The sequence below is a fragment of the Sphingomonas montana genome, from assembly GCF_001956315.1.
GTDB lineage: Bacteria > Pseudomonadota > Alphaproteobacteria > Sphingomonadales > Sphingomonadaceae > Sphingomonas_R > Sphingomonas_R montana.
The window spans coordinates 1-56,991 of record NZ_MOLY01000033.1 but is presented as its reverse complement, the minus strand read 5'-3'; the positions used below and the strand labels follow the sequence as shown (position 1 = coordinate 56,991).

Here is a 56,991-nt window from a genome sequence, read left to right as displayed (position 1 = left end):
CGGCGATCTGGCTGCTCAGCGTGCTGGCCGTGGGGCTGGTCGCGCAGGTCATCCGGTTCTGGATCCACCCCTGATCGCGGGCGGCCCCAGGATCGCTTATCCATGATCCGGGTTCGAGCGGGAAGACGCGTTGCCCTCCGCCGGTCGATCCCATAGCGTTCGGTATGACGATCGAGATACGGCCACTGGCCGACACCGACATCGCGGCGGCGCTGGTGATCCAGACGGCGAGCTACCCCTCGTTCCTGATCGAGGACGATGCGGCGTTCGCCAGTCGCATCGCATTCTCACCCAACCATTCGCTCGCCGCCGTGCAGTCCGGGCGGCTGGCCGGCTATGTCCTGGCGCATTCCTGGGTCACCCGGTCGCCGCCCGCGATCGGCACGACACTGGACCCGAACGTCGCGACGGACGGAACGCTCTTCATCCATGACCTGGCCGTCGCCGGGTTCGCGCGGGGCACGGGTCTGGCCCGTCGGCTCGTCGACCATGTCATGGCGCTGGCGTCCCGGCACGGCATGACGTCCGCCGAACTGATCGCGGTCGAGGGCGCCGCGCGTTTCTGGCACGGGATGGGTTTCGCCGAGGACGATCAGCCGGACCTGGCGGGCAAGGTCGCCGCCTACGGCGACGCCGCGCGCTACATGGTCCGGCCGATACCGCCCGGCTCCGCGGACTGACGCGGGGGGCGGCCGCTGGGCGCGTGCGCTTCCGCCCCGCCGAACGATCACTGCCCCAGTCTGAAGTCCGCGATGCTCTTCTGCGTCAGCGACAGGGCCTCGAATTTCGTAGTCGTGCCCTTCCCCAGCGGCGACTGCGTGCTGATGCCCAGCCAGATCTTGTCGGGATAGCCGTTCTTGAACAACCGGACGAGTTGCCAGCTCCGGCCATCGATCGAGTAATAGAGCCCGACCGTCTTGGTATCCGACGAGATCTTCATCATGACCGATTTCGCCGTCACGACGTCATGGTTGTTGTCGTCCGACGTGCCATCGGTCCGGACGGAGACGATCCGGGTCTTGCCCCGCTCGTCCCGTTCCATCGCCAGCTTCAACCAGAGATCGTCGCGGACCCAGACATACAGCGTTCCCGCATCATAGGTAGCGTTGAACTGCGGCGTCAGCCGGGCGGTCAGCGTGAACGGCCGGCGGTTGTCGACTCCGGCCAGCAGGACGGGTGCCGTATTGTTCGACAGCTTGCCGTCCGGATCGCGGAAATTGTCGCGCTTGGCGTCGCTCCGCAGGGTCAGCGCCCCGCCAGACGAAACGGCGTTGTCCGCGGCACCGTTCAGCGACCGCGTGAAACCGATGCCGGGAAGGGTGATGCGGACCGGCCTGTCGCCCAGTTCCTGCGCCTGTGCCGGACTGGCGACGGCGAACGCGGCAAACGCAGCCACCGGCAACAACATCCTCATGATCCGAACTTTCCTCTTCCAGAATGGGGTCGTGCCGTCCGGCGCGACCCCGCCCCACGATCCGGCCACAGGACCGGGCCGGCGTCAACGCGCGCGTGCATAGACCCGTTTGGCAAAGGCGGCGATCGCCTCGGCCATTTCGCGGGGTTTCTCCGGCGCCATGGCATGGCCGCTGCCGGCGATCACCCGCGTCTCGACGCGGTCGGGGATCAGTGCCTGGAGGACGTTCTTGACGACCACCGCGTCATGTTCACCCTGCAGGTCGAGGATCGGCACCGTCTTTCCACCGGAATAATAGCTGTCGATCGGCGTGATGATGCGGGCGTGCGCCTGTGCATCGTGCGTCGCATGATACCAGCCGGTCAGCCATGGTCGCGGATCGTTGCCCGGTGCGAAGAACGCCTGCCGCAGATAGGTCAGCCGCTGTTCGCGCGGCAGCGCCATATTGCCCGAACCGTCGATGGCTTCGCGAAGCCGGCCATAGGGTTTCTCGGTCGATCCGGGCGGAACCTTGCCGACCGATGCCGCCGCCATCACGATGCCGCGCACCAGATCGGGCCGGTCGACGGCCAGCATGCGCGCCGGCTGGCTGCCCCAGGCATGCCCCACGATGATCGCGGGGCCGGTCTTCCGATCGTCCATGACCATCGCGACGTCCGCCGCGAAGTCATGCAGCGTCAGGCCCGTCATCGGCCCCTTGCTGGCCTTGATACCGCGCGGTTCGGGCCGGATGACCCGGTAGCCGTCCGCCGCGAGATAGCGGGCGACGCTGTCATAATCCTCCGCCGACCGCCCCAGCGAGGGCAGGATGACGATCGCGCGTCCGGCACCCTGCTCCAGAACCTCGATCTGGACCGCGCCCTTGCGAACGATCGTCCGCGCCACGTCGGCCGCCCCGGCCGCCCCGGCCGCCCCGGCCGCCGCCGATGGCTGGGCGGACATGATCGCGACCATGCACGTCGCGATGATGGGCATGATTTTCATGGCAATACTCTCCTGTCGTTCTGACAAAACTCGAACGGTTTTGTTCGCCGTTTCCCCGCATTCCGCCGGTTTCGCGGCGGACGAGACGTCACACGCGCTCCAGCAGCAGCGCGATGCCCTGCCCGACGCCGATGCACATGAAGGCGAGCGCATATCGCCCCTGCGTCCGTTGCAGTTCCTCGACCGCGGACATCGTGATCCGCGCACCCGACATGCCGAGCGGATGGCCCAGCGCGATCCCGCCGCCGTTGCGGTTGACGCGCGGGTCCGCCGGATCGACGCCAAGGTCGCGCAACGTGGCGATCGCCTGGCTCGCAAACGCCTCGTTCAGCTCGATCACGTCGATCGCGTCCATGCCGATCCCGGTGCGCGCGATCAGGCGGCGCGCCGCATCGATCGGCCCCACCCCCATGACCCGCGGCGCGACCCCGGCCGCCGCCATGCCGACGATCCGCGCGCGCGGCGTCAGGCCATGTTCGACCGCCGCCGCCTCGGACGCCACCAGCATGGCGGCGGCACCGTCGTTCAGACCCGATGCGTTGCCGGCGGTGACCGTGCCGTCGGGCCGGACGACGGGGCGCAGCTTGGCCAGCGCCTCCAGGCTCGTCTCGCGCGGATGCTCGTCGCGGTCGAACAGTACGGGGTCGCCCTTGCGCTGCGGAACGCTGACCGGGACGATCTCGGCCGCGAACCGGCCGTTCGCCTGCGCCGCGGCGGCCTTCTGCTGGCTCGCGAGGGCGAACGCATCCTGATCCTCGCGGCTCACACGCCATTTGTCGGCGACGTTCTCCGCGGTCTGCGGCATCGAATCGACGCCATAGGCCGCCTGCATCGCCGGGTTGACGAACCGCCAGCCCAGCGTCGTGTCCTCCAGCGTCTGCGCCCGGCCGAACGCGCTGACGGACTTGCCCATCACATATGGCGCGCGAGTCATGCTCTCGACGCCGCCGGCGATCATCAGATCGGCATCGCCGGATCGGATGGCGCGCGCCGCCGATCCGACCGCATCGAGGCCCGATCCGCACAGCCGGTTGACCGTCGTGCCGGGAACATCCTCGGGCAGGCCGGCCAGCAGCACCGCCATGCGGGCGACGTTGCGGTTGTCCTCGCCCGCCTGGTTGGCGCAGCCCAGGATCGCGTCGTCGACCGCCTGCCAGTCGACATGCGCGTTGCGCGTCATCAGCGCGCGGATCGGAATGGCGGCAAGGTCGTCGGCACGGATGCTGGACAGGGCGCCGTTCAGGCGGCCGATCGGGGTGCGAATGGCATCGCAGATAAAGGCGTCGCTCATGCGGCTGGCTCCTGTGTCACGGTGAAGGGGGCTCCGGTCTTCGCGCGTATCTCGTCGATGGTGACGCCCGGCGCGCATTCGATCAGCCGCAGGCCCGGCTTCTCGCAGGCCATCACGCAAAGGTCGGTCACGACCAGGTCGACGCAGGCCTTTCCGGTCAGCGGCAGGCTGCATTCGGGCAGGATCTTGGGCGCGCCGGACTTGCTGACATGGTCCATCACGACGACCACGCGCTTGACGCCGGCCACCAGGTCCATGGCACCGCCCATGCCCTTCACCATCTTGCCCGGGATCGTCCAGTTGGCGATGTCGCCGGCGGCCGACACTTCCATCGCGCCCAGCACGGTGAGGTCGATATGCCCGCCCCGGATCATGGCGAAGCTGTCGGCGGACGAAAAGAAGCTCGACGTCGGCAGCGCGGTGATCGTCTGCTTTCCGGCGTTGATCAGGTCGGGATCCGCCTCGCCCTCGAACGGAAAGGGCCCCATGCCGAGCATCCCGTTTTCGGACTGCAGCGTGACGTCGATGCCCGCCGGAATATGATTGGCGACCAGCGTCGGGATGCCGATCCCCAGATTGACGTAGTAGCCATCCTGCAGTTCGGCGGCCGCACGCGCGGCCATCTGTTCACGCGTCCAGGCCATCAGACGGTCTCCCTCTGGCGGATCGTCAATTTCTCGATCCGCTTCTCGTTGACGGTGCTCAGCACGATCCGATCGACATAGATGCCCGGCGTGTGGATGCAGTCGGGGTCGAACGTGCCCGCGGGCACGATCTCCTCCACTTCGACGACCGTCACCTTGCCGGCGGTCGCCATGTTGGGATTGAAGTTGCGCGCGGTCTTGCGGAACATCAGGTTGCCCGCCGGGTCCGCCCGCCATGCCTTCACGATCGACAGGTCGGCGCGCAGCCACGTCTCGCGCACATAGTCCTCGCCGTCGAACGTCTCGACGGGCTTGCCCTCAGCCACGACGGTGCCGACGCCGGTCTTGGTGAAGAACGCCGGAATGCCGGCCCCGCCCGCGCGGATCCGCTCGGCCAGCGTCCCCTGCGGCGTCAGTTCCAGCGCCAGTTCACCGCTCAGATATTGCTGTTCGAACAGCTTGTTCTCCCCGACATAGCTGGAGATCATCTTGGTGACCTGCCGGCTTTCCAGCAGCATCCACAGGCCGAACCCGTCCGCCCCGGCATTGTTGGATACCACCGTCAATCCGGTCACCCCGCTCGCGCGGATCTCCGGGATCAGACTTTCCGGGTTGCCCGACAGGCCGAACCCGCCCGACATGATCGTCATGCCGTCGAACAGCAGCCCGTCCAGGGCGGCGGCAGGCGTTTCGAAAATCTTGCGGCTCATGGCCTCTCCAATGCTCGGTCGATAGAAGGTCCGGATGTGCCTCGGCACCCGGCGCGACGGCGGGTCAGAACTGCAACTGGAAACGGGCGTTGACCGTCTGCCCGTCGTCCTTGCCGGGGTTGGTGCCGGCGCGGTTGTCCAGTTCCCACTGGGTCAGGTCCAGCATGATGCGGGTGATGCCGTTCAGATACCAGTTCGTGCCGAGCGTAAGGGACCGGCCCTGACCGCCGAGCGGCAGGTCGCTATAGTCGACATTCTCGTAGCGCGCCTGGATCGACAGCACGCCCGGCCCGCCCTCGGTCACCGGCCGGTCGACGATCGTGCGGCCCCACACGCCGCGCCGGGCGTCGTAGGGCGGCCTGCCGCCGAACAGGAACAGCCCCGCATCGATGCTGTAGGCGGAGTGGTGCAGATTGCCGGCGTCGCGGTACAGGACGCGGCGGCCCCATTCGTTCTGCGTCCAGAAGCGGCCGGATACGAAGGCGAGTTCCACGCCGTAGCCGACGTCGCTGCGGACCGATCCGGGCGTTCCGGGCAACAGCCGGACGAGCGTGTTGAAATCGCCGGCCAGCGCCGTATTGCGCACCACGCCGGTCGCGCCCGCGGGCAGCCCCTCGCGAAAGCCCCAGGCGCCCAGATGGAGCGTCGCCGTCTTCGACTTCACCGGGTTCCAGTGCACCCGGCTCAGCACCGTGAAGCCGTCATTGTTGTCGCCGATATTGTTCGGATCCTCGCCGGTCGCCTGCAACGAGGCATGCCAGTTCGATCCGAAGACGCGTTCCTGCACGCCGACGCCCCAATAACCGCGCTGCGGCAGGATCGCGCCGGCCACCACGTTGAAATTGCGGAACTGCGCCGCCCCGACCCCCGCCGATCCGTCCATCGTACGGTCGTTGAACCGGTTGCCCAGGCTCGTTTCGGCGTCGAGGCCGAACAGCGGATGGCGGAAGGTCACGAACGCCGATTTCCAGACGACGCGGTTCCGCGCGAAATCGCCTTCCAGCGCCCAGGACATGTCGCCCACCGCACCCTCGAACCCCAGGCGGGCCGAACTGAGGCTGGTGCCGCTGACGTTGCGCCCCTGGTCGGACCCGCCGGTTGCCGACGCGTCGAAGAACAGCCGGCCGCGCGGGCGGAACCAGCTGCGTCCGTCCGCCGACGCGAGACGTGGCAGGCCGTTCACGAATTTCACTCCCGTCTTGCTCGGGTCCGCCGCCGGTGGCGCGGCCTCGGCGTTTGCGAAACGCAGGATACGCCCGGTCGCCGGGGGCTTGCCCGCGGCGGTGTCCGTCGTCGCCGCGGGCGCCGTCTTCGCGACGCCGGTCGCCGGTGCCGCAGACGCGACGGCCTGCGCCGGATCGGCCCGACCCGCCACCTCCAGCAGGCGCAGGCGTTCCTCCAGCCCCTCGATCCGCGCGGCCTGCGCCCGGACGAGCGTTTCGAGGTCCATCTGCGCGGCGGGCCGGGCCGCCGTGGCGTCGGCCGCCTGCCCCCACGCGACGGACGGCAGGAGGACGAGCGGCAGCGCGATCGCCGCCCGCCTGAGGGTGCGATAGTCGGTCATGACCGATACCTTCAAATGACCGGCCGCCCCCTGTCGTCAGGGGGCGGCGGGAAGGATCCTACTTGGCGTAGACCTTGCGGGCGAACGCGGCGATCGCGTCGGCCATCGCGACCGGCTGCTCCGGTGCCATCGCATGGCCGGCGTTGGGAATGACCTGTACGGTCACGCGGTCGCCCAGCATGCTCTTCAGCACGCCCGAGAAGCGCCGCGGCGCGACAGTGTCCTTCTCCGCCTGCAGGTCGAGGATCGGCGCGGTGCCGGCCGCGAAATAGTCGTCCACCGGCGTGTTGTTGCGGGCATAGCCTTGCGCGTCATGCGTCTCCTTGTGCCAGCCGCCGAGCCACACGCGCGGGTCGTTGCCGGGGGCGAAGAACGCCTTGCGCAGATATTCCAGCCGCTTGGCCTCGGGCAATTCGGTGTGGCTCGGACCGTCGATTGCCTCGCGCATTTCCGCATTGATCGGCTTCTCGCCCGACCCCGGCGGCACCTTGCCAGCCGACGCGGCGACGAGCACGACGCCGCGGACCAGATCCGGGCGGTCGGTCGCAAGCTGGCGGGCCGGGAAATTGCCCCAGGCATGACCGACGACGACGACCGGCCCGGCCTTCTCGTGATCGACCACCGCTGCGACGTCGCGCGCGAAATCATGGATCGACAGCTTTTCCATCGGTCCCTTGCTGCGGCCGATGCCGCGCGGTTCGGGCCGCAACACGCGGAAACCGGACTTCTGGAGCCGTGCTGCGACCTTGTCGTAATCCCGGCCGGAACGGCCGAGCGAAGGCAGCATCACGATCACCGGTCCCTTGCCCTGCGTCGTGACGTCGATCTGGACATTGTCGTAGCGCACCAGTTCGTGACCGAGCGGCTGCGCATATGCCGGCGCTGCGACGGCCATCGTGGCGATGGCGATGGGCGCGATGAGGTGACGGGTCATGCTGTTCATGGTTTCTCTCCTGTGTTTTTCGTTATTTGCGGGCGAAGGCGACGGGTTCGAGCCCGCTCGCCGTCAACAGTGGCCGGGCCTCCGCGCTGGCGAGGTAGGCCAGGAACGATCGCGCGGCCGCGCCGTGGATCGGCTTCGCGGCCAGAACCGCGGTGAACCGGCTGACCTTCTGGATCTCGTCCGGCAGCGGTCCGACATAGTCGACCCCGGGCGTCACCCGGAGCTCGCTGACCTGCTGCATGCCGATATCGGCCTCGCCCCGCGCCAGCAGGGTGCCGACCAGCTCCTTGCCCTCGGCAATGACCGTCTTGCCCTTCACGGCCTCGGCGATCCCGAGCCTGGGCAGCAGCGTTCCGCCGATGAAGACACCGCTGGCACCCTGCGAATAGGCGATCCGGCCGGCCTTCAGCAGTGCCTGCCGGACGGCGGCGACCGTCCGGATATCCGGCTTCGGCTTGCCCGCCGGCACGCCGACGCCGATCCGCGATTCCGCGACCGGGCGGCGGGACGGCAGATCGAAAAAGCCGTTCGCCGACAGGGTCTCGACCGTTTCCTCGGTGCCGATGGTAATGTCCATCGGTTCGCGGGCCTTCAGCCGGCTCGGGATCGATTCCGGCGAAGGACCGAAGGACGGCCCCCAGGCGATGCGCAGGACATTGCCGGTCTTCTTCTCATAGGCGGGCTTGATCGTCCGCATCGCGCCCTGCAGCGCACCGGTGGCGACCACGTCGATCACCTCCGCCGATGCGGCGGCCGGGCTGCCCAGCGCGGCAGCCGCCGCCGCCAGGCAGGCGAGTTTCGTCATTGCTTCCATCATTCCTCTCCTCGAAGCTCTGCGGCTCCGCTTGTGTTGACGTAGAGTGCGTAGAGTGACCCGGTCGCCGCCATGAACAGCCGGTTGCCGCACGCCCCGCCGAAGCAGAGGTTGGCGCAGCGTTCGGGCAGGTGGATGTGGCCGATCGCGGTACCGTCCGGATGGAACACGCGGACGCCGTCCAGCTCGGGCGTGCCGGACCCCCAGCCGCACCACAGATTGCCGTCGGCATCGATCCGCAGTCCGTCGGGCGTGCCCTCCCCCGCATCGATCACGACGCGGCGGTCGGACAGTGTCGCATCCGCACCGACCGCATAGGCGACGATCCGGCGCGGTCGCGCGCGCGATTCCACGACGTAGAGCGTGCGTTCGTCGGGCGAGAAGGCCAGACCGTTCGGCCCCTCCAGATCCTCCGCGACGCACAGCAGCGCGCCGGTCGCGGGATCGATCCGGTAGAGATTGGCGGGGAGGACCGCCGCGCCGCGCCGTCCCATATAGTCGCTCGCCAGCCCGAAGGGCGGGTCGGTGAACCAGACCGCGCCGTCGCGCGTCACGACCACGTCGTTGGGCGAGTTGAGTCTCCGTTCCCCGAACCGTTCAGCCAGCACCGTGATGCTGCCGTCATATTCGGTGCGCGTCACCCGGCGGCCGGCATGTTCGCACGCGATCAGCCGCCCCTGCCGATCCCGCGTCAGGCCGTTCGCCTGGCCTGCGGGATAGCGGAAGACGGACAGCGCCTCCGTCGTCTCGTCCCAGCGCAGGATGCGGTCCTCGGGCAGGTCGGTCAGCAGCAGGTAGCGACCGTCGCCGATCCAGATCGGCCCCTCCGCCCAGCGCATCCCGCCGGCAAGCCGCTCGACGCGGGCGTGGGGCAGGCGGTAATGCTCGAACCGCGGGTCGAGCACACGGACCGCGGGGTCCGGCACCCGGACGACGGGCGAACCCACCGGGTCGAATGCGACGTGCCTCATGCGTAGAGCCTCGCCGGATTGTCGACCAGGACCTGCCGGACGCTGTCGTCCGTGCCGCAGACGTCGAAGATGAAGCCGAGCAGTGCGGCTTCGTCCGGAACCGGGCCGGTGATGTTGGGATGCGGCCAGTCGGTGCCCCAGATCGCGCGGTCCGGTGCCGCCGCCAGCAGCATGCGGGTATGCGCCACCGCCTGCGGCCAGGGTGCCGGCGCACCATGCATGGCGCGATCGACGCCCGACAGCTTGATCCAGCGGCCGGGATGACGAAGCTGCCGCACCAGTGCGGCAAGCTGTGCCTGATCGACCGCTTTGGTCAGGTCCGGCCGCGCCATGTGGTCGATGACCAGCGGCGTCGCCAGTGTGGACCACTGTTCCAGTACCGGCACCAGCACCGACATCTCGCCGTGGACCAGCACGTGCCACCCCAGGCCATGCACGCGCTCCGCCATCCGGCGCAGCATCGCCGGATCGCGGCTGCCCGGCAGATGGCTCATCAGGTTGAAGCGGATGCCGCGCAGGCCGCCGTCGTGCAGCGCCTGCAGCTGTGCGTCGGTGGTCGCCGCGTCGATCAGGCCGATCCCGCGATACCGTCCGCCGCTGGCGGCGATCGCCTCGATGATCGCGGCATGGTTGGTCCCGTAAGGTGCCGCCTGCACGAGCACGCCGTGTTCGATACCCAACGCCGCGTGCGCGGCCTGGAGGGCGACGAAGGGTGCCGCATCGGGCGTATAGGCTGCGTCGCTGGGCAGCGGGAAGCGGTCGAACGGCCCATAGATGTGCGTGTGGCAATCCCACGCCCCGGTCGGCATCTTGATCGGCGTCATCGATAGTCCTCGCTGGGTCGTCGCATCGGTGCAGGCCGCCAGCAGCCCGCCGGCCGCGGCGAGCGCGGTGCCACGCATCGCGGCACGGCGGGTGATGCGTGGTGGCGTCATCGGATCAGTCGCACCGGGCGGTCATGCCGCCATCGACGACGATCTCGGTGCCGGTGACGAAGCGGGCTTCTTCGCTCGCCAGGAACAGCGCGGCGTAGGCCGTGTCGCGGCCGTCGCCCATGAAGCCGAGCGGGATGCGCTTCAGCCGGCTGTCGAGCAGCGCGTCGACATTGCCGCCGCTGCGCTGGCCGGCCAGCCGCGCCTCGACCATCGGGGTATGGAGCTGGCCGGGCACGACCGTGTTCACGCGGATGCCCTTGGGCGCATATTCGACCGCGGTGACGCGACCGAACTGGATCACGCCGGCCTTGCTGGCCGCATAGCCGACCTGCGCCGAACCCGTGAAGCGAATGCCGGACGTCGACGCCGTGTTGACGATCGCACCGCCGCCCGCCTTCTCCATTTCGGGAATGGCGTGCTTGCAGGTCAGGAACACGCTCTTCAGGTTCAGGTCGAGCTGCGCGTCCCAGCGATCCTCGGCCAGCGCCACGGCACCGCCCGCGGCCGATCCACCGACATTGTTCACCAGCACGTCGACGCGGCCATAGGCTTCGACGCACGCCGCCACCATCGCGGCGACGGCCGCGCTGTCGGTCACGTCGCAGGCAAAGGGCGTCACCTCGCCGCCCGCATCGCGGATCCGGCGCAGCGTCTCGTCCATCGCGTCCAGGTCGCGATCGACGGCGAACACGCGGGCGCCCGCCAGGGCGAACAGCACGGCGACGGCACGGCCATTGCCCCAGCCGGGTCCGACGCAACCGGCACCGGTGACGATGGCGACCTTGTCCTTCAGGCGGTCGTTGGGAACGAGCGTATCGGTCATGCGGGGATCCTCAATCGAGCGACGTCGGCAGTTCGGGCGCGATACCGGCGGGCGGCGGCACGTCGAACACCTTGATGGTCATGGAAATCAGCGTGTAATATCCGGCGATACCGACCAGATCGACGATGGCCGGCTCGCCGATCGTGCGCTTCAGATCGTCGTAGAGCGGTTGATCGACCTGTCGGGCATCGTGCAGCTGCCGAACGAACCGGTAGACCAGACGCTCGTCCTCGCGGTCGAAGGTGGGTTCGCGTCCGTCGCGGATCGCATCGATCACTTCGATCGACAGTCCGGCCTCGATCGCGAACGGCTTGTGCGCCGCCCACTCATATTCGGCCAGCCAGTGCCGGCCCATCAGCAGGATGGTCAGCTCGGACAGCCGCGGCGGCACGCTGCTGTCGTAGCGGCAGTACCGGCCGAGCGCCTGTGCGGCCTGCGCCAGTTCGGGACGGTGCAGCCAGATGGCGAGCGGACCGCGGACGCCCTTGCGGGGGCCGGTGGCGATCGCGTCGTAGATCGGGCGTTGCGCGTCGGTCAGCTGCGCGGGATCGATGGGCGGAAGACGTGTCATGCGTGACCCTTCGCTTCGAGTGGTATGACGGGGACCGGCACGTCCTCGATCGGCCTGGCCGGCCCGCGGACCAGGCTGCGCCCGGGCATGTGGCCGGTCTCGCGGGCGAAGGCCTCGGGATCGAAGCCGTTCTCCCAGCGGGCGATGAAGAACACGGCCAGCGTGTTGCCGACGATGTTGGTGAGCGCCGTGGCGGTCGCCATGATCCGGTCGATGCCGAACAACAGCCCCAGACCACCCAGCGGCAGCGTCCGGACGGACTGGAGCGTCGCGGCCAGCTTGATGAAGGCGCCGCCGGCGACCGTCGTGCCGCCCTTCGACGTCAGCGCCAGGATCGCGAGCAGGCCGATCTGCTGCCACAGGCTGAACGGCGTGTCCGTCGCCTGGGCGATGAAACCGATCGCAACCGCCATGTAGATCGACGTGCCGTCCAGGTTGAAACTGTAGCCGGCCGGAAGCACGAACCCGACGACGACGTCGTCGCACCCGCTCTTCTTGAGCTTCTCCAGCAGTCGCGGGAAGGCCACCTCGCCCGATGCCGTGCCGAACACGAGCAGGATCTCCTCGCGGATCAGGTTGAGCATGGCGATGAACGGCAGCCCGATCGTCCAGGCGATGAACCAGAGGAAGCCGAAGACGAACGCGGCGGAGGCGAAGTAATAGACGCCGATGAGCTTGAGCAGGTAGAACAGCGTCTCGCCGCCGTTGCTGCCGACTGCGGCCGCCATCGCGCCGAACGCGCCGAGCGGTGCCAGCTTCATCAGGAAGCCGAGCATCTTGAACAGGATCTTCTGCGCTTCGTCGATGCCCCGCACCGTCAGCGAGTCCGGACCGCACACCCGGTTGATCGCGATACCCGCCAGCAGCGAGATCAGCAGGACCTGCAGGATGTCCCCCTTCGCGAACGCATCGACCAGCGTATGCGGGATGATGTTCAGGAAGAAGTCGATCGGCGCGATCTTGCCCGCGCTGACCGCGGCGGCAGGCTCCACCAGATCGGTGGCGTGCAAGCCGACGCCGGGTTGGAACAGATTGACCGCGACCAGCCCGAAAACCATGGCGATCGTGCTGACGACCTCGAAATAGACGAGCGACTTGATGCCCATCCGGCCCAGCGCGCGCATATCGGAGACGTGCGTGAGCCCGTGGACCAGGGTCAGGAAGATGATGGGCGCCAGCATCATCTTGAGCAGCGCGATGAACGCCTGGCCGATCGGCTTCATCGCCGTGCCCCATTCGGGGGCGGCAAGGCCCAGCGCCACGGCCAGAACAAGTGCTATGAGCACCTGTATATGCAGCTTCTTAAGATGCTTCACGATGCGCCTCTCCATCCGGTCGGTCACGCGTTCGCCTGTCGATGCCGCGCGTTGCGGCCGAAGGGTTGACCTTGATCGCATGAAGTCTTCCGCCTCACTGCGCTGGAAGCAGGCTTAAACCCGGTCGACACCTAGATCAAAAACCGTTTTTCTATGGACCGCCATGCCGAACGGGCATAACTCGGTGTCCATGGACCTCCGAGAATTGCGTTCCTTCGTGACGATCGTCCACGCCGGCAGCTTCAGCCGGGCCGCCGAAGAACTGCATATCGCGCAGCCGGCGCTCAGTCGGCAGATCGCCAAGCTCGAGGCCGAACTCGGGGTTGCGCTACTCGTCCGGCACGGTCGCGGCGCCGCGTTGACGAAGGCCGGCGCACGCTTGCTGGACCGTGCCGAACTGATGCTCCAGAACGCCGCCGAGACGATCGACCATGTCCGCGACGAAAACAGCGCCGAGCGCGGCTACCTCGCGATCGGTCTTACCCCCGCGATCGGGCAGATGATCGGTCCGCAGTTGATCGCCCGGTTCCGCGCGCTGTGGCCGAACGCCCTCCTGCATGTCCGCGAAGGACTCAGCACGTCGCTCCAGGCATGGTTGCTGGACGGAAGCGTGCAGGTCGCGATCGCCTACAACCAGCCGCTGCTGGAAGCCTTCGAAGTGCAGCCGCTGTTCACCGAGCCGATGATGCTCGTGGGTCCGCCGGACGAACAGCGTGAAACCGTTCGCCTGCGCGATCTCGAACATCTGCCGTTGATTCTGCCGGCGCTGCCGCACAGCAATCGTCGGCTCATCCAGCAGGCCGCGCTACAGAACGGCGTGCGGCTCGACGTGGTTCTCGAAGCGGACAGCGTCATGCTGACCAAGGAACTGGTCCGCCGCGGCGACGGCTACTCGATCATCGCGCATGCCGCGGTATGGCGGGATGTCGAGAGCGGCCGTCTGAGCGGCTGGCCGATCGAGCGGCCGGCGCTACGGTCGTCGGTTTCGATCGCGCGATTGCACGACCAGCGCGAAACACCCCTGATGCGCAGCTGGATCGAACTGCAGACCGACGAACTGCGCAAGCTCGTGAAAGAGGGCGAATGGCGTTCCATGGCCACCTGGATCGATCACGGCAGCGTAAAGGACTGAATGCGTCCGCCTTGCCGAGCGCCGGCCGGGAAACATGTTCTGATCATCGTCCCGTTCCGCAACCTTTGGTCCTTCGGCGTCGATCAGATATCCAGCGCGAGATAGGCCGTCAGCCGCCGCTTGTTCGACAGGGCGTAGCTGTCACTCCCCACGATGTTCCAGACATAGGTATCGCCGACATTCGTCACCTGAAGGCGGAACATGGCGGGCGCCTGCTTCATCCGGAAGCGGTAGCGGGCACCGATGTCCATCAGCGTATAGGCAGGCACGGATACGATATTGTCCCGGGACGCGGCGCGTGCGCTGATGTTCGCGACGGCGAAGTCCACCGAGAAACCGGGAAGAAAGCGCGGACGATACTCGGCGTTCGCGCGCAGCGTTCGTGCCGGTTGATTGAGCGGGCGCTTGCCCACCCGGCCGAGATCCACGGCGGTGCCCGTCACCCGCGGCTGCATCAGCACGGCACCGCCGACCAGGCTGACCGCATCGATCGGGTTTCCGGCGATGCTCGCCTCCATTCCGCGATGCCTGACGTCGCCGAGGACCACGTAGCGATTGGCTTCGTCCGTATTGAAATAGGGTTTCCGCACGTCAAAGACGCCGATCACGAGCTTCATGCGCGCATTGAGCGCCCACCGAACGCCGGCGTCGGCCTGGCGCGTGCGGATCGCCGGCAGCGCCTGGTTCCGATTGGCCGCGTTGGTCGGCGCCAGACCGCTCTCTTCCAGCCCGCGCGTATAGCTTGCATAGACGGCCAGCCGTTCGCTGACATGGCCGGCCACCGCCGCGTTGAAGAGAATGGGACGATCGCGGGCGGTCGCCGAAGGTTCGGTGCCCGGCAGATCGGTGACCTTGCTGTAGTTGGTCTGCTGTACCCCCAGACTGAGTTCGCCGACCCGTTGCCACTTGCCTTGATAGGCGAGGCCGAACGTCGTCTGACGAACCCGGTCGCGCGTCCGCGCGTCGAATGCGAATGCCGCAGGCTGCGCCACCGGAACGGCGAAGCCGAGCCGCCGCGGTCCCAGGTCGAGCGTGGGTGCGTCGCCCCCATAGAGGCTGTCCACCTGTCGCGCCCGCACCGTCGCGTGCACCGTATGAAGCCGGGGGCCATCGACGAAGCTGCGGCTGACACGCATCTCCCCGCTGGTGGAGGCGTAACGCTGGCCGGGATCCGCAATCACCAGTTCGCGTGTGCTGCCGTCCTGGCTGGTATCGACGAACAGCTCGGCGAAATTGCGGTTGGTCGCGGACACCGACCGGAAGATCCCGCCGGCCAACGACCAGGCCGATCCGATCCGCGCCTTGCTGATCAGGCCGGCGTTGGTATCGCTGCTGTCGCGCGACGCCCATTTCTGCCCGAAATAGTGCCGCCGTCTCACCTGTGGCGGAAGGAAGGCACCCGCCGAAACGATCGTGGGCGCCACCTCCTCGTCGCGGCCATAGGTCGCCGACCAGAATGGAACGATCTCGATCCGGTCGGTCGGCCGCCAGCGCGGGATTACGGCCAACCGCGTATAATGCGCGTCCGAACCGTCATAATATTCCTCATGCGCGTGCGATCCGCCGAACGCGACACCGAGCCTGGAACCCAGGAGCGGCAGTTGCGCATCCACTTCGATGGACGGCCCGCCATAGTCGAAACTGCCGGCCACCACGCTGAGAAGGCCGCGGTCGCCGACCCCGCGCAGGCGATAATCAACGATCCCGGTCGGCGCGGGAAGCAGATAGCCCTGCGCCGTCAGGCCAACCCTTATGGTCGAACTGTCCACCAGTCGATTGTTCAGGCTGGCCTGACGATCGAAGTACATGTCCCCGACGCGCACATTGCCTGCGGTCACCGGCGAAAAGCCCCGCACGCTGCCGCTGCTGTACAGCCCGATCGTCTCGTTGCCGATGGAACTTCCGAAGGCGTCTTCGGCCGCGGTCACCGCATTGTCGTTCGCCCGCTGTGCCCGGGCCGGCGACGAAGCCAGTGCCAGGGCCGCAACGCCGATCGTCGCGGCGCTCCAATGCCCGATGGCCGATCGCGAGGATCGCAGGGAATGCGTCATATCCGGAACGACACGCGCACATAGCCGAACTGGCCGGGCAGATCATAGGTCGTCGGATCGAACGAATTCAGCGTGCAGCTGAAGCAGGCCGGCGGGTCCTGGTCGAACAGGTTGTTGACGCCGACCGTCAGGACGGGCCGCCGATCGAGAAACGGCAGCGCATAGGAAAGCTGCACGTCGCCGTAGAACCGCGCGGCCAGCCGGTTGTCGTTGGCGGTTTCGGTTACGCCCGAAATGTACCGCCCCGTGACGGAGGCTCCGACGGCGCCCAGTCGCCAGTCCAGCGTTCCGTTGACCTTGCGCCGCGGATAGGCCTGATCGGGCGAACCACGTTCCGTACCCACCCGATCGACGCTGGCCAGCCCGCCGGAGATCGGCAACTGCTCCGCATATTCGAACAGGAAGGTGGATTGTACGCCCAGACCGAAGCTGCCGATGCCGGTCTGCGGTGACCGGTAGGCGAGATTGACGTCCAGGCCGCGGGTGCGGATCCCGCCGATGTTCACCAGTCGCGCGTTAATCTGGGTGATGCGGCCGCTCGGGATGCGCGTCGTCGCACCGCAGGACTGCACATCGCCGGTCTCGGCACAGCGTCCGAGCAGGAAGTCGGCGCCCACGGAGGCGATCGCGTTATCGAGCTTGATATCGTAATAGTTGGCTTCAAGCGTCAGTGCGCTGGCCCACCCCCCACGGCGGGCCCAGTCCGGACTGTACGCACCGCCGAACAGCAATGTCCGCGACTGTTCGGGTTGCAGGTCCATATTGCCACCGGTGACGACCGGAATGGCGGTAGCGGTTTCGATATAGCTGCCGTTCGCGGGGACGCCATTGGCGACGCAGTTGCGGCGCACCGTCTCCGATGCCGCCGGCCGGCCTGCCCTGCCGTTCAGGTCGCTGCACGGATCGCTGAAGATCGCGGCGAACACCGATGCCGATCCGTTCAGTTCGCCGATGCTCGGCGCCCGCAGGCTTTCGGCGTAGGAGCCGCGCAGCAACAGGTCGGGGATCGGTTTCCAGATCGCGCCGCCGCTGAAACTCGTGTTGGATCCAAAGGTCGAATAGGAGGAATGGCGGACCGCGCCGTTCACTTCCAGCGAGTGGATCGCCGGCACGTCGCGGAACAGCGGGACGCGAACCTCGCCGTAAACCTCGTCCACGTCGAACCGGCCGGCATAGGATTTGGCGGGGATGTCCGCGGCATAGCCCGCCGCGACGATCGGATCCGAGTTGAACGATCCGCGCTGAAGCCGGTGCTCGTAGCCGACGGCGATACCGACGGCACCGGCCGGAAGATCGAACAGCTCGCCGGACAGGTTGGTGGTATAGTCGTACAATTCCTGACTGCTGCTGTCGCGCTGCGTGAAGGTCACATAGTCCAGCATGGCCGGCGTGATCGAACCCGGACCACCGAACAGGTTCAGCGGCACGCACGCGCCGGTGCACCCCGCCGCCGGCCCAAGCGCCTGCTGGGCCCGCAGACCGTTGACGTTGCCGGCCAGTTCGTGATCGGCATCGTTCAGCCCGATCGAGGCGTTCGCATCCCAGTAGAATCGACGGCTTCCAAGGTTGAAGCTGCCGTTCAGCGTCGCGGCGAGCGACATCGTGTCCACCGTCTGGCTGTGGCGCCGCCCGTTCGTTTCCACCAGTCGACGCGCGACATACTGGTAGTTCGACGGACGACCATCGGCGCCCGCGTCCAGCGTGACGCCGAACGGGTTGAAGGCGTTGGTCGCATCGACGTTGATCGTATCGAGCAGGTTGCCGTTGCGCGCACCCGGCCCCACGCCCAGCGTGATCGGCCCCGCCTGATTGACCGAGCTTCGGTGCGTATAGGCGGCGCGCGCACGCAACGTCGTACCGGAACCGATCTCCTGCCGCACGCTCAGCCAGCCGCTGTACCGCTCGGACGGGGTCAGCACATAGTTGTACGGCTTGATGTTCAGATGGTCGGCCGGTGTCTGCGTCTTGAAATCGCTGTTCGGGCCGGTGGGATTTGCGGGATCGAACCGGGTCCTGCCCGTCAGCACGGGTTGCTTGAGCGTCAGGTCCAATCCGGCCGCGTTGGCGGGATTGCCGAAATCGTTGACGACGAAGTGGCCGAGGCCGGAGTCCGGGTCGCAGCCACCCGCGGCACAGCTCGTTCCATAGGGCACGGCGAAGCGCGAAATGGCCCGGTCCGACGCGCGAACGGAATCCTGCTTCACATAGCTGCCGCCGAAAACGACGTCGGTGGTCGAACCACCCGTACCATAGCTGAATTCATAGTCCTGCGTGACGCCGTCGCCCTGGCGAAAGCTGCCGACCTGCGCCGACGCCTGGAGGCCGCGCTGCTTCGCCTTGGTGATGATGTTGACCACGCCCGCAATCGCGTCCGACCCATATTGCGGCGTCGCGGCGGATTGCAGCATCTCGACACGGTCGATCATGCCGATCGGGATCGTGTTGAGATCCACCGAGGCAGGGATGCCGTAGCCGGCCGTCCCGTTCACGTAACGGATGCCATCCACCAGCACGAGCGTGCGCTTCGCACTCAGATAACGCAGGTCGATCTCGGCCGACCCGGCGCTGATGCCACCACCGTCCGGCGGATTGCCCGAATTGCTGCTCAGGTTGAACTTGGTGTTTATCCCGCCTGCCGAACTGGACAGCCGCTGCAACACATCGGCAATAGAAGTAAGGCCGGACCGGTCGATCGCCGTCTGATTTACGGTCGTGACCGGTGTTGGCTCGTCCAGAACATTGCGCCTGATGCGCGAACCGGTGACCAGGATTTCGCCTTCCGCCTGTTCTTGCGGCGCGATGGCCGAGGGCGGTGTCGACTGTCCCCACGCCGGCAAGGACACACATAACGGGGCGAGACTCGCCCCGATCAACAACGACTTCATCTGATGCCCCCCGCGTCGTGGCGCTCTCCCGCCACACGTCCGCCCTCTAAACCCCAGACAAGAAACACGGTCAAGGTTTATGATATCACATATCATTGACTCCCCGTCGAAGATCCGCGAGCAGGGCGCCATGAAAAGCGCATCCGTCCCCATCGACCAGGCAACGCCAGCCGTTCACCTGCGCGACGTCCGTGTCCGCCGCGGCGAACGCATTATCCTCGACTCCCTGACATTCTCGGTCGGGCGGGGCGAGATCTACGCCCTGCTCGGCGGCAACGGCGCCGGCAAGTCCACGGCGATCGCGACGATCCTCGGCTTCCTGCCCTACGCCGGCGGCGCCGTCCGGGTGTGCGGCGACGATCCTGCGCGGGACGGTTATCGCGTGCGCGGCCACATCGCCTATCTGCCTGAAAACGTGGCGTTGTACGAACATCTGACGGCCGTCGAGAACATCGCCTATTTTCTCGCCGTCGCCGGGCAGCGCCGGTCGCCTGATGCCGTCATGGCTGCGCTGAACTCCAGCGGCCTTCAGGCAGAGGCGCATGAGCGCCGCCTCGTCGGATTTTCCAAAGGGATGCGGCAGAAGGTTGCCATCGCGCTGGCCATCCTGCGCGAAGTGCCGGTGTTCCTGCTCGACGAGCCGACCTCCGGCCTGGACCCCAGTGCCAGTTCGGATTTCAATGCACTGCTCCTCCGGTTGCGAAACGCGGGTGCGGCGATCGTGATGGTCACGCACGACCTGCTTGGCGTGGTGGACTGCGCCGACCGCATCGGCTTTCTCGAAAGCGGTCGGATCGCGGACGAGGCCGTCGCCAGTGGACCGGACCGCTTCGATCTGCGCGAACTGCACGCCCGTTACGGCAAGCGGGTCCTGGCCGCATGACGCCGCTCATTCTGATCGCGCGGGAGAAATGGCGGCTCATGCGCCGCAATCGGGTGGCCGTGATCGCGTTGGCGCTGGTCCTCCTCCTGTCGACGATCGCCGCCGTCACCTCGGTCGCCCAACAGGCGGAGACTGCCGCGCTGCGGGCGCACTTCCAGCAGGAAGCAGATGCGGCTTTCGCAGCGCAGCCCAGCCGGCATCCGCACCGCATGGTGCATTTCGGCCAGTTCGCGTTCAAGCCCGTCGAACCGCTGGCCGCGTTCGATCCCGGCGTCGATCCCTTCACCGGCACCGCGATCTTTCTCGAAGGTCATCGGCAGAACAGCGCGAACTTCGGGGATGTCCGGCAATCGTCGCTGCTCGTCCGGTTCGGACAGCTGACCCCGGCCTTCGTTCTCCAGATCCTCGCGCCGCTGATCCTCATTTTCCTCGGCTTCGGCGCAGTGGCGCGGGAGCGTGATGGCGGAACCTTGGTGCAGCTGCGCGCCCACGGCATGACCATCGCGGCGTTGCTGACCGGCAAGGCGATCGCGCTTGGTGCGATCGGAGGCCTGATCCTCGTGCCGGCGGGGGCGGCATTGGCCTGGATGGTCGTCGTCCACGGTGCATCCCTCCCCGCGGCCACGCTCCTCCTTGCCAGTTATACGCTGTATCTGGCGATCTGGGTCGGCGGCGTCATCCTGGCGTCTGCCATCATGCGACAGGCCCGGTCGGCGCTCATCCTGCTGGTGGGGGCATGGCTCACCACCGCGATCCTCGTCCCCCGCATGGCACCGGACATCGCCGGCGCGGTGCAAAGTCTGCCCACCCGGCTGGAGAGCGAAGTCGCCGTAACCCGGGACTATCGCGCGATCGGCGACAGCCACGATCCGAACGACCCGCACTTCGCCGCCTTCAGAACCGCCGTGCTGAAGAAATACAACGTGGCCCGCGTCGAAGACCTGCCCGTCAACTACGCCGGACTGTTGGCGGTGGAGGGCGAGCGTCTCAGCGCCGAACTCTTCGCCCGCTATGCCGATCAGCTTTTCGCGCAGGAGGCACGGCAAAGCGACATCATGAACCGCTTCGCGCTGGTCAGCCCGACGGCGGCGATCCGTCAGGCGTCGATGGCGCTCGCCGATACCGACCGCGCGGCCCACCGACGCTTCCTGGGTCAGGCGGAAGCGTTTCGCTACGACCTCGTCCAGCGGCTCAACATGCTGGAGGCGACGGACGTCACGGCGGAGAATGATGCGAAAGGCGACGATCCGGCAACCGAGACGCTCAGCCGCGTATCGCAGGATCACTGGCGATCGATGCCGACCTTCCATCCGCGCCCCTCGGGGATCGAGACGAGGGCGAAGGGCGCCGGCCCGGCCCTCGGCTATCTGGTTGGCTGGCTGCTGGCGATCGGCGCATGCCTCCTGTTCGCCGGGCGTCGCATGGGGAACGGCCGATGATCTGGAAACATGAACTGCGCCTTTTCCTGCGGGAACGGGCTGCCATCCCGGCGCTGCTCCTGCTGCTTGCGCTCGCCACGGCAAGCGTCGTCGCAGGGCTGGCCGAGACCGCACGGCAACGCGCCGTCATCGCGCGCATACAACCGGTGCAGGCGGCCGATGTCGCGGCGCTTGCCGACGGCGACAATCCGGGCGACGCGCCGTACAGCACATATCACGCAACCTGGAACGCGCCCAACCCACTCGCCTTCGCCGCATTGGGCCAGCGCGATATCGCCCCGTACATCCTGCGCGTCCGCGCCTTGGGCCTCGAAGCGCAGCTTTACGACGGCGAGACATTCAATCCGGAACTTGCGCTACCCGGGCGGTTCGATTTCGCGTTCGTCCTGACCTACCTCCTGCCCATGTTCGTCATCGTGCTGCTCCACGACCTGCGCGCGCGCGAGGACGAGGCGGGACGAAGCGCGGCACTCCAGGCGATGTCGCGCAACGCGGGGCTGCTCTGGTTTCGTCGTCGCGCCGTTCGGGGCCTCCTCCTGTACGCCATGATCTTGCCGCCCTTCCTCGTCGGGGCGCTGGTGTCGCGCGTGCCGCCCGGGCAGATCGTCGCCGTTTCGCTGCTGGCATTGCTGTACCTGATGTTCTGGCTGGCTCTGGCCACGCTGGTCGAACGGCTCGGGTGGAAGTCGGCGGCGAATGCCGGCGCGCTCGTCGCAGGCTGGCTGATCCTGACGCTCATCCTCCCGACGCTGGCCAATCTCGCGATCAACAGCGCGGTGCCGGTCCGGCAGGGCCTCGAACTGGCCCTCGCGCATCGGCAGAAGGTGCATGCCGCATGGGAGATCCCGCGCGCGGAAACGCTGAACGCCTTCTATCGCACGAACCCGCGGTGGTCGGGTGCATCGCCGCCCAAGGGGTTCGACGACAAATGGTATTTCGCTTTCCATGAGGTCGCGGACGAAAGCGTCGCGCCCGCGGCGCGTGCCTATCAACAGGGCCTGCTCGACCGGGATCGTCTCACCCAGCGGCTGGGTTGGTTCATCCCCGCCATCGGTCTTCAAGCCCGGCTACACAGGATGGCGGAAACCGATCTTTCGGCCCAGCTCGCCTATCAGGACAGGATCCGCGAATTCCATTCCCGACTACGCCAGTTCTACTACGGATATCTGTTCAGCGATCGTCCCTTTACCAGAACCGACTACCCCAAGGCGCCGAAGTGGGGCGACGGCATGGGAGGCTTGCCTCCCTCTCGATAGGCAGGATCTCGGATCCTTCTCTACCTTCCAGAAAACCTGCCTTCAAAGCAGGCGCAAGACAGTGCGACCTCGGCTCCGGCAGCACCGCGGCGACGTCGTGGCGATCCGGCCTGGATTTCGGGGCCGGCAGCGTGCCCGAACTGCACACGCCCTGTCCGCCTACGCTCACCCTCCACGTGACGGCGTTCTCGAAGCGAGACCCGTTGGGCCACGATTCCGTTCGACGCCGACGACGCGGCCGGACCGCCATGGACCAGGGGGCCCGGGCTAGGCGCGTCATATCGTGCCTGTCGCAGCCTCCGGTGCTGCGTCCGGTACATGAACGCGCGTTTTCGCCACGACATACCGACGCCCGGCTGGGCTCAGGGTTTGACCCGCGACAGCAGCAGGATCGCGCCGTCGTACCAGTTGATCCGCAGCCGGTCGCCATTCTGCACCAGGCGCATGTCGGGCGGGCCGAACTGCCCCTCCCCGCATCCGACGCTCGCGTCCGGTCCGATCTGCGGATCCGGGCATGTGTCGCTGAAGAATCCGCCCTTGTGCGGTTCCCATGCCAGCCGGTCCGGCGTGACGGACAACACGGCCCCCATCAGCGTCGGGTCGTTGGCGTCCACCGCCGAAACCGGGCCGTCGGCCACCTCCACACCGGTCACACGCCACCGACCGGCCAGTTCCTCGACCGCGGTCGGGGCGTCTGCCGTGTCCGCCTCGGCTGTTCCGATCGCCGCGGCCGGCGCAGCGGGCGCAGCGGGCGCGCCGGGTGCATCCACGGCCGGCGCGACGGGCACGGCCGCCGGCGCCGTATCGGCGGCCGGTGCCGCATCGACGACCGGATCGGTCGGCCCGCATGCGGCAAGCCACAGAAGCAGGACCAGGGGCATGGTGCGCATCAAAATCCGATCTCGATCTGGCTGATGACCGCCCCGGGACGGTAGCGGTGGGTCTCGAAAGTTCCGGCCGGGTACAGGCCGATCCGGCGGCCGGGCCCCATGCGCGGATTGACCACGCAGCCCTTGCCTTCCCAGTTGGCCAGCGTCGGCAGCAGCCCGGGCGCGTCGATCGCTTCGACCCCGATCTCGGGATTGTAGCTCAGCGTTACCTGCCCCAGCGACCGCGCCGCGACGGACAACGGCACGCCCGGCCGCACGCCGGGCATCAGTTCGAACCGTGGCGACAGCAATTCGATCGACGCCACCGCACGGGCCGGGTTCCGCGCATGATAGTTCACGATCATCAACGGTGCGCCCCCCTCGGTTACGCGCAACCGCCGATAGTCGGGGTCCGAACCCGCCATGTCCGCGAACGTGGCGCGCGGGAACGCCCCCGCAACCGCCCGCCGCACGGTCGCCAGCGGCGTCAGCGCGGTCAGCCGTTGCTGTCCGATCCTGCACGGTGCCAGCGGAACCGGCGTGGGCGTGACCGCGGGCGCGCCGCCCGCCCATGCCCCCGCCGCCGCCGCCGCCGCCGCCGCACAGGCGAACAGGACGGACAATGCGGCTCGCAACCGTCGCACCGGTCGCTCAGGCCGCACCATCGACCAGGACATAGTAGAAGCTCCGTTGCTGCGGCGCCCATCTGCGGAGCGTCGCGAAGAACCGCGCATGTTCGGTCGGCGGCAATGTCTGGCATCCCATCGACCAGGTGTTGGTTGCCCCGCCGATGTGGATGTGCATGCCGCCCGCCGCCGGCACCATCGACACCGGATCGTTGCCGCCATGCCGGTTGTCATGGTTGGTGTCGCGCCCGACCCGGTAGCTGCGGCTCTGGTCGATCTTCAGTGCCGCCGCCTTCAGGAACGTCCCCATCACATAATGGATCGTCTGCCCGGTCATCAGCACGCCCAGATCGCCGACCCCGTCCCGGTTCGCGTCGGGTGGGCGCTTCGATCGATCGGCATGGTTCACATATTGCGCACTGGGTTCGGTGTTGCAGCGGAATGTGGCGGAATCGATCGAACCCGCCACCTGGTGAACGATCACCATCGCATCGTCATACGTCCCGCGACCGCGGTTGGAGTCATAGGCGGTGGGCGTCCGCAGGCCGACGATGACCAGCTCGCCCGCGGCCAGCGCGGCCTGCGCCGACGCATCGCCGCGCGTCCGGACGATATCGGCGAAGCGGTTGCCGCCCGATGCGCCACCGGCCGGCGCGTTCATGTGCCGCAACGGCACCCCACCGCGCGCCGGGGCGGTGGGCAGCGTGGCGGGCGGACCGGGGGTCGCGGCACGATTGAACAGCGCGACTTCCAGCCTGCGGCGTTCGACCAGGACCTTCGACACCGACCCGCCCGACTTGCGCCACATGTGGAACGCCTCGGCCGCGCCGGAATAATCCTGCTGGTTGATCCGGCGGCGGACCTCGCTGTTCCGGAACCGGGGTTCACCGATATTATACACCAGCGATGTCAGTGCATCGCGCTGGTTCTGGGTCAGCGGCACGGTCACTTCGCGCCGCACCGTCTCCACCACGGGGCGCAGCGACCGGACGAGCAGCGCCTTCTCCTGCCGGTCCGTCAGGTGGACCGCATCGCGGTTCTCGGCGACGAAGGTGCGTGCTTCCTCGCCGGACAGGCCGGCGGCGCGCGATGCCACCTGCGCCTGCGCGGTCGATAGCCCGACCTCGGTCAGCTCGCGGACGATCTGGTCCGGCTTGCGGTACCGCATGTCGTATCCGGAACCCAGCGTGACGCCACTGGCCCCCTTTGGCCAATGGAACCGCTCGCTGATCCCGTCGACATGTTCGCCGTGGTAGATAAAGTCGAAACCCGCCGCCGAAACGCCGGGCGCGGGGCTCGGGCCGTTCGCGGGGGCCGCGGCGCGCGGTTTGGGGGACGGGGCGGCGTGGTGGGGTGCCGGACGGCCGCCATGGGTGGCCCCCGGTGCGCCCGCCGGCCTGTGCGCCCCGCTGGCACGGCCATGGGCATGCGCGCCGGCCGGCAGGTGCACGGTCTGTCCCGGCCGGATCAGGTTCGGCTGCGTGATCTGCCGGTTCGCGTTCAGCACCGCGGGCAACGTCACGCCATGATCCTGCGCGATGGATGCCAGCGACTCGCCCGGCCGCACGATATGCAGCGTCACGGCCCTGGGTTTTGCCGGATCGATATCCGCCATACTGTAAACCTTTCCGATCCCGGCGCGACCGGCAGCAACCTTCTGCCGCCGGACATGCGTCGAACCATGACTAGATCGCAACTGTGACAATATTCATGCGGTCACCGGTGAAGTCAAAGCCCATCTGTCCGGGCGGGGCATTGCATGCGCATGGCATTGCGCAAGCAGGCCTGATTTGCGATGGCCGGCGTGCTGTGGTGCGAGGGGATGGGATTCGACATGCGTTTGGGCTTGATACCGACGACTGCTGGCAAGTCCGTCCGCGGCGGGCCGATTGCGATCGCGACGCTTCTCGCGCTGCTGTCCGCCTGTTCGCACAAGGACGCGGTGGAACTCGCGCCGCTGCCCGAACCGCCGCCGCTCGCCACCGCGCCGAACCCCGCCGCCCCGCAGACCGCACCCAATCTGAATGCGCGTCAGCGTACGGCTCTCATCTACGACCTGATGAACCGGGGCGAGGCAGATCAGGCGCGCGCCGAGGCCCGCCGCCTGCAATCCGATTACCCGACCAACCGAGCCGCGGCCGACCTGCTCGAGCAGATCGACGGCGATCCCAAGGCACTCTTCGGCACGGACAGCTTCGCCTATGTCGTCCGGCCGGGCGATACGTTTCCGACGCTGGCCGCACGCTTCCTGGGTGCAGGGTCCAAATTCTACGCACTCGCCCGCTATAACGGCATCGCCGTGCCATCCACGCTGCAACCCGGGCAGACGATCATGATCCCGGGGCGTCAGCGCGATCCGGCACCGTTGCGCGAACGCCGCGCGCCCCGCCCGCCGCGGCGCGCCGGCGTTACATCGGGCGCGGCGCAGGGTGCGCCCGCGGCGGTCGCGATCCCCGTTCCGCGGGGGCCGCGGGCCGATCCCGGCCGGGCCGCGCGCCTGCGCCGGGCGGGGCTGGAACAGATGAACGCGGGATCGATCGGCCGCGCGGTCCAGTTGCTGCAACGCGCCACCACGCTCGATCCGGCCAACGCCGCGATCGCCGCCGACCTTGACCGCGCCCGCCGCATCCAGAGCACCGTGCAGGGTCGCCGCTGATCGGTGCAGGACACTTCGCGGTGCTGCGCACCGCGAAGGCCATGTCGTCCGGTGCATCATCGGGGCGCGACCCCGGCCATCTCCGGTTCTATCGTCCCGCGCTGAGCCGGATTGCTTTCAACCGAAAGATGCGCGCACCCGTGCAGGCCGGTGATCCAGCCTGCGCGCATCATATGCCAGTTCGAGCCGCGAACCTGGAACCGCGCCGGTTACCGCCAGCCCGGTTCCGGACCGACCAGCGTGTGATCCTCGTCCTCGTCATGCGGCCAGGGGCGCGCCGGTGCGACGGGCGCGACCGGATCATCCGGCAGGGAGTCGCTCTCCGCAGCGGCTGGCGCGGCTGGCGCCTGCGGCGCGGCGGGTCCGGCCGGTTCGTCCGATACGCGCGGCACCGGATCGACCGACGCCTGCGAAACCCGATCGTCCGGCGCGGCAGGCTGCGCCGCGCGGTCTTCCGGCTTCGGCTCTGGCGGCAGCGGCGCGGCCTCAACGACGACGGGCCTGGCGACAACAGGCTCCACGACACCCGGTTCGGTCACCGGCTTTGGCGGCGGAACCACCCCGATCCGGGTCCCGGCAAGATCGTCGTCCGGCGTGTCCCCGCTCGCAACCGCGGGCACGTCCGCAATCGCCGGCGGAACGGCACGCGGCGGCATCGGCGAAGCCGCGGCCGCAGCCGGCGTCGCGACCTCGTCGAGCAGCAGCGCCTCTGCCGAATTCAGCCGCTCCTCCATCGATTGCGCCACCATGTTCACGCCGTCGAAAAGCTCGCCGAACTCGTCCCGGCGGTGGTGCGAGATGCGGAAGTCGAGATTGCCGCGCGCCACCTCCAGCAACGCCGACCGCAGCCGGCGGATCGGTTGCGCCAGCAGCCGCGCGGTCACGAACGTGCCGCCCGCCACCGCGCCCAGCGTGACCAGCGCCAGCAGCACGAGCATCCACATCGACAGGCGCAGCGCGGATTCCAGTTCCGCCTTGCTGACCTCCACGTCGACCTTGCCGAAACTGCGCCCGGCATAGAGGATCGGCCGTACGAACCGGAAACCGCCATCGTCGGCGGACGACGTCACTTCGCTGTCGCCGCGGCGACCGACAACCGCCCCGCCGGTCGGCGCGCGGTACGGCCGGCCGGTCAGCCCGCGGTCCGTCGCGGCGCGCACGATGCCGCCCGCATCGACGACGATGATATGACGGATATTGGGGTCGGTCGACGCGCTCTTGACGAAGGTTTCGACCGGCACCCAGTCCTGCAGCTGCGTCGGCAATGTCGCATTGTCGACCGCGCGCAGCGCCGCGTTGTTCGCGACGAAGGCGGACACCGCGGTCCCGGCGGTCAGCGCCACCTCCTCCATCGCCTGCCGCTGGCGCAGCAGCACGGTGCCCACCGCAGCCGCCAGCACCACCGCGGTCAGCAGCGCGAGGATCAGCGTGAGCCGGACGTGCAGCGGCAGGTAACTGCGCCGCGCCACGGCTTCTGCCGACACGGCCTTGCTGACCGACAGTTCCAGGCGCAGCGCGTCGGCCATCCGCCGTCCGTCCGCGAACCGCATCGCCGGCTGCCGCGCCATGGCCTTCTGGATGATGAACTGCAGCCCGCGCGGTGTTTCGGGGGCGACTTCGGACAGCGGTTCCGGATCGGCGTTGACGATCTGCGCGGTCAGCGTCGCGGCGCTGGCCGCCGGGAAGGCCCGTCGCCGCGCGGCCAGTTCGTACAGCACGACGCCGACCGAGAAGATGTCGCTCCGCCCGTCCAGGTCGCGGCCCAGCGCCTGTTCGGGGCTCATGTAGCGCGGCGTGCCGACGATCTGCCCGATCTGCGTCTTCAGGCTTTCCTGTTCGAACAGCGGGTCGGCCTCGGTCACCCGCGCGATGCCGAAGTCGAGCAGCTTGATGGTCCGCCGGTCGGGCGACAGGATGATGTTCGACGGCTTCACGTCGCGGTGGACCACGCCCTGCGCATGCGCATAATCGAGCGCCGCGGCCAGCTGGATCCCGATGTTCATGATGTCGGCCGGCGCCATCGCCTCGCGCTTCATCGTCTCCGACAGGGGCTCGCCATCGAGCAGTTCCATCACGATGAACGGGTATCCGTCGATCTCGCCGACGTCGAAGATCGTGACGATGCCGGGGTGCGACAACGCCCCCGCCGCCTGCGCCTCGCGCAGGAAGCGCAGCGCATATTCGCGGTCCTGGCGATATTCGGGTTTCAGGACCTTGATCGCCAGCGGGCGCGAAATGTGCGGATCATAGGCACGATAGACGTCGGCCATCGCGCCTTCGCCGATCTGTTCCTGTATCCGATATCGTCCGACCAGTTCCAGCAACCGCCCGACCCCCCGCGCCCCTCGACCGTTGCGGGCTAACAGATCGTCGAACGGCTGCCTAGCCGCTCTCCGCTTGACCGCGCCGGGCCGACTGGATAGCCCCTGTCCCGGACGGCTACTCCGTGGGGGCGACAGCGTTGGATGACCGTTTCGCGATCGCCACGCTGGTGGCACCGCTGGATGACGCTACGATTCTCGACGCCGGCCCCGCCGGTGTCGACCTGCGCGCCGGCGGCCCCGGATCCGAACTTTACCTCCGCCTGAAGGATCTGCGCGCGATGGCGCGGAGCGCGGAGCGCGAGGCCATTTCGGCCGCGGACCCGGAGATCGATCCGCTCCGCGCCGGGCAGCATTACTGGCAGGAGGTCGTCGAGTCGGGCCATGCCCTGCTGGCCGGCGTCGCAAAGGACCTCCAGGTCGCGTCCTGGATGTGCGAGGCGTGGCTCAGAACAGACGGTTTCGCCGGGCTGGCGGCCGGACTGGCGCTGCTGGCGGACCTGATCGAGCTTTACTGGGACGCGGGCCTCTATCCGCTGGAGGACGAGGACGGCGTCGAAACCCGGCTGGCCGCGCTGTTCGGCCTCTTCGGGCGCGGCGATGCGGCACTGCTGCTGCAACCCATCAAGCTGCTGCCGCTGTCCGACCATGGCGATCCGCCGGTCGCGCTGTGGACCGCGGAGATCGCGCAGGCTGTCACCGTGCGCCACGACGACCCGGAAATGCGCGAACAGCTGGTGGATCGCCGCAACAAGGGGATCGCCGCGATCGGCGAGGATATCGCCCGTGCCTCCCCCGCGTTCGTCGGTGAACAGCTGGTCGCGCTGGAACTGGCGCTGGCCGAACTCGACCGCCTGATGGCGGCGATCGACATGCGGACCGACATCGGCCGGTTCGGATCGCAGGTCGCGCAACCGCTGGAAACCGCACTGGCGCTGCTCCGCGAACATGGCCACGCACCGCACCGCGCGGTCGCCGACACGCCCGCGATCGACGCATCCGACGGCGCCGCCCCCGCCCCCGCCGGAACCGCCGCCGCCCGTCCGGACCCGGCGCGGGACCGCGCCACCGCGCTGGCGACGCTGCTGGACATCGCGGCTTTCTTCGAACGCCACGAACCGCAGTCGCTGACCGGTTCCAGCTTGCGGGAGGTCGTGCGACGGGCCAACCTGCCGCTCGACATGTTGATGGCCGAACTGTTGCCGTCGTCGGAACAGCGGACGATGTTCCTGCTCCGCGCCGGTATCCGGAGCAGCCGTGAAGACACCGATTCGTACTAGGGGATACACCGATGGCAAGCGTGCATGACAAGCTGAAGCGGGTACGCAAGCCCCGCGTCCACATCACCTACGACGTGGAAACCGAGGGCGCGGCAGAGGTCAAGGAACTGCCGTTCGTCGTCGGCGTGATGGGCGATTTCTCCGGCGACCCGACGGAGCCGCTGAAGCCGCTCAAGGACCGCAAATTCATCCAGATCGACCGCGACAATTTCGACCAGGTCATGCGCCGCATGTCGCCGGGGCTCAAGCTGCGCGTCGAAAACACGCTGCGCGGCGACGGCAGCCACCTGCCGGTCGAACTGAAGTTCGAATCGATCGAGGATTTCGAACCCGGTCGCGTCGTCAACCAAGTCGAACCGCTCCGCAAGCTGCTGGAAACGCGCAACAGGCTGCGCGACCTGATGTCGAAGGCGGACAGTTCGGAACAGCTCGAAACGCTGCTCGAATCGATCCTGCAGGATGAAAACCAGCTGGCCGCGCTGCGGGCCGAACTGGGCGCGACCAAGTCGGATAAGGAATAAGCCATGGCCGATGAGAACATGCTCGGCGGCGCGACCGGTGCCGCACCGACGACCACTACGACGCTGCACGACGGCAAGAGCCTGCTCGATCAGGCGATCGGTGCCACCCGCCAGACCGAACCCGATCAGGTCGAGGCGCTGCTTCGCGCGCTGACCGACCAGGCGCTCGGCGGCACGGTCAGCTTCTCCAAGAACCTGACCGTCACGATGCGTTCCGCGATCGAGGCGATCGACCGGCAGTTGTCGACGCAGCTCGCGGCGATCATGCATTCGGAGAAGTTCCGGGCACTCGAAGGCAGCTGGCGCGGCCTCCACTATCTCGTGATGAACAGCGAGACGGGCCGCGACATCAAGATCCGCGTCATCAACGCCAGCAAGAAGGACCTGTCGCGCGATCTGGAAAAGGCGGTCGAATTCGACCAGAGCACGCTGTTCAAGAAGATCTACGAGAACGAGTTCGGGACGCCCGGCGGGGAACCGTACAGCGCGCTGATCGGCGACTATTATTTCGGCGCGGGGCAGGAGGATATCGAACTGCTACGCAACGTGTCGAGCGTCGCGGCCGCCGCCTTCGCGCCGTTCATCTCGGCCGCCGGACCGCAGATGTTCGGGTTCGAGAATTTCGAGGAACTGTCGAAGCCGCGCGACCTCGCCGAAAAATTCCAGGCGACGGAATATGCCAAGTGGCGCAGCTTCCGCGAAACCGACGATGCGCGGTTCGTGACGCTCACCATGCCGCGCGTGCTGGCCCGCCAGCCGTTCGGGGCGGAAACAAAGTCCGTCGACGAATTCAACTATGAGGAAGCGCCGGTCTCCGTCGAAGGCGCGCCGCGCGCGATGGGCCATGACGACTATTGCTGGATGAACGCCGCCTACGCGATGGGCACGAAGATGACGGCCGCCTTCTCCGAATCCGGCTGGACCACCGCGATCCGCGGCGCCGAGGGCGGCGGCAAGGTGGCCGACCTGCCGACCCACCAGTTCGTGTCCGACGACGGCGACCTGTCCGAACAGTGCCCGACCGAAATCGCGATCACCTCGCGTCGCGAGAAGGAACTGTCGGACCTCGGCTTCCTGCCGCTGTCGCACTACAAGAACACCGACTATGCAGTGTTCTTCGGCGCGCAGACTACGCAGAAGCCGAAGAAGTACGATCGGCCCGAAGCGACCGAGAATGCGGCGATCTCCGCGCGGCTGCCCTACATCATGGCCAGTTCCCGGTTCGCCCATTATCTGAAGGTCATGGCGCGCGACAAGATCGGCTCGTTCATGGAGATCGACGACGTGTCGACCTGGCTGAACCGCTGGATCCTGAACTATGTCAACGCGGCCGAGGGCGGCGGGCAGGAAATCCGCGCGAAATTCCCGCTGCGCGAAGGCCGGGTCGAGGTGACCGCGGTGCCGGGCGCGCCGGGCAGCTACAATGCGGTCGCCTATCTGCGGCCCTGGCTGCAGATGGAGGAACTGACCGCATCGCTGCGGCTGGTGGCCCGCATCCCGCAGAAGTCCTGATCGTCCGGGCGGGATAGCGGGATCATGATCGATACCGTCGTCCCGCCCCATGTCGTCGCGCCGCGCATCGCGTCATCGGACGGAGCGGCCGACATCCGGGCGCTCCGCCGCCGCGTCGATCGCGCCGTTGCGGCGATCGACGCGGCGCTGTCCGAACAGCTCGACCGCATCCTGGCGCACCCGCGCTTCGCGGCGTTGGAAGCGGCGTGGCGCGGTGTCGCCTGGCTGACGCAGGAACTGGGCGCGGACGGCATGGCGCGGCTCCGGCTGCTCGACGCCCGCTGGCCGGAGGTCGCGCGCGACCTGGAACGCGCGGTCGATGTCGAACATAGCGTGCTCTTCGACCATATCTACGCGCAGGAATTCGACATGCCCGGCGGCGTGCCGTTCTCGATGCTGCTCGGCCTCTATGCCATCCGCCACCGCCCCTCGCGCGGGTCGCCGGTCGACGATGTCGCGGTGCTGCGGCTGCTGTCGCAGGTCGCGGCGGCCGCCTTCGCGCCGATCATCCTCGATGCCGCGCCGGCCATGTTCGGCATCGACGATCTCGGCGACCTCGACCTGCGTCAGTCGCTCGCCCCCGGTTTCCGGCAGGCGGAATATCTGCGGCTGCAATCGTTCCAGCAGAACCAGGACGCGCGGTTCGTCGGCGTCGTGGCACCCCGCATCCGGCTGCGCGGGCCGTGGGCAGGGCGGGCGCTGGGGCGCTGCGATTTCCGCTACGATCCCGATCCGCGCAACATCCTGTGGGGGCCGGGCGCGTTCGCACTTGGTCATATCTGCCTGCGCGCGTTCAACGATCATCGCTGGCTGGCGGCGATCCGCGGCACGGTGCGCGACAATCTGGGTGCGGGCGTCGTCGCCACGCTGCCCGTGCTCGATTTCGCGACCGACGCGCCGGGCAAGGCGCTGCGCTTCCCGCTGGAGGTCCATGTTTCCGAAACGCTCGACCGCGAAATGGCGGATGCCGGTTTCATCTGCATCCGGCGGGTCGGCGGCACGCCCTATGTCGCGGTCCACAACCTGCCGTCGCTTCACAAGCCGACCGGCACCTATGCGACCGAGGCGGCGCGTACGAACGAACAGCTCGGCGCGATGCTGAACTACATCCTCTGCGTCTCGCGCTTCGCCCATTATATCAAGATCATCGGCCGCGAATGGATCGGTTCGTTCCATTCCGCCGAGGAATGCGAGCGCCGCCTGCAACGCTGGCTCAACGGGTTCACCAGCGCCGGCGACGACCTGTCGTTCGAAACCAAGGCGCGCTATCCGTTGCAGGAGGGGCGCATCGCGGTGCGCGACATTCCCGGCAAACCCGGCGCCTATGAATGTCAGGTCGCGCTGAAACCGCATTTCCAGCTCGACCAGGCGATCTCCGAATTCCATCTGGTCACCATCATCCAGGAGCCTCGCGGCGCATGACCGACAGACCCGCCCTCTCGCCCGCCGCCACGCTGATCCGCGAGGGGCGGCTGGGCGACGCCCGCGACGCGCTGCTCGCGCGCGTGAAGGCCGCGCCCGCCGATCCCCGCGCGCGGCTCGACCTCGCCGAACTGCTGATCGTGCTCGGCGACTATGAACGCGCGGACAATCATGCCGACGTCGCCTCCACGCTCGATCCGTCGATCGCGCTGCCGACCGCGCTCACCCGCCAGCTGATCCGCGCCGCGACCTGGCGGCGCGAGACGTTCGAACAGCGCCGCGCACCCGATCTCGTGACCGAACCGGACGCCGCCACCACCGCCGCGGTCGCCCGCCTCGCAGGCGTCGCCCCGGACACCGCCGACCCGCCCGAAGTCCCGTTCACGCTCGACGGACGGCCCATCGCCGACCTGCGCGACCTCGATGATCGCACCGCCACGGTGCTGGAGGTCCTGACCAGTACCGGCAACTATGTCTGGGTCCCGTTCACCGCGATCGTGTCGCTGAAGATCGCCAGGCCCGAGCGGTTGCGCGACGTCGTCTGGCGGCAGGCGGAACTGGACGTCCGCGGCGGCCCGAACGGCGTCGTCTATCTGCCCGCCATCTATCACGCGTCGGCCGCCGAACAAAGCGACGACCACCGGCTCGGCCGCGCGACCGACTGGATCGAGGATGGCGACACCGCGCGCGGCCTCGGCCTGCGCACCTTCCTGGCCGGCGAAGACGCGCTCGCGCTGGACGAAATCGCAGAACTGGACGCCGCCTGACATGGCCAACGGATCGCTGCTCGAACGGCTGATCGATCGCGGCGACGGCGACCGGCTGTCGGTCGGCCGGCTGCGCGACAATCTGCGCCGCGATCTGGAGGCGATGCTGAACAGTCGGCGGCACATCCTGTCCTGGTCGCGCGACCTGGAACAGCTCGACAATTCGCTGCTGAACTACGGGCTCGACGATCTGTCGAACGAGTCGCTGTCCTCCACCGATTTTCGCGAGCGGTTCGTCGAGGATGTCGAGCGGCTGGTCCGCCGCCTCGAACCGCGGATCGCCCGGTTCGAGGTCGCGATCCTGCCCAACCCGGACGAGCTCGACCGCACGCTCCGCTTCCGGATCAGCGGCACAGTCACGCTGTCGGGCGAGCGGCAGGAGCTGCATTTCGACAGCCATGTCGACCCGATCCGCGCGCAACTCGTGATGCGGGGCTGACCGATGCTCGACGACATCCTGCCCTACTACAACAGCGAACTGCGCTTCATGCGCGACATGGCGAAGGGCTTTGCGGAGGCGAACCCCAAGATCGCCGGTCGCCTGCGCATCTCGGCCGACGCGGTCGACGATCCGCATGTCGCGCGGCTGATCGAGGGGTTCGCGTTCCTGAACGCGCGCACCCGGATGAAGCTCGACGACGACTTCCCCGAACTCACCACCGCGCTGCTCGACATCCTCCACCCGCATTATCTGCGCCCGTTTCCATCGACCGCGATCATGGAAGTGGCGCCGCGTACCGGCACCACGGGCCACCGCGTCTTGCCGAAGGGAACGGAGATCCTGACCGAACCGGTCGACGGCGAACCGGTCCGGTTCCGTACCGGCTACCCGGTCGACCTGTGGCCGATCGCGCTGACGGCGGCGAGTGTCACGGGCCTGCCGCTGGTCGCGCCGCGCAACCCGCGTGCGCCGACCGCGGCGGCCGTGCTGCGGCTGACGCTCGCCTGCACCACGCCGGACATGACGTTCGCCACGCTGGGCCTGGACAGCGTCCGGTTCCACATCCACCGCGACGCGCGCGCCGCACAGATGCTGTACGAACTGGTGATCGGCGGGACGATCTCGATCGCGCTGGCCGACAGCGCGGTGGACGATGCGCCGGTCTTCCTGGACCGCGGCGCGATCCGCGCGGTCGGGTTCGCCGACGACGAGATCCTGTTGCCGCAGGCGACGGGGGCGGACCCCGCCCAGACGCTGCTGACCGAATATTTCGCCTTCCCCGAAAAATTCCTGTTCTTCGACATTACCGGGCTTTCGGCAAAGACGCTGCGCGACGGCGGATCGACGCTCGACATCTTCCTGTATCTCGACCGGTTCGACGCCGGGCTGGAACGGCTGGTGACGAAGGATGATTTCCGCCTGTTCGCAACGCCGGTCATCAATCTGTTCGAACAGGCGGCTGAACCGGTCCGGCTGGTGCCCGGTCGCTACGAACACCGGATCGTTGCCGACGCCCGCCGCGAATCGACGACCGAGGTCTATTCTGTCGATCGCGTGACAGTCGCCGACCGGACGGGCGCGGAACAGGCCTACCGCCCCTTCTTCGCGATCGGCCGCGACCGCGAGACGACCGAACTGCGCTACTGGCAGCTGACCCGGCGCGAAAGCACGCATGCCGCCGGTGGCGACGACGTCTACCTCGCCACGGTCGACACGTCCGGTCGGTCGGTGGCTGATGCCGACCATGTCGCCTCGATCGACCTGACCTGCACCAACCGCGACCTGGCCGCGCGCCTGCCGTTCGGCGGGGGCCGTCCGACGCTCAGCCTGACGCAGTCGGGCGCGCTGGTCGATCGCGCGACGCTCATCACCGCGCCCACCCCCACCGTCCGCCCGCGCCGTGGCCAGGGTACGCTGTGGCGGCTGGTGTCGCATTTGTCGCTCAACCAGATGAGCATCGCCGACCCCGCCCTCGCGCTCGACATGGTCAAGGAACTGCTCGGCCTGCATGATCATCTGTCGACCACCGGACGGCAGGTCGTGGTCGAACGGCTCGTCTCGGTGACCAGTGCCGCGGCGACCGCGCGCGCGCCGGCCGGCGGGCGGATCGCGTTCATCGCTGGCACGGACATCACCCTGCTGTTCGAGGATCGCCGGCTGTCCGGATCGGGCGCGTTCCTGCTCGGCGCGCTGCTCGACCGCGTGTTCGCATCGATGGCGGCGATCAACGCGTTCAGCCGCACCCGCCTGCTGCTGAAAGGTGAGAAGGGCGTGTGGCAGCAATGGCCGTCGCGCACCGGCACGCGCGCGCTGCTCTGACATGACGCCCGCCGTTCCCGCCTCCGGCCCCGCGCCTGTCGCCGCCCCCGCCCCCGCTGCCGAGCGCGCGCCCACCACGGCCCCCGCTCCGCGCGCGGAATTCTTCCAGGCGGTGCGCCTGATCCTGATGGCGGCGCAGGGCAGCGCCGGCGTCGGCGACGACAGCCGCGCGGCGGACGAACCGGTGCGGTTCCACGCCGCCGACGGCATGCGCCACCCGGATGCGGAACTGACCGCGCTCGTCCGCACCGCGCCGGACGCTCCGGTCGACATGACGGTCGCGTTCATGGGCCTGACCGGCCCGTCCGGCGTGATGCCAGACCATTATTCCGACCTGATGGTGGAACGCCGCCGCGCGCGGGACGAGGCGTTCGGCCAGTTCCTCGACATGTTCAACCACCGCGCGATCAGCCTGTTCTACCGCGCCTGGGCGAAATATCGCCTGCCCGTCCGGTTCGGCGCGGTCGATGCCGCCGGCCGCGCGGACGATCCGTTTACCCAGGCGCTCGCCGCCTTGTCCGGCATCACGCGGCTCGGCGACGATGCGCACATGCTGGCGATGGCCGGCCCGCTCAACCGCCGCGTGCGTTCGGCCGGCGCGCTCCGCCGGATGCTGGAGACGCTCTACGACCTGCCCGTCTCGATCATCGAGCTGCGCCCGCGGTGGATCCGCATCGCGCCGGACGAATGCACCCGGCTTCCCGCCGCGGATATCCCGAACGGCCACTACGCCGCCCTCGCGCGCGATGCCGTCATCGGGGCCGGCGCGTACGATCTGGCCGGCCGGTTCCGCATCCGGATCGGCCCGCTCGACCTGCCCACCTTCCGCGCCTTCTTCCAGCCGGACGGTATCCGCCACACGCTGACCCGGAGCATCCGGATGGCGGTCGGCGGCACGATCGATTTCGACCTTCAGCTCGTCCTGCGCGGCGATGCGGTTCCGCGGCTGCGGCTGGGCGATCCGGACGCGCCCGCCCATCTGGGGCAGAACAGCTGGCTGACGTCCGGCCCGAGCGTGGCGGACCGCGAGGATGCGATCCTGCCCGGCACGCTGCCCGCGGCGGCGGCGGCCTGATGCCCCGTGCCGTGCCCGCTCCACCACTGCCGCGTCGCGATGCCGTCATCGAACGGCGCGACACGCCACTTCCACCACCCCATCGCACAAGGACAAGCCGGGCATGAACCTCAAGACCCTGGTTGCACGGCTCGATCCGGTCGCGCGCGACATGCTGGAACAGGCGGTCGCGCTGGCGATGTCGCAGAGCCATTACGACGTCGAGATCGAACATTGGCTGCTCAAGCTCTGCGGCCGCACGGACGGACCGGTCGCGGCGATCCTGACGCATTTCGACGTCGATCCCGGCCGGCTGACGGCCGAGTTGAACGCGACGCTCGCGGGCTTCCGCACCGGCAACGGTCGTCCACCCGCGCTGTCGCCGCGTATCGTCCGGCTGGCGCGCGAGGCCTGGCTGTTCGCCTCGCTGGAACAGGGCGCGACTGCGATCTCGCCGGGCCATCTGCTCGCCGCGCTGCTCAACGACCGCGATCTGGGCGCCACCGCGCGCGATGCCGCGCCGCAGCTGAAGCGGATCAACGCCGAGACGCTGACGACGCATTTCGCGAAGATCGCGGGTGCCGGCGATACGACCCCGGCGACGGCGGGTGAAGCCGAAGCCGCCACCGCCGCGCCCCCCATGCCCGGCGGCGGCAAGGCGCTCGACACCTATTGCATCGACCTGACCGCGCGGGCACGGGCCGGCGGCATCGATCCGGTGCTCGGCCGCGATGCCGAAATTCGCCAGATCGTCGACATCCTGACCCGCCGGCGGCAGAACAACCCGATCCTGACCGGCGAGGCGGGCGTCGGCAAGACCGCGGTCGTCGAAGGGTTCGCCGCCCGCATCGTCGCGGGCGACGTGCCGGAGGCGCTGCGCGGCATCCGCCTGCTCAGCCTCGACCTCGGCCTGCTCCAGGCCGGCGCGGGCGTGCGCGGCGAATTCGAGAACCGCCTGAAATCGGTACTCCAGGAAGCCAAGGCGTCCCCCACTCCGATCGTCATGTTCATCGACGAGGCGCACAGCCTGATCGGCGCGGGCGGCAGCGAGGGTCAGGGCGACGCCGCCAACCTGCTGAAACCGGCGCTCGCCCGCGGCGAACTGCGCACCATCGCGGCCACCACATGGGCCGAATACAAGAAATATTTCGAAAAGGACGCCGCACTCACCCGCCGGTTTCAGGTCGTGAAGATCGAGGAGCCCGGCGAGGCGGCCGCGATCGGCATGATCCGCGGCCTCGTCGCGACGCTGGAAAAGCATCACGGCGTCCGCATCCTGGAGGATGCGGTGAAGGCGGCGGTCACGCTGTCGCACCGCTACATCTTCGACCGGCAACTGCCCGACAAGGCGATCAGCCTGCTCGATACCGCGTCGGCCCGCGTCGCGATGAGCCAGGCCGCGACGCCCGCCGCGCTGGAGGACGCGACCCGCCACGAAACCGCGCTGGGCGTCGAACGCGACATCCTGCTGCGCGAGGCGAAGGGCGGTGGGGACCACAGCGAACGGCTTGCCGCGATCGACGCGGAACTGGCGCGCGTCGCCGCGGACGTCGCAGCGCTGACCGCCCGGTGGCAGGACGAGCGGACCCGTGTGACCGAGCTGCGCACCGACCGCGACGCGCTGATCGCCGCGGACGAAGCGGGCGAGGCCGACATCCGCCCGCGCCTGTCCGCCGGGGCGGCCGAACTCGCCGCACTACAGGGCGAAAGCCCGATGGTGTTCGACGTGGTCGATCGGCACGCGGTGGCCGACGTCGTGGCCCTCTGGACCGGCATTCCGGTCGGCCGGATGGTGGCGGACGAGCTGCGCGACGTCCTCAACCTGGAATCGCTGATGGCCGAGCGGATCCGCGGGCAGGATCAGGCGCTCGCCGCGATCGGTGCCGCGATGCGCGCGTCGCGGGCCGGGCTCACCGACCCGCGCAAGCCCACCGGCGTATTCCTGATGGTCGGCGTGTCCGGCGTCGGCAAGACGGAGACCGCGCTGACGCTGGCCGACCTGTTCTACGGCGGCGCGGCCAACATGACCGTCATCAACATGAGCGAGTTCAAGGAGGAGCATAAGGTCTCGATGCTGCTCGGCGCGCCTCCCGGCTATGTCGGCTACGGCGAGGGTGGCGTCCTGACCGAGGCGGTGCGGCGCAAGCCGTTCGGCGTCGTCCTGCTCGATGAGATGGAGAAGGCCCATCCCGGCGTGCAGGACGTGTTCTACCAGCTGTTCGACAAGGGCCGGATCAAGGACGGCCAGGGGCGCGACATCGATTTCCGAAACACCATGCTGATCATGACGTCCAACGCCGGGTCGGACATGATCGAGAAGCTGTGCGCCGATCCCGATACGATGCCCGACGCCGCCGGGCTGACCGCGGCGTTGCGACCGGCGCTGCTCGAACATTTCCGCCCGGCCTTCCTCGGCCGCGTCACGGTCGTCCCCTACTTTCCGCTGTCGGCCGACACGCTGCGGGAAATCATCGTGCTGGCGCTCGTCCGCGTCGCCGACCGGATCCGCAGCAGCTACGGTGCGTCGCTGGTTTGGTCCGATGCGGTGGTGGACCTGATCGCCGGGCGCTGCACCGAAACGCAGAGCGGGGCGCGGAACGTGGAGGCGGTGATCGCCAACGGCATCGTGCCGGAACTGGCGGCCACGCTGCTTCAGCACCGTCACGACCAGCACGAAGTCAAACATGTCGAAATTAAGGTGGACCCTGTGGGAACCCTAACATATGATTGGAACGTTGAATCGCAGTAAGGCAACGCCATTCTGTAATAATTCTGGTTAAGACCGACATGGTCCATACGCGCAGGAGAAGCACATGCCCGTTTATATGAAGCTCGGCAGCCTCAAGGGTGCCGTCACGTCCGGCCCGTACAAGGACTGGATCGAAGTTGATTCGTACAGCTGGGGTTTCTCCGTCGCGGTGCAGACCACGGTCGGCGCAGCGGGCAATCGCCTTTCCGCCGGCAAGGTGACGCCGGGCGATCTTCACCTGGTGAAGCGTCAGGACGATACCACGACGCAGTTCATGCTGCAGGCACTGCAGGGCAAGAACACCGAAACCGCGACACTCGCCGTCACGGTCCAGGCGTCGGACAGCGGCGAAGCCAAGTATATCGAATATGTCATGAAGAACGTGATCTGCTCTTCCTTCTCGACCGCCGGCAGCACCGGCGCTGGCGAGCCGATGGAGAACATCTCGCTCAACTTTTCTTCGGTGGAATTCAACCAGTTCCTCAAGGACGAGGCCAATAACGAGCGCGCGGTGCGTGGTGGATACGACTTCACCAAGGCTGCGAAGGTCTGATCCGCTTGGCCGGCCCCGCCGCATCGCTCGCCGGTTCGATCCGGCGGCAGGTGCGGCGGGCCGGTACGACGGTCGCGGTCATGCCGCGGGATGGACATAGTCCCCCCCGCACGATCGCACCCGCCGCGATCCGCTCCGCCGATCCCTGTGTATTCGACACCATGATGGATTGAGCGATGGGCACGCGCGACGGCAACAAGTTCCTTCACATCCTCGAAGCCCCCGGCGATATCCAGAACTACAAGCTGTTCCGGATGGACGGGAGCGAGTCCATTTCCAGTGCGGAACCCTTCCGCCTGACGATCCGGTCGCAGGGCGATGTGCCGCCCGCCGCCGCCTGGCTCAACGCGTCGATCACCTTCTCGCTCGGCATGTCCGACGATAGCGAGCGCAAGATCAACGGTCGCTGCGCGCGGTTCGAACATCTGTACCACAAGGGCAGCTATGTCGAATTCGCAATCCTGGTCGAACCCGCCTTCGCGGCGCTGCGCCTGACCCGCGACCGCCGGCTGTTCACCGATCGCAGCCACAGTCAGGTCGTCGAAACCATCCTCGGCGAACATGCGATCACGTTCGACGACAGCCGTTACGGCCCCTCCGCGCCCCGCGCCTACATCGTCCAGCAGGACGAAAGCGATTTCGACTTCGTCAGCCGCCTGATGGAGGATGAGGGCGTCTTCTACTATTTCCGGTTCGACGAAGGGGCCGCTCCGTACAAGCACCGCATGTACATCGCCGGCGATCCGGCCGGCTATTATGACGGCGATCCGTTCGACCTGTCGTTCCGGCGCGATCACCTGCTGCGCGGGCTGCGCGACCTGCAGATGGGCTACAACTCGGCCCCGGCCGCGGTCGTCACGCACGACTATGACTTCACCAAGCCCGGCGATCTGTCGCCGATCACCGCGCCCAGCAAGCTGGATTGGGCCGCGCGCAAGGGACATGTCTATCATTGGGGCGGCGGCTATACCGACGCGGCGGCCGGTCGGGACCGCGCCAAGCTGCGGATCGAAGGGTCCGAAAGCGCCGCGGTGGTGATGAAGGGCAGCGGATCCTACGTCGCCTTCGCGCCCGGCGCGCGGTTCCAGGTGGACGACACGCGGCTCGACCCGCGCGAACGACGCATCGTGGTCCGGTCCGTCACGCACGACGCGTTCGATCCCTATTCCACGGCGGAAGGCGAACCGCATTACGAACAGACGTTCGAGGCGCAGCCCAGCACGCAGGTCTACCGCCCGGCCCGGCGCAGTGCCCCGCCGGTCGCCTCGCGCGGGCCGCAGACCGCGGTCGTCATCGACCAGAACGATCCCGAAGGACATGGCCGCATCAAGGTCAAGTTCCACTGGGACCGGACGGGCGCGTCGACCTGCTGGGTTCGGCTGGTGCAGGCCTGGGCGGGGGACGGCATCGGCGCGCAGTTCATACCGCGGCCCGGCATGGAGGTGCTGATCGACTTCATCGATGGCCGCCCCGATCGTCCGGTCGTGGTCGGCTCGCTCTACAACGGCCGCAACAAGCATAGCTTCGCCGTGCCCGCCAACCTGACGCAGGCCGGATTCCGGACGTCGGGCACCGGTGGTCTGGTCAATGAATTCCTGTTCGAGGACAAGGGCGGGGCCGAGGAGGTCTATCTCCATTCCGGGCGCGACTATCGCCGCATCGCGGACCGTCACGAAATCGTCGACGTCGCCCAGACGCTGACCACCAGGGCGCAGTCCTCCGCGCTCGATGTCGCCGACCGGATCGACATCCGCGCCGGCAAGTCGATCGTGCTGCATGTCGGCGGCAGCAAGCTGGTGATCGACGGCAACGGCATCTGGCTGGACGGGACGCAGATCAACCTGAACAGCGGCACCGCCCCCGCCATACCCTCAATCGCTGATCCCCGCCCCGCCGCCGCACTTGCGCCCGCCGGGGCCGGCCCCGTTGCGCCTGCGCCCGGCGGCGGTGCGCCCGCGGCGGCACCCGCTGCGCCGGCAGGACCGCCGGTCGCGATGGGCATCGACAAAACGCTGGGCCCCGCCGCAGCAGAGCTGGTGGCCAAATCGCCGAGCTTGTCGGGCGATCTGGCGGCGCTCGACGAGGCGGGTTGGCAAGTGAATTACGGCCCCGCCGGGGGGGGCACATTCGCCAACCGGCCGGCGCGGACGATCACGATCGACAAGGCACAGGCCGGCAATGCGCCCGCGCTGGTCCGTTCGCTGGCGCATGAAACCGGCCACGCGCGCTATCTCGGCGTCGAAGACCTGTCGTCCAAGGCGGCATATCTGCGATCGAAGCTTGCGGACGAAGGTGCCGCGACACTGTCGAACGTGCGTGCGCAGCGCGAGATTCTGGCGAACGGCGGTGCCGATATCGGTATTTCCGGCAATCCGGCGAACCAGCCGCAATATCGGACGGCCTATGACGCGTTCGTCAAGGACGGCGATGCAGCCAAGGCACGCGATGCGATCGGCAGCATTTACGGAGCGGGCGAAAAGACGTCGACCACCGGACAAAGCTATGCGGACTATTACGGGAGCTGGTATGATAAGAACTATCCCGCGAAGAATTGATTTCGGCCCCGCCTTCGCCGCGGTCCTGGCGGCCACGTTACTGGTCGGATGCGCCAGAGGAGACACCATGAACCGTCCTGCGAATCCGATCGACACTCTGATCCAGCGTATCCGCGGCGCAGGCCATATCGACCGTCCGGCGGTGGAGGCGATCACCGGCGCCGCGCTGAAGCCGACGACCGCGACGAACAGTTTCCAGTCCTATGCCGCGGACGGCATCCTGTCGGGCACTCTGGTCCTGTCCGTCGAATTGCGTGAACCGAAGCCCGGTAGCAATGCCACGGCGGGGCCGTTGCTGCTGCTCCGCATCGTCAAGGGATGCCCCGCGCGCAAGGACGTCGTGGCGCACTATGCGCCGCTGGCGATCAGCCAGACGCCGCGCGGCGGATCACTGGACGAGGAGACAAGCTGGTCCCGCAAGGAACCGTGGGGCCAGTTGTCGTTCGGGTTCGCCGAACGCGCGCCCGATTGCCTGAGCACGGTGGTGTTCGCGTTCGAAAAGCGCTGAACGACCGTTGGATCGGGGAGCACGGGTCCGCCCGGCGGTGCGCCGCGTCGACCGGCCGTCCCGTCCCTCCGAACCGGCTGGACACGGATAGTCCGATCATGCCGGCAGGCATCTACGGCAGCCGCACTAGCCGTATCGTCAACCGGAACGAGCGGGGGTGACAATCGTCCGGCACCGGCGGTACGAAGGGAAAACCAGACGATCTGCCGACCGAGGATATCTGCCGATGCGCCTGCGCCTGTTCCACAAGGACGACCTGACCAACCAGATCGACAGCCGCGCGCTGGACGAGGGGCAGTTGAGCATCGGCCGCGATGCGCGCGCCGACTGGTCGGTGGCGGATCCGGAACGCGGCATATCGCGCACGCACCTGACGATCGTGCATGCCGCAGGACGCACCACCGTGCGCGACACGAGTTCGAACGGCGTGTTCCTGGGCGAACCGCGGCAGCGGCTGGAACGCGACCGGCCGGTTCCGGTCGGCCCGGGCGACGTCATCCGGTTCGGCCCGTTCGTCCTGCTGCTGGAGGACAGTCGCGCATCGGCAGCGTCCGCAGCGCCGGCCCCGATCCTGCCCGAACCGGGCCGGTCGCCGTTCGGTGCGCCGGAGGGGCTCGATCCGCCGCGGGGTGAATCGACCCCCCGCCGGCTCGATCCGTTCGCCAGTGCGATGCGCCCCGACCCGCTGGTCGACGCCCATCGCCAGCCGCAGGACGGCGTCGATGCCGATGCCTGGGAACGGCGGCCCGATCGCGATGCCGACGGCTGGAACGCCGGAACGGGCAGCCGGCGCGCGGACCCGCCGGTGATCGGGACCGAACGGGCCTGGACGGCGCCGCCGGCCGAGGCGCGCGATCCGGGCTATGGTTTTGACGCCCCGTTCTCCAGCCCCATCCTGCACGCGCCCGCCGTGCCCGCGGCCGCCACGCAGATCCCGTCCGACTGGGCGCTGGCCGACGCGGTGATCCCGCCCGAGGCCGACCCCGTCCACATGGCCCCCGTAGCACCCGTGACACCCGTCGCCGCTCCGATCGAGGTCGCCCCGCCGCCCGTTCCGGTCGAACCGCTTGTCCCCCCGGGCCTGTCCATGCCCATGCCCGGGCCCGACCGGATCCCGCCCGATGTCGATCTTGCCGACGGCGCCGCGCCGGCCGCCCCGCCCCGCCCCGCGCCGCCGGAAATGCCGCCGGGTCCATCGTTCGTGGCCGCCCCGGCGATGCCCCCGACGACAGCGGCTGCCCCGCAGCATCCGGCCGCTCGCGGGCCGGCGGCGGACGATGCGCTGTTCGACGCGTTCTGCGCGGGGGCCGGCCTGTCGCCGACCAGCTTCGTCAACGAGGACCGCGCCGCGCTGATGCACCGGCTGGGCACCATCTACCGCCAGGCGATCCTGGGGCTGGCCGACGTGATGGGCGAACGCACCGCGCTGAAGGACGAATATCGCATGAGCCGCACCCAGGTTCGGGCGGAAGGAAACAATCCGTTCAAATGGGTGCCGCCGCAACGCATTGCGATCGACCTGCTGCGCACCGAGGACAGCGGCTACACCACGGGCGCCGCCGCGCTGAACGAGGCGTTTCACGACGTGAAGGCGCATCTGCTCTGCATGCTGGCCGGCATGCGCGCCGCGCTGGGCGCCACCTTCGACGCGCTTGGGCCGGACGAGATCGAGCGTCGGCTCGCCAGCCGCAACTATCTGATCCGGACGCAGCGCGATGCCGCCGCCTGGATCGAATATGCCGATCGCTATGCCGAAATACGGCGCGAGGCGGATTCGAGCAGCGAAGGCATCATAAACGCCGCCTTCCGATCGGCCTACGAACGACAACTGGAAGAGATTCGGGTTTACGGCGCACGCCGTTGACCCGATAGATGCGTTCGGCCGAGAGGCGGGGGGATAGACAGGGCATGTACTGGCACAACAAGGTCCTGTGGTCCGAAGGCATGTTCCTGCGGACGCAGCATTTCCAGCAGATGGAACGCTATCTCGAACGCCAGACCGAGGACATGGCGCGGTTCCTGAACCCGCTCGGCTGGGGCTTCGCGCGGCTGGAAATCGACGAGGCATTGCTCCGCACCGGCACGTTCGCGCTGTCCCGCGCGGCCGGCATTCTGCCCGACGGCACGCTGTTCGACCTGCCGGGCGCGGACGATCATCCGCAACCGCTCACCCCGCCCGGTGACCTGACGAACAGCATCATCCATCTGGCGCTGCCGATCCGCCGCGCGGGGGCGTTCGACACCCGGCTGTCCGCGACGGGCGGCCAGGCGCTCCGCTGGCTGGGGCACGAAACCGAAATCAACGACGTCATCGCCGATTCACAAGGGTCGGCCCCGATCACGATCGGCAAGCTCGACCTGCGCCTGCTCCACGATCAGCAGGAACTGGCCGGCTACGTCACGCTGCCGCTCGCCCGCCTGATCGAAAAGCGCACCGACGGGTCGCTGGTGCTCGATCCCGACTTCATCCCCACCGCGATCAGCTGCGCGGTGTCGAACCGCCTGACCAGCCTGATCGCCGAGGTGCGCGGCCTGCTCCAGCACCGCGGATCGGCGATCGCGGCGCGGCTGGCGAACCAGAGCGGACGCAGCGTCGCGGAGATCAGCGACTTCCTCGTGCTGATGCTCGTCAACCGCAACGAGGCCGTCGTGCGCCATATCGGCACGCTCGGCGACCTTCATCCGCAGGAACTCTACCGCACGCTCGTCGGGCTGGCGGGCGAACTGGCGACGTTCACCGAAACCGGCACCAACCGTCCGCCCGTCTTCCCGGACTATCGCCACAACGACCTGCAGGCCAGTTTCGCGCCGCTCGTCGCCTTCCTGCGCGAGGCGTTGAGTGCGGTGTTCGAACAGACCGCAATCCCGATCCCGCTGGAGGACCGCGCCTACGGCATCCGCGTGGCGAAGGTCGGCGACCGGTCGCTGTTCGCGGACTGCATGTTCGTGCTGGCCGCGCGGTCGAGCATCGACGGCGAACTGATCCGCGCGAACCTGCCGAAACGCGCGACGATCGGCGCGGTGGAGCGGATCCGCGATCTCGTGAACCTCCAGCTCGGCGGCGCGCCGATCCGCGCGCTGCCCGCCGAACCGCGGCAGATCCCGTTCCGCGCGGGCATGATCTATTTCGAGATCAACGCCAATTCGGACGACTGGCAGCTGATCGAACGGTCCGGCGGCATCGCGGTCCATGTGTCGGGCGATGTGCCCGACCTCGAACTGGAACTCTGGGCCATTCGCGGGCGCGTCCGGTGACCGGCCGCAACCCGTTCGAGCCCGACGAGGGCGACCGCACCATCATCGGCCGCCCGGCCGGTGGTGCGGGGCCGACCCCGCCGCCCGAGGATGACGGCGACCGGACGCAAATCCGCGGTCCGGGCCAGTCGCCACCCGCCGGCCCCAGCCCGTTCGATCCGGTCCCCAGCACCCCGCCGGTCGGTGCCTCCGCTGCCGCGCGGCCGACCCTGCCGGGCAGTCCGTTCAACGCGGCCCCGCTGTCGCTCGACACGTTCCAGGCGGCTAGCGCGAACCCGCTGCTGGCGGCCGGCGCACCGCTGATCGTGCTGGCCAACACGTTGCGCGGCGTCACCGACCATCCCGATGTCGTCCGCCTGCGTCGCACCATCGTGGACGAACTGCGCACCTTCCAGGCGCGCGCGCGTGAACTGGGCGTGGGCGAGGAGGACGTCCGCTACGGCCATTACGCGCTGTCCGCGCTGATCGACGAGGTGATCCTGTCGACGCCGTGGGGCACGCGGGGCAGTTGGGGCAAGCAGACGCTGGTCGCGACCTTCCACAACGAGGTGGTCAGCGGCGACCGGATGTTCGAGATCGCCGATGCGCTAGAGGCACGGCCCGGCCGCTCGCCCAACCTGCTCGAACTCATCTATGTCTGCCTGTCGTTCGGGTTCGAAGGGCGGATGCGGTTGGAACGCGGCGGCGCCAGCAAGCTCGTCCAGCTGCGTGACCGGCTGTTCGGCGCGATCCGCAACCTGCGCGGGCCGGTCGAACGCGGGCTGTCCCCGGCGTGGAAGGGCGTCGATGCGGCGTATCAGCCGATCGCGCGGCAGACCCCGCTCTGGGTCTGGCTGGCGGGTCTCGCAGCGCTCCTGCTCGCGCTCTATGCCGGGTTCGTGCTGCGGCTGGCGTCGCTCGGCGACCGCGCGGTCGCGCCGCTGACCGCCACCTACCGGGCGGGGCCGGCCAGCCTCAATCGCTCCGCCCCCGCCCCCGCATCCGATGACCGGCTGTTCCTGACCATCCTCGACATCCTGAAACCGGATATCGACGCGGGCCGGGTGCAGGTGTCCGACGATCCGGGATCGGTGCTGGTCCGGATGCGCGACCGGGGGCTGTTCGCCTCCGGGTCCGCCGATCTCGATCCGGGCTATGGCGAGACGACCGCGCGCATCGCGCAGGCGATCGGCCTGACGCAGGGGCAGGTGCCGCTGACCGGCCACACCGACAACCAGCGGATCGCCTCGCTCCGCTACCCGTCGAACCAGTCGCTGTCCGAGGCGCGCGCCGCCGCGGTGGTGGCGGCCCTGGCGGGTGCCGGCATCCCGCCCGACCGGATGGTGCCGACCGGCGTGGGCGAAAGCCAGCCCGTCGCCGACAATGGCGACGATGCCGGCCGCCGCCAGAACCGGCGCGTCGAAATCGTCATTCCCAAGACCTATGCGGGGCAGAACGGCCGATGATGCACTGGCCCTGGATCTACTGGATCCGCCGTCTGTTCGTGCGCCCGCCGCGCTGGGTGCTCATCCTGCTCGGCATCCTGCTGGTCGCCGCGCTCGTCTGGTTCGTCGGGCCGCTGATCGCGATTGCCGGCCATGTCCCGCTGGGCGGCGTCTGGGTCCGGCTGGCGGTGATCGCGGCGATCGTGCTGGGCTTCGTCGCGCGGCATTACTGGAAACGCTGGCGCGCCGGCGTCCGCAACCGCGAGATGGTGTCGGCGCTGGGCGACGCACCCGCCGCCCCCGTCGTCCCGGCGCAGGACCTTGCGGCCGAGGATGTCGCCGCGATGGAGGAACGCGCGCAGAAGGCGCTGGCCATGATGCGCGACACGCGCGTCGGCAAGAACCGCGAATATATCTACGAACTTCCATGGTACGTCATCATCGGCCCGCCGGGTGCCGGCAAGACCACCGCGCTCCAGAATAGCGGGCTCGATTTCCCGGCGGCGCAGGCGCTGGGCGACGGCCCGGTTCGCGGTATCGGCGGCACGCGCAACACCGAATGGTGGTTCACCGACCAGGCCGTGCTGATCGACACGGCCGGCCGCTACACCACGCAGGACAGCGACGAGGCCGTCGATGCGCAGGCGTGGCGCGGCTTCCTCGACCTCCTGAAACGCCACCGCCCGCGCCAGCCGGTCACCGGGATCCTGGTCGCGATCTCGGTCACCGACCTGACCGGCGCGGACGAAAGCGCCGCGATCGTCCACGGCCGCGCGATCCGCCAGCGGATCAACGAGGTCCACGCCGCGTTCGGCGTCCGCACGCCGGTTTATGTGCTCATTACCAAGCTCGACCTGCTCGCCGGCTTCACCGAATTCTTCGACGACATGTCGGCCACCGACCGCGAACAGGTCTGGGGCCATACCGGCGCGATGGCCAACGGCGTCGCCGTGCCGCTGATGACGGGGTTCGATGCCGAGTTCGACGCATTGGTCGAACGGCTCGACCAGCGCCGGCTGATGCGCGTCCAGACCGAACAGGACATGCAGCGCCGCGGGCTGATCTTCGCCTTCCCGCAACAATTCGCCTCGATCCGCGCGCCGCTGGCCCAGATGCTGCGGACGATCGCGCAGGACAGCAAGTTCGAATCCGCCCCGCTCGTCCGGGGCTTCTACTTCACCAGCGGCACGCAGTTCGGCCGCCCGATCGACCGGCTGCTCGGCGCGCTGTCGACCCGCTTCGGCCTGCCGCTGGGCCAGGGCCACCGCGAGACCGCCCGCGGCCGCAGCTACTTCCTGCGTGACCTGCTGACCCGCGTGGTCTTTCCCGAAGCCGCGCTGGCCGGGCGCGACCTGAAGGCGGAACGCCGCGTCTGGCGGATCAAGGCAGCCGCGATCGGCCTCGCCGGCACGGTGGCTCTGATCCTCGCCATCCTCTGGCTGACCAGCTACCTCCGCAATGCCGACATGCTGGCCCGACTGGAACTGCGCTCGGGCGAACTGCAGCGCGCCGTCCGCACGCTGCCGCCCGGCACGATCAGCGACAGCGACCTCGTGGACGTCCTCGATCCGCTCAACCGCGCGCGCGCGCTGCCCTTCGCCAGCACCGCGCTACCTGCCGATCGCGACCCCGGCTTCTCCTGGGGCGTCGGCCAGCTGTCGACCATCCGGCCACAGGTCGACGGCGCGTACCATAATCTGCTCAACCGCCAGTTCCTGCCCCGCCTGCTGCTGGGGCTGGAGGATCAGTTGACCGCGCTGACCAGCGGCCAGGCCGATCCGAATGCCGATCCGCGGGCGCAGACCTATGCGCTGCTGCGGCTCTACCTCATGCTCGGGCGTGCGGCGGGGGCACCGCTCGATCGCGGCGCGATCGCGGCTGCGTTCGACGACCGCTGGAGCGACCAGTTCCCGAGCGAAGACCAGGTCCCGGTCCGCGACGCGCTCCGCCGGCATCTGGCCAGCCTGCTCGCCGGGCCAATCATGCCCCCTGCGCTCAACGCCACGCTGATCGCGGCCGCCCGGTCGCAGGTCGCCAGCCTCGGGCCGGGCGAACGCGTCTATGCGCAGATGCTGAACGACCCGGGTCTGCGGAACCTGCCCGAATTCACGCTGGCCGAAGTGCCCGGCGTCGGCAGTTCGCGGCTGTTCACGCGCAGATCCGGCGCGCCGCTCACCACCGGCGTGCCCGGCATGTTCCGCCGGCGGGTTTTCTACACCAGCGTGGCGCCCGCCATCGCGCGTTACGCCACGCAATCCGCCAACGAAAGCTGGGTCACCGGCGTACCCACCGCCTCCGCCGGGCCGATGAGCAGCGAGGCCGGCCGCATCAAGGATGCGCTGCTGACCACCTACCTTGCGGACTTCACCCGCCGCTGGGATGCGCTGATCGACGACACGATCGTCAGCGGCGAACGGCCGATGGACGAACGCCTGCAGGTCGCCGTCCGCCCACCCTCCCCGGTCAAGGCGCTGTTCAACGCCTGGGCCGACGAAACCGACCTCACCCCGCCGTCGCTGACGAAGGGCAAGGGGTCGGCCGCGCTGAAGGTCGGGTCGATCTTCTCGCGCAACATCTACCGCGGGCTGCAACGCGCCGACCAGGTCCGGTCGGCCGCCAACACCGCGCCCAAGGGCCCGCCCGGCCCGCTGGACGAGGTGATCGAACATTTCCGCTGGCTGCGCGAAATGTCGCCCGCGTCCGGCCCCGCCCCCGTCGACGACGCGCTGATCGCGCTGACCGCGGTCGGCGAAACCGGCACCGCGCTCCGTTCCGCCGCGGGGCTGGGCGATCCGATGCTGCAACGGGACCGGACGGCGGGCGCGATGGCGGCGACGGCCCGGCTGGGGCAGGTCGCGGCCACGCTGCCCCCCGCGGCCGGTGCGCTGTTCCGCGGGTTCGTCACGGCGTCCACCGGTGCGCTGAACCGCACGGCGCGCGCGGGCATCAAGACCGCCTATGCCGGCGAACTGCTGCCCGAATGCCGGTCGATCCTGGCGCAGGGCTTTCCGTTCGGCCCACCCGGCCCGCGACAGGTATCAATCGACGATTTCAGCCGGCTGCTGCGCCCCGGTGGCCTGATCGACACTTTCCAGAAAACCAACCTGGCCGGACAGATCGATCCGGTCCGCTGGACGCTGACCCCGTCCGGCCGCGCGCTCGGCCTGTCAGGCGCGGCGGTGCGGCAGTTCCAGGCCGCCGACCGGATCCGCACGGTCTTCTTCAAACCCGGCGACATCCGGCCGAACGTCCGCTTCGTGATCGAACCGATCCGCATCGCGGGCGACGCGCAGACCGTCACGATCACCGTGGACGGCACCCCCGCGACGTTCGACCGGACGACCCGCCGCGCCACCGAACTGCGCTGGCCCGGTCCGGTCCCCGGCGTCACGGTCAGCGTGCAGCATGAAGGTGCGCCCGCCCCCAGCGTCCGCACCTGGACAGGCGACTGGGCATTTTCGCAGATGCTGTCCGAAATGCGGCTCCGCTCCGTCAACCGCAGCGGCTTCGTCTTCGATATGGTCGATGGCGCCGCCTCGGGCAGCTTCCGCGTGCGGATCCTGAACACCGCCAACCCCTTCATGCTGCGTGATCTCCGGACCTTCGCATGTCCGTCGAACCTCTGACCGCGCCCGCGATCCGGGCCGTCATCGGCCTGACGGGCAAGCTGCCCGCGCACGGTGATTTCGTGCGGCGCGGCGACGGTCCGGCAACCGCGCGCTATGATCGCTGGCTTGCCGCCGCGCTGGCCGATGCCGCCACGTCGGACCGCGAGGCGCTGATGCGAAACATGGCCGCGCTGCCAGCCTGGCGGTTCGTGGCGGCAGACGACGGCAGCGATGTCGTGGCCGGCGCGCTGGTCGCCAGCCATGACAAGGTCGGCCGGATCTACCCGCTGATCGGCCTTGCGATCCTGCCCGGTGCCGCGCACGCACAGGCCGAGGCATGGGCTGCGCAGGCCGCGGCGGTTCTGACCGCCGCGCGGGACGCGGGCGACACGGCCGATGCCCTTGCCGCCGCGCTGTCCGCCCTGCCGGTCGGTCCCGATCGGGATCCCGCCCCCCCGCACACATGCTGGTGGCGCGAACTTGACGCGATCCGGCTGGACGGCCCGGCGACCGCGTTGCCGACCGGGGACGGCTTCGCCCGCCTGCTGCATGACGACGACCTCGAACAAGGGAACAGCCCGACATGACCGCAGGCGGCTTCACCTTCGAAACCGCCGAACGCACGCATGTCGGCCGCGTCCGTACCCTGAACGAGGATCGCGTCCTGTCCCGCCCCGTCCCCGGCCTCTGGGCGGTCGCGGACGGCATGGGCGGGCACCAGGCCGGCGATCTGGCCAGCACGATGCTCGTGGAGGCGCTGGCCGAGGTCAATACGCTGGGGTCGGGCTACGCCTTCCTCGACGCGGCGCAGGAAAGCGTCCAGCGCGTCAACCGCACGCTCGTCGCCCATGCCCGGCTGTCGCGGCCGGGCACGGTGATCGGGTCGACGGTCGTCGCGCTGCTCGCCTATGCCGGCCATTATGCCTGCCTCTGGGCGGGGGACAGCCGCGCCTATCTGCTGCGCGACGGGCGGATCGAACAGATCACCCGCGATCACAGCATGGTGCAGGAGATGATCGATTCCGGCGCGCTCAACCGCGCCGATGCGCGCAGTTTCGGGCGGTCGAACGTCATTACGCGCGCAGTCGGCGTGAACGACCGGCTGGCGCTCGACGTCCATCAGGGTCCGATCGTGGCGGGCGACATCTTCCTGTTGTGTTCGGACGGGCTGAACACGATGCTCGACGACCGCGACATCCACGGGTTGATCCAGGGCCGGTCGCTCGACGCGGCGGCCGACGCGCTGCTCGCGCTGACGCTGGAACGCGGGGCGAAGGACAATGTCAGCCTGATCCTGATCCGCGCCGATGCTGCCGTCGACGATACGCTCCGCATCCAGGCTCGCGGCGAATGGGCCGGTGCCTGGTGATCCGGCCTGGATACCGTGCGGCCGTAGCGCGGGCCCTGCGATGAGGACATGTTCGTGACCGGGGACAAGCCCCCCGCCACCAAGCGTTACGGGATCGATCCGGACGCGATGTTCGACCTCCGGTTGACCACCACCATATCCGAACTGGTGGCCATGCCCGTCGATGCGCGGTCGGCCGACTGGACGGACCACCTGCTCGGCGCGCTGTGGAACGGGTCGGTCGAAATCGCCACGCCGCCCTTCTTCGAAGGGCCGGACGGCTTCACCTATCTGCGGCTCGACGTGCCGCGGGGCGGGGCTGCCTTCGACTCCAACTGCCTGGCCCGCCAGGCGGAAATGCTGGTCGCCACCGGACGGGGTGCCGCGCTCTTCGCCTCGGTGGAAGCGACCGAACCGGCCTATGTGCTGCCGATGGGCGTGATCGGGTCAATGCTCAGCTATGACGATCATCGCGGCGACCCGACCGATCTGGCGGAGATTGCGGGTCAGGATGGGGCGCTGCGCGAAACGCTTCCAGCCGGGTCCGAGGTGCTGGTCGGCGCGCCATCCCGCGACTTCCTCAGCCCGCATCAGGCCCGCGCACTGCACCACCACCTCGTCCACGGCTGGGGCGTCGCCGACCCGCGCGTCGCGCTGCTCGTGACGCCCGGCGACCGCCCGTCGCGCAGCCTCGTACTCGACCGGACACCGGCGGAAGTGCCCGGCGACCCGGACTCCCTGACGATGGTCGTCCGGATGCTGCTCTGGTATCTGCCGCCGAAACGCGTCCTGGCGCTACGACCGGACTGGCTAAAGGTCTCCAGCATGAACCGGCTCGCCGATTATATCGCCTGACGGCGGCACGTCCGGACCGGAGGCGACCTCGGGCAAGTGGCCCACGTTACACCTCGTGGTAACGATGGACGACGTTCCGGGGCGGGTCGGACATGTTGCCGGCCACCGGATTTCGGCGGGCTTGGGCGGCACCTCGTTGCCGGGAGCGCCGCCCGCGCTGAGCTCAGTTGCCGTTGATGACCGCGTTCTTCTGGGCATCGGACATGGAACTCGCGTCCACGTCGGCATCGTCGATCGCCTTTTCCTTGGCATCGGCGGCAGCGCGCGTCGTTTCCGCCTTTGCCTTCATCAGGTCCCGGTCGGTCCCGCCCATCTGCGTCGCGGCCGCGTCCATTGCGTCCGCCTTGTTTTCCAGTGCGTCGTGCGCCTGATCGCCCAGCTTGTCGTCGCCCTTGCCGCCGCATGCGGAAAGCGCCAACAGGCCGGCACCAAGGGCCGCAATCATCGAAACGCGCATCATCTTCTCCTGCTTGCCGTTCAGTCGGCCGAATGCGTATCCGCATCCGACCTTACCGGATTGGCCCAACCGTCGATCCGGCGATCGGTTGCGTAGGCCATGGTACGGTACCGTACGCGGCGCGGTGCCGCGGGTCGCCACGATCCTCGTGGTGACTGCGATCAATCTGCTACGCGCGCCGGGGACAGATCACGCATCGCATAGGAAGGCATCGTCATGAGCAAGAGCAAGGGCCGCACCGGCGCACAGGGCCGCGCCAATATCGCGCCGCCCCCGACCGCGGCCCAGCTCGCCGCGGCGCAGTCCGAAATCGTCAAATGCGAATCATGGCTCGCCGAACTGGCGACCGGCCATCCGTCGGCGAAGACATGGCGAACCCGGCTGAAGGCCGCCCAGGCGATCATGGCACGCGCGCCGCGGGGACCCTGAACGCTGGGACGGGCGCCTGTACCGGATCCAGCTTCCCGCTTAGGGGCACGATGATTCGCGGTTGGTTCACGCCACAACCGCTCGTCCTGAGCAGGGGCTGAGCGAAATCAAAGCCTTTCCTGAGCGCCGTCCTGGCAGGCAGTCAAACGATCCGCATCGAAGGATCGCACAACGCCGGAGGCCGTGCTGCAATACGGCTCCTCGATACGCGCCTGCGGCGCTACTCGGAAGCTTAACGTCGCTGCCTGAATACACCAGCCGGACGTCAGTGCTTGTCGCTCGCTGCAGTCCGGGATGACGAACGGTCGAAGCCCATCGATCCCGACGTCAACGCACCCAGCAAAAGCAGATTTCCGACCGTCGTGGAAAGTGGTGCCCGGAGACGGATTCGAACCGCCGACACCGTGATTTTCAGTCACGTGCTCTACCAACTGAGCTATCCGGGCAGGACAGGGTCGGAGCGGGGCCTATAGACAGCGGATCGCACCCCTGTCCAGCGCTTCATGTATCCTGCTGGTCGGAATCCTCCACCGGCGGGCCGGGCACGCGATATCCATCACCCAGCCATTGCAGCAGGTCGCGATCGCGGCACCCCTGGCTGCAGAACGGATCATAGGCTGGCGTCACGGGCGCGCCGCAGACGGGGCAGCCGCTACGCGCGCGGCGGGGGGTGATCGGTCTCGACATAGCCCGATGATATGGCCCGGCCCGCATCGCCCCGCAAGGCGACGGCCGTCCCCGTCCGGCGGCCGAGCGCGGCCGTCCAGTCCGGCCGGGCCGCGATCCGCGCGATCACCGCCGGGGCCGCCACCAGCGTCCGCGTGCCGATCCCCGCCGTTCGTTCCGCCTGCCGCACCAGCGCCAGTGCGGCCGACAGCACCGGATCGGCCGCCAGCAGTTCGGGCAGGCTGGCCCGCGTCCGCCGCCGCACAATCTGGAGGAAGCCGAATCCGTTCACCGCGGTCCGTTCGAACGGTTGCGGCAGGATGGCATCCACCGCCGCCCCCACCGCCTGCCGCGCCGCCTTGTCCGCCACGGTCGGCAGGTCGATGCCGATCGACCCACCGATCCCCATCCGGCGGATCGCGCGCGCCGCGGCCCGCGCGCCCGCCATCGCCAGCGCGGCCGGCGGCAGTACGCCGTCCACGTCGAACAGCGTCATCGCCGGCGTGACCGACAGGCGCAGCGCCCCGCCCTCAAAATCGATCGCGCCGCCGGTCGCTTCCTCGATCAGTTCGGACCAGCCTGCCGCCTCCAGCAGGTCGGGGCCATGCACCGGCGCCTCGCGCACCGGTCCGCCGTCCGCCGCCAGCCGCGCCGCCAGGTCCGGCCCGTC

Annotated in this window: 49 protein-coding genes, 1 tRNA gene and 1 pseudogene (1 of these 51 only partly in view); 28 read left to right on the top strand and 23 right to left on the bottom strand. The window is 68.4% G+C overall.

The genetic code is table 11. From position 1 onward, the window contains the following. Positions 1–74 carry the 3' portion of a DUF2474 domain-containing protein gene (locus BKY59_RS09340; protein WP_076070909.1) on the top strand. 49 nt of this gene lie to the left of the window's left edge, so only the last 74 of its 123 coding nucleotides appear in the window; its start codon lies off the left edge, out of view; it ends in the stop codon at positions 72–74. A gap of 90 nt (positions 75–164) precedes the next feature. Next, positions 165–680, top strand: a complete 516-nt coding sequence (locus BKY59_RS09335) for a GNAT family N-acetyltransferase (protein ID WP_076070908.1) — start codon at positions 165–167, stop codon at positions 678–680. A 47-nt stretch (positions 681–727) separates the two neighbouring features. Here BKY59_RS09335 and BKY59_RS09330 read toward each other — a convergent pair whose 3' ends face one another. The 13 genes from BKY59_RS09330 to BKY59_RS09270 all read right to left on the bottom strand — a co-directional run bounded on the left by BKY59_RS09330 (position 728) and on the right by BKY59_RS09270 (position 13,007). Next, positions 728–1,414 carry a DUF1349 domain-containing protein gene (locus BKY59_RS09330; RefSeq protein WP_076070906.1) on the bottom strand — a complete coding sequence of 229 codons (687 nt, stop codon included), beginning with the start codon at positions 1,412–1,414 and terminating at the stop codon, positions 728–730. 84 nt (positions 1,415–1,498) lie between these two features. After that, on the bottom strand, positions 1,499–2,398 hold the full coding sequence (locus BKY59_RS09325; protein WP_083672020.1) for an alpha/beta fold hydrolase: 900 nt from the start codon (positions 2,396–2,398) through the stop codon (positions 1,499–1,501). 88 nt (positions 2,399–2,486) lie between these two features. Next, a complete protein-coding gene (gene pcaF, locus BKY59_RS09320) occupies positions 2,487–3,689 on the bottom strand; it encodes a 3-oxoadipyl-CoA thiolase (protein WP_076070904.1) in 1,203 nt (400 codons plus the stop codon). After that, positions 3,686–4,333 carry a 3-oxoacid CoA-transferase subunit B gene (locus BKY59_RS09315; protein WP_076070902.1) on the bottom strand — a complete coding sequence of 216 codons (648 nt, stop codon included), beginning with the start codon at positions 4,331–4,333 and terminating at the stop codon, positions 3,686–3,688. Before BKY59_RS09315 ends, pcaF begins: the two co-directional genes overlap by 4 nt. Then, positions 4,333–5,043: a CoA transferase subunit A gene (locus BKY59_RS09310; RefSeq protein ID WP_076070900.1), complete on the bottom strand. Its 711-nt coding sequence runs from the start codon at positions 5,041–5,043 to the stop codon at positions 4,333–4,335. Before BKY59_RS09310 ends, BKY59_RS09315 begins: the two co-directional genes overlap by 1 nt. 64 nt (positions 5,044–5,107) lie before the next feature. Beyond that, the gene (locus tag BKY59_RS09305) at positions 5,108–6,607 is read right to left on the bottom strand and encodes an OprO/OprP family phosphate-selective porin (protein ID WP_076070898.1); all 1,500 of its coding nucleotides are present in this window, start codon (positions 6,605–6,607) and stop codon (positions 5,108–5,110) included. A 58-nt stretch (positions 6,608–6,665) separates the two neighbouring features. Beyond that, the gene (locus BKY59_RS09300; protein ID WP_076070896.1) at positions 6,666–7,550 is read right to left on the bottom strand and encodes an alpha/beta fold hydrolase; all 885 of its coding nucleotides are present in this window, start codon (positions 7,548–7,550) and stop codon (positions 6,666–6,668) included. 22 nt (positions 7,551–7,572) lie between these two features. Then, positions 7,573–8,367: a substrate-binding domain-containing protein gene (locus tag BKY59_RS09295; protein WP_076070893.1), complete on the bottom strand. Its 795-nt coding sequence runs from the start codon at positions 8,365–8,367 to the stop codon at positions 7,573–7,575. Then, on the bottom strand, positions 8,364–9,335 hold the full coding sequence (locus BKY59_RS09290) for an SMP-30/gluconolactonase/LRE family protein (RefSeq protein ID WP_076070892.1): 972 nt from the start codon (positions 9,333–9,335) through the stop codon (positions 8,364–8,366). Before BKY59_RS09290 ends, BKY59_RS09295 begins: the two co-directional genes overlap by 4 nt. Next, complete coding sequence (locus BKY59_RS09285; protein ID WP_206362043.1) at positions 9,332–10,270, bottom strand: amidohydrolase family protein; 939 nt, start codon at positions 10,268–10,270, stop codon at positions 9,332–9,334. The genes BKY59_RS09290 and BKY59_RS09285 overlap by 4 nt, the downstream gene beginning before the upstream one ends. A 4-nt stretch (positions 10,271–10,274) precedes the next feature. Beyond that, positions 10,275–11,093 carry an SDR family NAD(P)-dependent oxidoreductase gene (locus tag BKY59_RS09280; protein WP_076070890.1) on the bottom strand — a complete coding sequence of 273 codons (819 nt, stop codon included), beginning with the start codon at positions 11,091–11,093 and terminating at the stop codon, positions 10,275–10,277. A gap of 10 nt (positions 11,094–11,103) precedes the next feature. Next, positions 11,104–11,664 carry a carboxymuconolactone decarboxylase family protein gene (locus tag BKY59_RS09275; RefSeq protein ID WP_076070888.1) on the bottom strand — a complete coding sequence of 187 codons (561 nt, stop codon included), beginning with the start codon at positions 11,662–11,664 and terminating at the stop codon, positions 11,104–11,106. Continuing rightward, positions 11,661–13,007, bottom strand: a complete 1,347-nt coding sequence (locus tag BKY59_RS09270) for a cation:dicarboxylate symporter family transporter (RefSeq protein WP_240500045.1) — start codon at positions 13,005–13,007, stop codon at positions 11,661–11,663. Before BKY59_RS09270 ends, BKY59_RS09275 begins: the two co-directional genes overlap by 4 nt. Before the next feature lie 163 nt (positions 13,008–13,170). Between BKY59_RS09270 and BKY59_RS09265 the strand changes: the two genes are divergently transcribed. Next, positions 13,171–14,112: a LysR family transcriptional regulator gene (locus BKY59_RS09265; protein WP_076070886.1), complete on the top strand. Its 942-nt coding sequence runs from the start codon at positions 13,171–13,173 to the stop codon at positions 14,110–14,112. An 83-nt stretch (positions 14,113–14,195) separates the two neighbouring features. Here BKY59_RS09265 and BKY59_RS09260 read toward each other — a convergent pair whose 3' ends face one another. Both BKY59_RS09260 and BKY59_RS09255 read right to left on the bottom strand, forming a co-directional pair. Further along, positions 14,196–16,163, bottom strand: coding sequence for a TonB-dependent receptor domain-containing protein (locus tag BKY59_RS09260; RefSeq protein ID WP_083672018.1), 1,968 nt, complete (start codon positions 16,161–16,163; stop codon positions 14,196–14,198). After that, positions 16,160–19,048: a TonB-dependent receptor domain-containing protein gene (locus BKY59_RS09255; RefSeq protein WP_076070884.1), complete on the bottom strand. Its 2,889-nt coding sequence runs from the start codon at positions 19,046–19,048 to the stop codon at positions 16,160–16,162. Before BKY59_RS09255 ends, BKY59_RS09260 begins: the two co-directional genes overlap by 4 nt. Before the next feature lie 130 nt (positions 19,049–19,178). On the opposite strand from BKY59_RS09255, the gene BKY59_RS09250 reads away from it, so the two are divergent. Genes BKY59_RS09250 through BKY59_RS09240 form a run of 3 tightly spaced genes read left to right on the top strand, consistent with a single transcriptional unit; the run spans position 19,179 to position 22,626 of the window. Further along, positions 19,179–19,931 (top strand): ABC transporter ATP-binding protein, encoded by a 753-nt coding sequence (locus tag BKY59_RS09250; RefSeq protein ID WP_076070882.1) that lies wholly within the window; start codon positions 19,179–19,181, stop codon positions 19,929–19,931. After that, entirely contained in the window at positions 19,928–21,370 is a 1,443-nt protein-coding gene (locus tag BKY59_RS09245; protein ID WP_076070881.1) for an ABC transporter permease, read from the top strand. The genes BKY59_RS09250 and BKY59_RS09245 overlap by 4 nt, the downstream gene beginning before the upstream one ends. Continuing rightward, positions 21,367–22,626, top strand: a complete 1,260-nt coding sequence (locus BKY59_RS09240; protein ID WP_076070879.1) for a DUF3526 domain-containing protein — start codon at positions 21,367–21,369, stop codon at positions 22,624–22,626. The genes BKY59_RS09245 and BKY59_RS09240 overlap by 4 nt, the downstream gene beginning before the upstream one ends. Positions 22,627–22,988: 362 nt before the next feature. Here the strand turns inward: BKY59_RS09240 and BKY59_RS09235 are convergent, their stop codons facing one another. From BKY59_RS09235 to BKY59_RS09225, 3 genes are read right to left on the bottom strand one after another with little or no spacing between them, the layout of a single operon-like run. Then, on the bottom strand, positions 22,989–23,516 hold the full coding sequence (locus BKY59_RS09235) for a hypothetical protein (protein WP_076070876.1): 528 nt from the start codon (positions 23,514–23,516) through the stop codon (positions 22,989–22,991). Next, positions 23,516–24,160, bottom strand: a complete 645-nt coding sequence (locus BKY59_RS09230) for a hypothetical protein (RefSeq protein WP_165374824.1) — start codon at positions 24,158–24,160, stop codon at positions 23,516–23,518. Before BKY59_RS09230 ends, BKY59_RS09235 begins: the two co-directional genes overlap by 1 nt. Further along, positions 24,147–25,736, bottom strand: a complete 1,590-nt coding sequence (locus BKY59_RS09225) for a glycoside hydrolase family protein (protein ID WP_076070873.1) — start codon at positions 25,734–25,736, stop codon at positions 24,147–24,149. The genes BKY59_RS09230 and BKY59_RS09225 overlap by 14 nt, the downstream gene beginning before the upstream one ends. A gap of 219 nt (positions 25,737–25,955) precedes the next feature. Between BKY59_RS09225 and BKY59_RS09220 the strand changes: the two genes are divergently transcribed. After that, the gene (locus tag BKY59_RS09220; protein ID WP_165374823.1) at positions 25,956–26,777 is read left to right on the top strand and encodes a LysM peptidoglycan-binding domain-containing protein; all 822 of its coding nucleotides are present in this window, start codon (positions 25,956–25,958) and stop codon (positions 26,775–26,777) included. 209 nt (positions 26,778–26,986) lie between these two features. On the opposite strand, the gene BKY59_RS09215 is transcribed toward BKY59_RS09220, so the two are convergent. Continuing rightward, a complete protein-coding gene (locus tag BKY59_RS09215) occupies positions 26,987–29,275 on the bottom strand; it encodes a protein kinase domain-containing protein (RefSeq protein ID WP_276205500.1) in 2,289 nt (762 codons plus the stop codon). On the opposite strand from BKY59_RS09215, the gene tssA reads away from it, so the two are divergent. The 20 genes from tssA (at position 29,239) to BKY59_RS09120 (ending at position 54,769) form a co-directional block, all read left to right on the top strand. Continuing rightward, the gene (tssA, locus tag BKY59_RS09210) at positions 29,239–30,378 is read left to right on the top strand and encodes a type VI secretion system protein TssA (RefSeq protein WP_165374822.1); all 1,140 of its coding nucleotides are present in this window, start codon (positions 29,239–29,241) and stop codon (positions 30,376–30,378) included. The genes BKY59_RS09215 and tssA overlap by 37 nt on opposite strands. Positions 30,379–30,389: 11 nt before the next feature. Continuing rightward, positions 30,390–30,899 (top strand): type VI secretion system contractile sheath small subunit, encoded by a 510-nt coding sequence (gene tssB / locus BKY59_RS09205; protein ID WP_076070866.1) that lies wholly within the window; start codon positions 30,390–30,392, stop codon positions 30,897–30,899. 3 nt (positions 30,900–30,902) lie between these two features. After that, the gene (gene tssC / locus BKY59_RS09200; protein ID WP_083672015.1) at positions 30,903–32,411 is read left to right on the top strand and encodes a type VI secretion system contractile sheath large subunit; all 1,509 of its coding nucleotides are present in this window, start codon (positions 30,903–30,905) and stop codon (positions 32,409–32,411) included. Positions 32,412–32,435: 24 nt separating this feature from the next. Then, entirely contained in the window at positions 32,436–33,833 is a 1,398-nt protein-coding gene (gene tssC / locus BKY59_RS09195; protein WP_076070864.1) for a type VI secretion system contractile sheath large subunit, read from the top strand. Beyond that, positions 33,830–34,600 (top strand): type VI secretion system accessory protein TagJ, encoded by a 771-nt coding sequence (locus BKY59_RS09190; protein ID WP_076070862.1) that lies wholly within the window; start codon positions 33,830–33,832, stop codon positions 34,598–34,600. The genes tssC (BKY59_RS09195) and BKY59_RS09190 overlap by 4 nt, the downstream gene beginning before the upstream one ends. 1 nt (position 34,601) lies before the next feature. After that, positions 34,602–35,039, top strand: a complete 438-nt coding sequence (gene tssE / locus BKY59_RS09185; protein WP_076070861.1) for a type VI secretion system baseplate subunit TssE — start codon at positions 34,602–34,604, stop codon at positions 35,037–35,039. Positions 35,040–35,042: 3 nt separating this feature from the next. Next, positions 35,043–36,860 carry a type VI secretion system baseplate subunit TssF gene (gene tssF, locus BKY59_RS09180; RefSeq protein WP_076070859.1) on the top strand — a complete coding sequence of 606 codons (1,818 nt, stop codon included), beginning with the start codon at positions 35,043–35,045 and terminating at the stop codon, positions 36,858–36,860. A gap of 1 nt (position 36,861) precedes the next feature. Then, entirely contained in the window at positions 36,862–37,935 is a 1,074-nt protein-coding gene (tssG, locus tag BKY59_RS09175; RefSeq protein WP_083672012.1) for a type VI secretion system baseplate subunit TssG, read from the top strand. Positions 37,936–38,038: 103 nt separating this feature from the next. Then, positions 38,039–40,663: a type VI secretion system ATPase TssH gene (tssH, locus tag BKY59_RS09170; protein WP_076070854.1), complete on the top strand. Its 2,625-nt coding sequence runs from the start codon at positions 38,039–38,041 to the stop codon at positions 40,661–40,663. 64 nt (positions 40,664–40,727) lie between these two features. Continuing rightward, positions 40,728–41,216 (top strand): Hcp family type VI secretion system effector, encoded by a 489-nt coding sequence (locus tag BKY59_RS09165; RefSeq protein ID WP_083672011.1) that lies wholly within the window; start codon positions 40,728–40,730, stop codon positions 41,214–41,216. Positions 41,217–41,221: 5 nt separating this feature from the next. Further along, positions 41,222–41,389, top strand: a complete 168-nt coding sequence (locus BKY59_RS17680) for a hypothetical protein (protein ID WP_165374821.1) — start codon at positions 41,222–41,224, stop codon at positions 41,387–41,389. Positions 41,390–41,392: 3 nt separating this feature from the next. Continuing rightward, positions 41,393–43,771 (top strand): type VI secretion system Vgr family protein, encoded by a 2,379-nt coding sequence (locus tag BKY59_RS09160; protein ID WP_076070851.1) that lies wholly within the window; start codon positions 41,393–41,395, stop codon positions 43,769–43,771. 67 nt (positions 43,772–43,838) lie between these two features. Beyond that, positions 43,839–44,279, top strand: a complete 441-nt coding sequence (locus BKY59_RS09155; RefSeq protein WP_076070849.1) for a hypothetical protein — start codon at positions 43,839–43,841, stop codon at positions 44,277–44,279. Positions 44,280–44,505: 226 nt separating this feature from the next. After that, complete coding sequence (gene tagH, locus BKY59_RS09150) at positions 44,506–46,143, top strand: type VI secretion system-associated FHA domain protein TagH (protein WP_076070847.1); 1,638 nt, start codon at positions 44,506–44,508, stop codon at positions 46,141–46,143. 44 nt (positions 46,144–46,187) lie between these two features. Further along, positions 46,188–47,534, top strand: coding sequence for a type VI secretion system baseplate subunit TssK (gene tssK / locus BKY59_RS09145; protein WP_076070845.1), 1,347 nt, complete (start codon positions 46,188–46,190; stop codon positions 47,532–47,534). After that, a complete protein-coding gene (gene icmH, locus BKY59_RS09140) occupies positions 47,531–48,979 on the top strand; it encodes a type IVB secretion system protein IcmH/DotU (protein ID WP_076070843.1) in 1,449 nt (482 codons plus the stop codon). Before tssK ends, icmH begins: the two co-directional genes overlap by 4 nt. Next, positions 48,976–52,584 carry a type VI secretion system membrane subunit TssM gene (tssM, locus tag BKY59_RS09135; protein WP_083672009.1) on the top strand — a complete coding sequence of 1,203 codons (3,609 nt, stop codon included), beginning with the start codon at positions 48,976–48,978 and terminating at the stop codon, positions 52,582–52,584. The genes icmH and tssM overlap by 4 nt, the downstream gene beginning before the upstream one ends. After that, a complete protein-coding gene (tagF, locus tag BKY59_RS09130; RefSeq protein ID WP_076070840.1) occupies positions 52,566–53,153 on the top strand; it encodes a type VI secretion system-associated protein TagF in 588 nt (195 codons plus the stop codon). Before tssM ends, tagF begins: the two co-directional genes overlap by 19 nt. Then, positions 53,150–53,935 (top strand): PP2C family protein-serine/threonine phosphatase, encoded by a 786-nt coding sequence (locus BKY59_RS09125; RefSeq protein ID WP_076070838.1) that lies wholly within the window; start codon positions 53,150–53,152, stop codon positions 53,933–53,935. Before tagF ends, BKY59_RS09125 begins: the two co-directional genes overlap by 4 nt. A 54-nt stretch (positions 53,936–53,989) precedes the next feature. Further along, positions 53,990–54,769 (top strand): hypothetical protein, encoded by a 780-nt coding sequence (locus BKY59_RS09120; RefSeq protein WP_129586320.1) that lies wholly within the window; start codon positions 53,990–53,992, stop codon positions 54,767–54,769. A 163-nt stretch (positions 54,770–54,932) separates the two neighbouring features. Here the strand turns inward: BKY59_RS09120 and BKY59_RS09115 are convergent, their stop codons facing one another. Further along, positions 54,933–55,229: a hypothetical protein gene (locus tag BKY59_RS09115; protein WP_129586319.1), complete on the bottom strand. Its 297-nt coding sequence runs from the start codon at positions 55,227–55,229 to the stop codon at positions 54,933–54,935. Positions 55,230–55,442: 213 nt separating this feature from the next. Between BKY59_RS09115 and BKY59_RS09110 the strand changes: the two genes are divergently transcribed. Next, entirely contained in the window at positions 55,443–55,655 is a 213-nt protein-coding gene (locus tag BKY59_RS09110) for a hypothetical protein (RefSeq protein ID WP_076070834.1), read from the top strand. A 370-nt stretch (positions 55,656–56,025) separates the two neighbouring features. Here the strand turns inward: BKY59_RS09110 and BKY59_RS09105 are convergent. From BKY59_RS09105 to BKY59_RS09095, 3 genes and pseudogenes are all read right to left on the bottom strand, one after another. Next, positions 56,026–56,101 (bottom strand) — tRNA-Phe (locus tag BKY59_RS09105). Positions 56,102–56,156: 55 nt separating this feature from the next. Then, positions 56,157–56,342, bottom strand: coding sequence for a DNA gyrase inhibitor YacG (locus BKY59_RS09100; RefSeq protein ID WP_206362042.1), 186 nt, complete (start codon positions 56,340–56,342; stop codon positions 56,157–56,159). Next, positions 56,308–56,991, bottom strand: a pseudogene (locus BKY59_RS09095) (ribonuclease); the annotation flags it as partial. The gene BKY59_RS09100 and the pseudogene BKY59_RS09095, both read right to left, overlap by 35 nt.

What these genes read in the sequence shown, in the direction of transcription:
- BKY59_RS09335 (WP_076070908.1), top strand. Translation starts at nt 165, where the DNA reads ATGACGATCGAGATACGGCCACTGGCCGACACCGACATCGCGGCGGCG.
- BKY59_RS09330 (WP_076070906.1), bottom strand. Translation starts at nt 1,414, where the DNA reads ATGAGGATGTTGTTGCCGGTGGCTGCGTTTGCCGCGTTCGCCGTCGCC.
- BKY59_RS09325 (WP_083672020.1), bottom strand. Translation starts at nt 2,398, where the DNA reads ATGAAAATCATGCCCATCATCGCGACGTGCATGGTCGCGATCATGTCC.
- pcaF (WP_076070904.1), bottom strand. Translation starts at nt 3,689, where the DNA reads ATGAGCGACGCCTTTATCTGCGATGCCATTCGCACCCCGATCGGCCGC.
- BKY59_RS09315 (WP_076070902.1), bottom strand. Translation starts at nt 4,333, where the DNA reads ATGGCCTGGACGCGTGAACAGATGGCCGCGCGTGCGGCCGCCGAACTG.
- BKY59_RS09310 (WP_076070900.1), bottom strand. Translation starts at nt 5,043, where the DNA reads ATGAGCCGCAAGATTTTCGAAACGCCTGCCGCCGCCCTGGACGGGCTG.
- BKY59_RS09305 (WP_076070898.1), bottom strand. Translation starts at nt 6,607, where the DNA reads ATGACCGACTATCGCACCCTCAGGCGGGCGGCGATCGCGCTGCCGCTC.
- BKY59_RS09300 (WP_076070896.1), bottom strand. Translation starts at nt 7,550, where the DNA reads ATGAACAGCATGACCCGTCACCTCATCGCGCCCATCGCCATCGCCACG.
- BKY59_RS09295 (WP_076070893.1), bottom strand. Translation starts at nt 8,367, where the DNA reads ATGATGGAAGCAATGACGAAACTCGCCTGCCTGGCGGCGGCGGCTGCC.
- BKY59_RS09290 (WP_076070892.1), bottom strand. Translation starts at nt 9,335, where the DNA reads ATGAGGCACGTCGCATTCGACCCGGTGGGTTCGCCCGTCGTCCGGGTG.
- BKY59_RS09285 (WP_206362043.1), bottom strand. Translation starts at nt 10,270, where the DNA reads ATGACGCCACCACGCATCACCCGCCGTGCCGCGATGCGTGGCACCGCG.
- BKY59_RS09280 (WP_076070890.1), bottom strand. Translation starts at nt 11,093, where the DNA reads ATGACCGATACGCTCGTTCCCAACGACCGCCTGAAGGACAAGGTCGCC.
- BKY59_RS09275 (WP_076070888.1), bottom strand. Translation starts at nt 11,664, where the DNA reads ATGACACGTCTTCCGCCCATCGATCCCGCGCAGCTGACCGACGCGCAA.
- BKY59_RS09265 (WP_076070886.1), top strand. Translation starts at nt 13,171, where the DNA reads ATGGACCTCCGAGAATTGCGTTCCTTCGTGACGATCGTCCACGCCGGC.
- BKY59_RS09260 (WP_083672018.1), bottom strand. Translation starts at nt 16,163, where the DNA reads ATGACGCATTCCCTGCGATCCTCGCGATCGGCCATCGGGCATTGGAGC.
- BKY59_RS09255 (WP_076070884.1), bottom strand. Translation starts at nt 19,048, where the DNA reads ATGAAGTCGTTGTTGATCGGGGCGAGTCTCGCCCCGTTATGTGTGTCC.
- BKY59_RS09250 (WP_076070882.1), top strand. Translation starts at nt 19,179, where the DNA reads ATGAAAAGCGCATCCGTCCCCATCGACCAGGCAACGCCAGCCGTTCAC.
- BKY59_RS09245 (WP_076070881.1), top strand. Translation starts at nt 19,928, where the DNA reads ATGACGCCGCTCATTCTGATCGCGCGGGAGAAATGGCGGCTCATGCGC.
- BKY59_RS09240 (WP_076070879.1), top strand. Translation starts at nt 21,367, where the DNA reads ATGATCTGGAAACATGAACTGCGCCTTTTCCTGCGGGAACGGGCTGCC.
- BKY59_RS09235 (WP_076070876.1), bottom strand. Translation starts at nt 23,516, where the DNA reads ATGCGCACCATGCCCCTGGTCCTGCTTCTGTGGCTTGCCGCATGCGGG.
- BKY59_RS09230 (WP_165374824.1), bottom strand. Translation starts at nt 24,160, where the DNA reads ATGGTGCGGCCTGAGCGACCGGTGCGACGGTTGCGAGCCGCATTGTCC.
- BKY59_RS09225 (WP_076070873.1), bottom strand. Translation starts at nt 25,736, where the DNA reads ATGGCGGATATCGATCCGGCAAAACCCAGGGCCGTGACGCTGCATATC.
- BKY59_RS09220 (WP_165374823.1), top strand. Translation starts at nt 25,956, where the DNA reads ATGCGTTTGGGCTTGATACCGACGACTGCTGGCAAGTCCGTCCGCGGC.
- tssB (WP_076070866.1), top strand. Translation starts at nt 30,390, where the DNA reads ATGGCAAGCGTGCATGACAAGCTGAAGCGGGTACGCAAGCCCCGCGTC.
- tssC (WP_083672015.1), top strand. Translation starts at nt 30,903, where the DNA reads ATGGCCGATGAGAACATGCTCGGCGGCGCGACCGGTGCCGCACCGACG.
- tssC (WP_076070864.1), top strand. Translation starts at nt 32,436, where the DNA reads ATGATCGATACCGTCGTCCCGCCCCATGTCGTCGCGCCGCGCATCGCG.
- BKY59_RS09190 (WP_076070862.1), top strand. Translation starts at nt 33,830, where the DNA reads ATGACCGACAGACCCGCCCTCTCGCCCGCCGCCACGCTGATCCGCGAG.
- tssE (WP_076070861.1), top strand. Translation starts at nt 34,602, where the DNA reads ATGGCCAACGGATCGCTGCTCGAACGGCTGATCGATCGCGGCGACGGC.
- tssF (WP_076070859.1), top strand. Translation starts at nt 35,043, where the DNA reads ATGCTCGACGACATCCTGCCCTACTACAACAGCGAACTGCGCTTCATG.
- tssG (WP_083672012.1), top strand. Translation starts at nt 36,862, where the DNA reads ATGACGCCCGCCGTTCCCGCCTCCGGCCCCGCGCCTGTCGCCGCCCCC.
- tssH (WP_076070854.1), top strand. Translation starts at nt 38,039, where the DNA reads ATGAACCTCAAGACCCTGGTTGCACGGCTCGATCCGGTCGCGCGCGAC.
- BKY59_RS09165 (WP_083672011.1), top strand. Translation starts at nt 40,728, where the DNA reads ATGCCCGTTTATATGAAGCTCGGCAGCCTCAAGGGTGCCGTCACGTCC.
- BKY59_RS09160 (WP_076070851.1), top strand. Translation starts at nt 41,393, where the DNA reads ATGGGCACGCGCGACGGCAACAAGTTCCTTCACATCCTCGAAGCCCCC.
- BKY59_RS09155 (WP_076070849.1), top strand. Translation starts at nt 43,839, where the DNA reads ATGAACCGTCCTGCGAATCCGATCGACACTCTGATCCAGCGTATCCGC.
- tagH (WP_076070847.1), top strand. Translation starts at nt 44,506, where the DNA reads ATGCGCCTGCGCCTGTTCCACAAGGACGACCTGACCAACCAGATCGAC.
- tssK (WP_076070845.1), top strand. Translation starts at nt 46,188, where the DNA reads ATGTACTGGCACAACAAGGTCCTGTGGTCCGAAGGCATGTTCCTGCGG.
- tssM (WP_083672009.1), top strand. Translation starts at nt 48,976, where the DNA reads ATGATGCACTGGCCCTGGATCTACTGGATCCGCCGTCTGTTCGTGCGC.
- tagF (WP_076070840.1), top strand. Translation starts at nt 52,566, where the DNA reads ATGTCCGTCGAACCTCTGACCGCGCCCGCGATCCGGGCCGTCATCGGC.
- BKY59_RS09125 (WP_076070838.1), top strand. Translation starts at nt 53,150, where the DNA reads ATGACCGCAGGCGGCTTCACCTTCGAAACCGCCGAACGCACGCATGTC.
- BKY59_RS09115 (WP_129586319.1), bottom strand. Translation starts at nt 55,229, where the DNA reads ATGATGCGCGTTTCGATGATTGCGGCCCTTGGTGCCGGCCTGTTGGCG.
- BKY59_RS09110 (WP_076070834.1), top strand. Translation starts at nt 55,443, where the DNA reads ATGAGCAAGAGCAAGGGCCGCACCGGCGCACAGGGCCGCGCCAATATC.
- BKY59_RS09100 (WP_206362042.1), bottom strand. Translation starts at nt 56,342, where the DNA reads ATGTCGAGACCGATCACCCCCCGCCGCGCGCGTAGCGGCTGCCCCGTC.